The organism is Streptomyces sp. NPDC002573 (genome assembly GCF_042889625.1).
In the GTDB taxonomy this organism is placed as follows: domain Bacteria; phylum Actinomycetota; class Actinomycetes; order Streptomycetales; family Streptomycetaceae; genus Streptomyces; species Streptomyces gibsoniae.
The window spans coordinates 1-57,671 of the sequence record NZ_JBIARC010000018.1 but is presented as its reverse complement, the minus strand read 5'-3'; the positions used below and the strand labels follow the sequence as shown (position 1 = coordinate 57,671).

The 57,671-nt window shown below is 72.0% G+C and carries 46 protein-coding genes and 1 pseudogene (1 of these 47 running past the window's edge); 13 read left to right on the top strand and 34 right to left on the bottom strand.

Annotated elements, in window-relative coordinates; translation table 11 throughout:
• A protein-coding gene (locus ACFYX0_RS18835) for a hypothetical protein (RefSeq protein WP_388971517.1) crosses the window boundary here: on the bottom strand, positions 1 to 73 show its 5' portion. The gene continues 902 nt to the left of window position 1, outside the view; the window shows 73 of its 975 coding nt (coding positions 1-73); the start codon lies at positions 71 to 73; the stop codon falls past the left edge of the window.
• Entirely contained in the window at positions 70 to 3,540 is a 3,471-nt protein-coding gene (locus ACFYX0_RS18830) for a DNA polymerase III subunit alpha (RefSeq protein ID WP_388971515.1), read from the bottom strand. Before ACFYX0_RS18830 ends, ACFYX0_RS18835 begins: the two co-directional genes overlap by 4 nt.
• 237 nt (positions 3,541 to 3,777) lie before the next feature.
• Between ACFYX0_RS18830 and ACFYX0_RS18825 the strand changes: the two genes are divergently transcribed.
• Positions 3,778 to 6,159, top strand: a complete 2,382-nt coding sequence (locus ACFYX0_RS18825; RefSeq protein WP_388971513.1) for an ATP-binding cassette domain-containing protein — start codon at positions 3,778 to 3,780, stop codon at positions 6,157 to 6,159.
• A gap of 152 nt (positions 6,160 to 6,311) precedes the next feature.
• Here ACFYX0_RS18825 and ACFYX0_RS18820 read toward each other — a convergent pair whose 3' ends face one another.
• The 3 genes from ACFYX0_RS18820 to ACFYX0_RS18810 form a co-directional block, all read right to left on the bottom strand.
• Complete coding sequence (locus ACFYX0_RS18820; protein WP_388971511.1) at positions 6,312 to 7,391, bottom strand: S1 family peptidase; 1,080 nt, start codon at positions 7,389 to 7,391, stop codon at positions 6,312 to 6,314.
• Between the two features lie 461 nt (positions 7,392 to 7,852).
• On the bottom strand, positions 7,853 to 8,758 hold the full coding sequence (locus tag ACFYX0_RS18815) for a S1 family peptidase (protein ID WP_388971509.1): 906 nt from the start codon (positions 8,756 to 8,758) through the stop codon (positions 7,853 to 7,855).
• 245 nt (positions 8,759 to 9,003) lie between these two features.
• Entirely contained in the window at positions 9,004 to 9,786 is a 783-nt protein-coding gene (locus ACFYX0_RS18810) for a DUF1684 domain-containing protein (RefSeq protein WP_388971507.1), read from the bottom strand.
• A 303-nt stretch (positions 9,787 to 10,089) separates the two neighbouring features.
• Between ACFYX0_RS18810 and ACFYX0_RS18805 the strand changes: the two are divergent.
• A pseudogene (locus tag ACFYX0_RS18805) lies at positions 10,090 to 10,337 on the top strand (ABC transporter substrate-binding protein); the annotation flags it as partial.
• A gap of 30 nt (positions 10,338 to 10,367) precedes the next feature.
• Here the strand turns inward: ACFYX0_RS18805 and ACFYX0_RS18800 are convergent.
• Together ACFYX0_RS18800 and ACFYX0_RS18795 are read right to left on the bottom strand one after the other, a co-directional pair.
• Positions 10,368 to 11,606, bottom strand: a complete 1,239-nt coding sequence (locus ACFYX0_RS18800; protein WP_388971505.1) for a nitrate- and nitrite sensing domain-containing protein — start codon at positions 11,604 to 11,606, stop codon at positions 10,368 to 10,370.
• 161 nt (positions 11,607 to 11,767) lie between these two features.
• Positions 11,768 to 12,940: a DUF5685 family protein gene (locus ACFYX0_RS18795; RefSeq protein WP_388971503.1), complete on the bottom strand. Its 1,173-nt coding sequence runs from the start codon at positions 12,938 to 12,940 to the stop codon at positions 11,768 to 11,770.
• A 290-nt stretch (positions 12,941 to 13,230) separates the two neighbouring features.
• On the opposite strand from ACFYX0_RS18795, the gene ACFYX0_RS18790 reads away from it, so the two are divergent.
• Entirely contained in the window at positions 13,231 to 13,668 is a 438-nt protein-coding gene (locus ACFYX0_RS18790) for a cell division protein SepF (RefSeq protein ID WP_311696706.1), read from the top strand.
• A 39-nt stretch (positions 13,669 to 13,707) separates the two neighbouring features.
• Here ACFYX0_RS18790 and ACFYX0_RS18785 read toward each other — a convergent pair whose 3' ends face one another.
• Both ACFYX0_RS18785 and ACFYX0_RS18780 read right to left on the bottom strand, forming a co-directional pair.
• On the bottom strand, positions 13,708 to 14,892 hold the full coding sequence (locus ACFYX0_RS18785) for an acyl-CoA dehydrogenase family protein (protein ID WP_388971501.1): 1,185 nt from the start codon (positions 14,890 to 14,892) through the stop codon (positions 13,708 to 13,710).
• Positions 14,893 to 15,072: 180 nt separating this feature from the next.
• Positions 15,073 to 16,686, bottom strand: a complete 1,614-nt coding sequence (locus ACFYX0_RS18780; RefSeq protein ID WP_388971499.1) for an MFS transporter — start codon at positions 16,684 to 16,686, stop codon at positions 15,073 to 15,075.
• A gap of 257 nt (positions 16,687 to 16,943) precedes the next feature.
• Here ACFYX0_RS18780 and ACFYX0_RS18775 point away from each other — a divergent pair, with 257 nt between their 5' ends.
• Entirely contained in the window at positions 16,944 to 18,110 is a 1,167-nt protein-coding gene (locus ACFYX0_RS18775; protein WP_388971497.1) for a hypothetical protein, read from the top strand.
• 239 nt (positions 18,111 to 18,349) lie between these two features.
• Positions 18,350 to 19,372 carry a phosphatase PAP2 family protein gene (locus tag ACFYX0_RS18770; protein ID WP_355908766.1) on the top strand — a complete coding sequence of 341 codons (1,023 nt, stop codon included), beginning with the start codon at positions 18,350 to 18,352 and terminating at the stop codon, positions 19,370 to 19,372.
• A gap of 81 nt (positions 19,373 to 19,453) precedes the next feature.
• Here the strand turns inward: ACFYX0_RS18770 and ACFYX0_RS18765 are convergent, their stop codons facing one another.
• Entirely contained in the window at positions 19,454 to 19,669 is a 216-nt protein-coding gene (locus ACFYX0_RS18765; protein WP_311696701.1) for an I78 family peptidase inhibitor, read from the bottom strand.
• Between the two features lie 436 nt (positions 19,670 to 20,105).
• On the opposite strand from ACFYX0_RS18765, the gene ctaD reads away from it, so the two are divergent.
• Positions 20,106 to 21,806, top strand: a complete 1,701-nt coding sequence (gene ctaD, locus ACFYX0_RS18760) for a cytochrome c oxidase subunit I (protein WP_388971495.1) — start codon at positions 20,106 to 20,108, stop codon at positions 21,804 to 21,806.
• Here the strand turns inward: ctaD and ACFYX0_RS18755 are convergent.
• The 4 genes from ACFYX0_RS18755 to ACFYX0_RS18740 form a co-directional block, all read right to left on the bottom strand.
• The gene (locus ACFYX0_RS18755; protein WP_388971493.1) at positions 21,688 to 22,749 is read right to left on the bottom strand and encodes a helix-turn-helix transcriptional regulator; all 1,062 of its coding nucleotides are present in this window, start codon (positions 22,747 to 22,749) and stop codon (positions 21,688 to 21,690) included. The genes ctaD and ACFYX0_RS18755 overlap by 119 nt on opposite strands.
• Positions 22,750 to 22,797: 48 nt before the next feature.
• On the bottom strand, positions 22,798 to 23,613 hold the full coding sequence (locus ACFYX0_RS18750) for a hypothetical protein (RefSeq protein ID WP_388971491.1): 816 nt from the start codon (positions 23,611 to 23,613) through the stop codon (positions 22,798 to 22,800).
• Complete coding sequence (locus ACFYX0_RS18745) at positions 23,610 to 24,857, bottom strand: glycosyltransferase family 4 protein (RefSeq protein ID WP_388971489.1); 1,248 nt, start codon at positions 24,855 to 24,857, stop codon at positions 23,610 to 23,612. The genes ACFYX0_RS18750 and ACFYX0_RS18745 overlap by 4 nt, the downstream gene beginning before the upstream one ends.
• A gap of 231 nt (positions 24,858 to 25,088) precedes the next feature.
• Positions 25,089 to 25,772, bottom strand: coding sequence for a transglycosylase family protein (locus ACFYX0_RS18740; RefSeq protein ID WP_388971487.1), 684 nt, complete (start codon positions 25,770 to 25,772; stop codon positions 25,089 to 25,091).
• 541 nt (positions 25,773 to 26,313) lie between these two features.
• Between ACFYX0_RS18740 and ACFYX0_RS18735 the strand changes: the two genes are divergently transcribed.
• Together ACFYX0_RS18735 and ACFYX0_RS18730 are read left to right on the top strand one after the other, a co-directional pair.
• Entirely contained in the window at positions 26,314 to 27,087 is a 774-nt protein-coding gene (locus ACFYX0_RS18735; RefSeq protein WP_388971486.1) for a hypothetical protein, read from the top strand.
• A 109-nt stretch (positions 27,088 to 27,196) separates the two neighbouring features.
• A complete protein-coding gene (locus ACFYX0_RS18730; RefSeq protein ID WP_388971484.1) occupies positions 27,197 to 27,691 on the top strand; it encodes a hypothetical protein in 495 nt (164 codons plus the stop codon).
• Between the two features lie 77 nt (positions 27,692 to 27,768).
• Here the strand turns inward: ACFYX0_RS18730 and der are convergent, their stop codons facing one another.
• The 16 genes from der to ACFYX0_RS18650 form a co-directional block, all read right to left on the bottom strand.
• Positions 27,769 to 29,253 carry a ribosome biogenesis GTPase Der gene (gene der, locus ACFYX0_RS18725; RefSeq protein ID WP_355908747.1) on the bottom strand — a complete coding sequence of 495 codons (1,485 nt, stop codon included), beginning with the start codon at positions 29,251 to 29,253 and terminating at the stop codon, positions 27,769 to 27,771.
• A gap of 72 nt (positions 29,254 to 29,325) precedes the next feature.
• Complete coding sequence (locus ACFYX0_RS18720; RefSeq protein WP_355908744.1) at positions 29,326 to 29,973, bottom strand: lysophospholipid acyltransferase family protein; 648 nt, start codon at positions 29,971 to 29,973, stop codon at positions 29,326 to 29,328.
• Positions 29,970 to 30,665 carry a (d)CMP kinase gene (gene cmk, locus ACFYX0_RS18715; protein ID WP_388971482.1) on the bottom strand — a complete coding sequence of 232 codons (696 nt, stop codon included), beginning with the start codon at positions 30,663 to 30,665 and terminating at the stop codon, positions 29,970 to 29,972. The genes ACFYX0_RS18720 and cmk overlap by 4 nt, the downstream gene beginning before the upstream one ends.
• A gap of 120 nt (positions 30,666 to 30,785) precedes the next feature.
• On the bottom strand, positions 30,786 to 31,880 hold the full coding sequence (locus ACFYX0_RS18710; protein ID WP_388971480.1) for a prephenate dehydrogenase: 1,095 nt from the start codon (positions 31,878 to 31,880) through the stop codon (positions 30,786 to 30,788).
• The gene (gene aroH / locus ACFYX0_RS18705) at positions 31,877 to 32,239 is read right to left on the bottom strand and encodes a chorismate mutase (RefSeq protein ID WP_311696689.1); all 363 of its coding nucleotides are present in this window, start codon (positions 32,237 to 32,239) and stop codon (positions 31,877 to 31,879) included. The genes ACFYX0_RS18710 and aroH overlap by 4 nt, the downstream gene beginning before the upstream one ends.
• Before the next feature lie 105 nt (positions 32,240 to 32,344).
• On the bottom strand, positions 32,345 to 33,367 hold the full coding sequence (locus ACFYX0_RS18700; protein WP_388971478.1) for an ADP-ribosylglycohydrolase family protein: 1,023 nt from the start codon (positions 33,365 to 33,367) through the stop codon (positions 32,345 to 32,347).
• The gene (locus ACFYX0_RS18695) at positions 33,364 to 34,083 is read right to left on the bottom strand and encodes an NUDIX domain-containing protein (RefSeq protein WP_388971476.1); all 720 of its coding nucleotides are present in this window, start codon (positions 34,081 to 34,083) and stop codon (positions 33,364 to 33,366) included. Before ACFYX0_RS18695 ends, ACFYX0_RS18700 begins: the two co-directional genes overlap by 4 nt.
• Before the next feature lie 137 nt (positions 34,084 to 34,220).
• A complete protein-coding gene (locus tag ACFYX0_RS18690; protein WP_355908727.1) occupies positions 34,221 to 35,285 on the bottom strand; it encodes a pseudouridine synthase in 1,065 nt (354 codons plus the stop codon).
• Positions 35,285 to 35,947 (bottom strand): SMC-Scp complex subunit ScpB, encoded by a 663-nt coding sequence (scpB, locus tag ACFYX0_RS18685; RefSeq protein WP_388971474.1) that lies wholly within the window; start codon positions 35,945 to 35,947, stop codon positions 35,285 to 35,287. Before scpB ends, ACFYX0_RS18690 begins: the two co-directional genes overlap by 1 nt.
• Positions 35,944 to 37,272 carry a segregation/condensation protein A gene (locus ACFYX0_RS18680; RefSeq protein WP_388971472.1) on the bottom strand — a complete coding sequence of 443 codons (1,329 nt, stop codon included), beginning with the start codon at positions 37,270 to 37,272 and terminating at the stop codon, positions 35,944 to 35,946. The genes scpB and ACFYX0_RS18680 overlap by 4 nt, the downstream gene beginning before the upstream one ends.
• Positions 37,273 to 37,292: 20 nt before the next feature.
• Positions 37,293 to 37,868 (bottom strand): hypothetical protein, encoded by a 576-nt coding sequence (locus ACFYX0_RS18675; protein WP_388971470.1) that lies wholly within the window; start codon positions 37,866 to 37,868, stop codon positions 37,293 to 37,295.
• Positions 37,853 to 38,986, bottom strand: a complete 1,134-nt coding sequence (locus ACFYX0_RS18670; protein WP_311696682.1) for a ParA family protein — start codon at positions 38,984 to 38,986, stop codon at positions 37,853 to 37,855. The genes ACFYX0_RS18675 and ACFYX0_RS18670 overlap by 16 nt, the downstream gene beginning before the upstream one ends.
• 411 nt (positions 38,987 to 39,397) lie before the next feature.
• On the bottom strand, positions 39,398 to 40,522 hold the full coding sequence (ald, locus tag ACFYX0_RS18665) for an alanine dehydrogenase (protein WP_355908713.1): 1,125 nt from the start codon (positions 40,520 to 40,522) through the stop codon (positions 39,398 to 39,400).
• A gap of 135 nt (positions 40,523 to 40,657) precedes the next feature.
• Positions 40,658 to 42,727 carry a tetratricopeptide repeat protein gene (locus tag ACFYX0_RS18660; protein WP_388971468.1) on the bottom strand — a complete coding sequence of 690 codons (2,070 nt, stop codon included), beginning with the start codon at positions 42,725 to 42,727 and terminating at the stop codon, positions 40,658 to 40,660.
• A 147-nt stretch (positions 42,728 to 42,874) separates the two neighbouring features.
• Positions 42,875 to 43,501, bottom strand: coding sequence for an NUDIX domain-containing protein (locus ACFYX0_RS18655; protein ID WP_388971466.1), 627 nt, complete (start codon positions 43,499 to 43,501; stop codon positions 42,875 to 42,877).
• A gap of 83 nt (positions 43,502 to 43,584) precedes the next feature.
• Positions 43,585 to 45,273 (bottom strand): CTP synthase, encoded by a 1,689-nt coding sequence (locus ACFYX0_RS18650; RefSeq protein ID WP_355908704.1) that lies wholly within the window; start codon positions 45,271 to 45,273, stop codon positions 43,585 to 43,587.
• Between the two features lie 467 nt (positions 45,274 to 45,740).
• On the opposite strand from ACFYX0_RS18650, the gene ACFYX0_RS18645 reads away from it, so the two are divergent.
• Complete coding sequence (locus ACFYX0_RS18645) at positions 45,741 to 47,543, top strand: glycoside hydrolase family 15 protein (RefSeq protein WP_355908701.1); 1,803 nt, start codon at positions 45,741 to 45,743, stop codon at positions 47,541 to 47,543.
• 106 nt (positions 47,544 to 47,649) lie between these two features.
• On the opposite strand, the gene ACFYX0_RS18640 is transcribed toward ACFYX0_RS18645, so the two are convergent.
• On the bottom strand, positions 47,650 to 48,354 hold the full coding sequence (locus ACFYX0_RS18640) for a helix-turn-helix transcriptional regulator (RefSeq protein WP_388971465.1): 705 nt from the start codon (positions 48,352 to 48,354) through the stop codon (positions 47,650 to 47,652).
• 309 nt (positions 48,355 to 48,663) lie between these two features.
• On the opposite strand from ACFYX0_RS18640, the gene ACFYX0_RS18635 reads away from it, so the two are divergent.
• The 4 genes from ACFYX0_RS18635 (at position 48,664) to ACFYX0_RS18620 (ending at position 54,290) form a co-directional block, all read left to right on the top strand.
• Positions 48,664 to 49,710 carry a zinc-binding dehydrogenase gene (locus ACFYX0_RS18635; RefSeq protein ID WP_388971463.1) on the top strand — a complete coding sequence of 349 codons (1,047 nt, stop codon included), beginning with the start codon at positions 48,664 to 48,666 and terminating at the stop codon, positions 49,708 to 49,710.
• A gap of 162 nt (positions 49,711 to 49,872) precedes the next feature.
• Entirely contained in the window at positions 49,873 to 50,952 is a 1,080-nt protein-coding gene (locus tag ACFYX0_RS18630) for a hypothetical protein (protein ID WP_388971461.1), read from the top strand.
• Positions 50,953 to 51,192: 240 nt separating this feature from the next.
• Positions 51,193 to 52,575, top strand: coding sequence for an FAD-binding oxidoreductase (locus ACFYX0_RS18625; RefSeq protein WP_388971459.1), 1,383 nt, complete (start codon positions 51,193 to 51,195; stop codon positions 52,573 to 52,575).
• Between the two features lie 68 nt (positions 52,576 to 52,643).
• Positions 52,644 to 54,290 (top strand): PucR family transcriptional regulator, encoded by a 1,647-nt coding sequence (locus tag ACFYX0_RS18620; RefSeq protein WP_388971457.1) that lies wholly within the window; start codon positions 52,644 to 52,646, stop codon positions 54,288 to 54,290.
• Between the two features lie 9 nt (positions 54,291 to 54,299).
• Here the strand turns inward: ACFYX0_RS18620 and ACFYX0_RS18615 are convergent, their stop codons facing one another.
• The 3 genes from ACFYX0_RS18615 to ACFYX0_RS18605 form a co-directional block, all read right to left on the bottom strand.
• Positions 54,300 to 55,436: a glycosyltransferase family 4 protein gene (locus tag ACFYX0_RS18615; protein ID WP_388971455.1), complete on the bottom strand. Its 1,137-nt coding sequence runs from the start codon at positions 55,434 to 55,436 to the stop codon at positions 54,300 to 54,302.
• 448 nt (positions 55,437 to 55,884) lie between these two features.
• Positions 55,885 to 56,805, bottom strand: a complete 921-nt coding sequence (locus tag ACFYX0_RS18610) for a S41 family peptidase (protein WP_388971453.1) — start codon at positions 56,803 to 56,805, stop codon at positions 55,885 to 55,887.
• A gap of 342 nt (positions 56,806 to 57,147) precedes the next feature.
• Positions 57,148 to 57,537 (bottom strand): signal peptidase I, encoded by a 390-nt coding sequence (locus tag ACFYX0_RS18605; protein WP_355925104.1) that lies wholly within the window; start codon positions 57,535 to 57,537, stop codon positions 57,148 to 57,150.
• Positions 57,538 to 57,671 lie beyond the last annotated feature (134 nt).

The following is a 57,671-nucleotide window of genomic DNA, read 5'->3' as shown; positions in this document are numbered from 1 at the left end:
GAAGTCCGAGCAGCCCCGGCAGGGCCGCCTCGTACATCGGAGGCAGCTGGAAACGTACGCAGAGGATGGTCATCCCGCACTCCCCGGACTCTGGTGCCACAACTTCTTTCCGCCCGCCGGGCCTTCGCCCGCGGGACGCAGATCGGCCCAGGGGTTCATCTCGTACCCCGTGGACATCCGGATGCGGCGGCCCCTCGCCGCATCGTCGCCGTCGCCGCCGTCAGCTCCGTCATCGTCCGGTTGCCGCGGCGCGGGCTCCGCCAGCCGCGCCGCCACCACGTCGAGACCGCCCTCGGCGCGCAGTTCGGCCAGCTCGGCGAGGTTCCAGGCGGCGGAGCCCACCACGCTGAGGCTGCGCGGTCCCCGTCGCTGCACCACTCCGCGCACCAGCAGCAGCCAGGAGTGGAAGACGGTGTGGGCGCAGGCGTCGTGGGAGTCGTCGAAGAAGGCGAGGTCGACCAGGCCCGTGCCGTCGTCGAGCGTGCTGAAGATGACCCGCTTGCCGGACCGGATCGGCGGGGTCTGGGTGGCCGCCTTGGCGCCCGCGACCAGCACCGTCTCCCCGTGCCGTGCCGTGCGCAGCCGGCGGGCCGACACCACGCCCAGCTCGTCGAGGAAGGCGCGGTGGTCGTCCATCAGATTGCGCGAGGCGTCCATGGAGAGCACGCCCAGCTCGGCGCTGAGCCGTTCCTCCGGGGAGAGGTCGGGCAGCCCGGCGGAGGCCGTCCTGCGCCCGCCCGCCAGGGGGAGCTGGCCGCCGCCCGCGCCCCGGGCACCCCGGTGCAGTTCGGTCAGGTGCAGTTGCAGATCGCGGCGGTTGGCGCCGAACGCGTCCAGCCCGCCGACCTGGGCGAGCCGCTGGGCGACGGGGCGGCTCGGCCGGGCGCGCTCCCAGAAGTCGAGCAGGGAGGAGTACGGCTGCCCGGTCTCGATCCGCTGCGCCTCGGCCTCGCTGATGCCGTGCACGTCGCGGAGGGCGAGCCGGAGCCCCCACCGCCCGACGGAACCCCTTTCCCCGGACACCAGTTCGATACGGTGGGTGACTCCCGACCTGTTCACGTCCAGCGGCAGGATCGGCACTCCGCGCCGCCGCGCGTCCGCCAGCAGCAGCCGCTTCGGGTACATCCCGGGGTCGTGGGTGAGCAGACCCGCGTAGAAGGCGGCCGGGTGATGGGCCTTCAGCCACGCGGACTGGTACGTCGGTACGGCGAAGGCGACCGCGTGCGCCTTGCAGAAGCCGTACGAGCCGAACGCCTCAACGATCTCCCAGGTGCGCTGGATCGTTTCCGCGTCGTATCCGTTAGCCGCCGCCTGCTGGGCGAACCAGACCCGGATCCGCCCCTGCGACTCCGCGTCGGACAGCCCGCGCCGCACCCGGTCCGCCTCGTCGCGCCCGCAGCCGGTCATGATGTCGAGGATGTGGATGATCTGCTCGTGGAAGACGACGACGCCGTACGTCTCCTTCAGCGGCTCCTCCAGATCGGGGTGCGGATAGCGGACGGGCGCCCGCCCGTGGCGTGCCTCGATGAACGGCCGCACCATGTCGGCCGCGACCGGACCGGGCCGGAACAGCGAGATGTCGACGACCAGGTCGTGGAACGCGGCCGGTTGCAGCCTCCCGACCAGGTCCCGCTGGCCCGGCGACTCGATCTGGAAACAGCCCAGGGTCTCGGCGGACCGGATGAGCCGGTACGTCGCCGGATCGCCCGGCGCCACGGCGTCCAGGTCGATCCGCTCCCCCGAGGCCCGTTCCACCTCCGCGACCGCGTGCGCCATGGCGGACTGCATCCGCACCCCGAGCACATCGAGCTTGAGCAGCCCCAGCTCCTCGACGTCGTCCTTGTCGAACTGGGACATGGGGAAGCCCTCGCCGCTGGTCGGCATGACCGGCGTACGGGCGAGGAGGGAGGCGTCGGAGAGCAGAACCCCGCACGGGTGCATGGCGACTCCGCGCGGCAGGGCGTCCAGGGCCTCGACCAGCTCCCACAGCCGGCCGAACTTCTCCCCCTCCCGCTGCACCTCCCCCGCCAGCCGCCTGAGCTCGGGCAGTTCCTCCAGCGCCGCCCGGGCGTCGCGGGCACGGATGTGAGGGAAGGACTTGGCGATGCGGTCGATGTCGGCCGGATCCATGGACAGGGCCGCGCCCACGTCACGGATCGCGTGGCGGACGCGGTACGTCTCCGGCATCGCGACCGTCGCGACCCGCTCGGTGCCGAACCGGTCGATGATCGCGCGGTAGACCTCCAGCCGGCGGGCGGACTCCACGTCGATGTCGATGTCGGGCAGGGCCACACGGCGCTTGGACAGGAAGCGCTCCATCAGCAGTCCGTGCTCGACCGGGTCGGCGTGCGCGATGCCGAGCAGATGGTTGACGAGGGAGCCCGCGCCGGAGCCGCGCGCGGCGACCCGGATGCCCATCTTCCGGACGTCGTCCACGACCTGGGCGACCGTGAGGAAGTAGGACGCGAAGCCGTGGTGGGCGATGATGTCCAGTTCGTCGTGCATCCGTTCCCAGTAGGCGCGCCGGGTGTCGTAGCCGCGCAGCACCATGCCCGCCGCCGCCCGGGAGGCGAGCGCGCGCTGGGCGGTGCGGTAGCCGGCGCCGACGAGGTGCGGCTCGGGGAAGTGGACCGTGCCGACACCGAGGTCGTCCTCGGGGTCCACCCGGCACTCTGCGGCCGTCGTCCGGGTCTGCTCCAGCAGGCGGTGGGCGGTGTCGCGGCGGTACCCGGCGGCCTCGACGACCCGCTCGGCGACCGTCAGCATGGACCGCTCGTCCTTGAGCCAGGCCTCCCCGGAGTCCAGCTCCTTGGTGGGGTCGATGGGAACGAGCCGGCGGGCGGCGTCCAGGACGTCGGCGACCGGGCCGAGGCCGGGGTCGGCGTACCGGACGGCGTTGCTGAGCACGGGACGCACCCCCTGCTCGGCGGCGAAGCCGACGGTGCGGGCGGCCAGGCGCAGGGAGCCGGGGCCGGTGCCGCTGCGGCCGTGCCAGACGGCCTCCAGGCGCAGGGCGTCGCCGTAGACCTCCCGCCAGGGCGCGAGGAGCCTGGCCGCACGGTCCGGACGCCCCGCGGCGAGGGCCCGGCCCACATCGGACTCCGGGCCGAGCAGAACGGTCAGCCCGTCGGCGTGGTTGCCGGCCCAGGACAGCAGCGGGGGGCCCTCGGACGCGGAGTGGGCGGCGCTGACCAGCCGGCACAGATCGGCCCAGCCGCGGGCGCCGTCCCGGGCGAGGAAGACCGCGCGGGGTGTCGACTCGTCGATGAAGGCACCCCCGCGTACGGGAGTACGGCGCCTCTCCGCCTGTCGTACGGGCTCGGGTGCCGCCACCGCCAGCTCCGCCCCGAACAGCGGCCGTACGCCCGCCGCAGCGCAGGCCCGGGCGAACCGGACCGTGCCCGCGAGGGTGTCCCGGTCGGTGAGCGCGAGGGCGTCCATGCCCAGCTCACCGGCGCGCTCGGCCAGCCGCTCCGGGTGCGATGCGCCGTAGCGCAGGGAGAACCCGGAGACGGTGTGCAGATGCGTGAAGCCCGGCACCCGCACCTCCCGTAGCCGTGAGCCCCGTGAGGCGGCTCTCGAACATAAGTTCCCATCTCCCCCACCCCCACCATAGACCAATTTTCGAACTGGCGTGCGACATCCCCCTACCCCTGCCTCACCTGCACAAACGGCGGATACGGCTCCGGCAGCTAGGCTTCGGCCCTGTCCGGACCGGGCGGGGCGGCGGACGGGTCAGGCGGCCCCACGAGACAGACAAAGGGAGACACGACAGACATGGCCAAGAGGACGGACTCGCAGTCGTCCGCGCCGCACGTCGCCGACAGTCACGATCTGATCCGCGTGCACGGCGCACGCGAGAACAACCTCAAGGACGTCAGCATCGAGATCCCGAAGCGCCGGCTGACGGTGTTCACCGGCGTCTCCGGCTCGGGCAAGAGCTCACTGGTCTTCGACACGATCGCCGCGGAGTCGCAGCGGCTGATCAACGAGACCTACAGCGCCTTCGTCCAGGGCTTCATGCCGACCCTGGCGCGGCCCGAGGTCGACGTCCTCGACGGGCTGACCACCGCGATCATCGTCGACCAGCAGCGGATGGGCGCCGACCCCCGCTCCACGGTGGGCACCGCCACCGACGCCAACGCCATGCTGCGCATCCTCTTCAGCCGGCTCGGCGAGCCCCACATCGGCCCGCCCAGCGCGTACGCCTTCAACGTCCCCTCGGTCCGGGCGAGCGGCGCGATCACCGTCGAGCGCGGTACCCAGAAGGCGGTGAAGGCGACCTTCACCCGCACCGGCGGCATGTGTCCGCGCTGCGAGGGCCGGGGGACCGTCTCCGACCTCGACCTCACCCAGCTCTACGACGACTCCATGTCGCTCACCGAGGGCGCCATCACCGTCCCCGGCTACAAGGCGGGCGGCTGGAACTACCGGCTCTACAGCGAGTCGGGCTTCTACGACCCGGACAAGCCGATCCGCGACTACACCAAGAAGGAGCTGCACGACTTCCTCCACCGCGAGCCGACCAGGATGAAGATCGCGGGGATCAACATGACCTACGAGGGTCTGATCCCCCGCATCCAGAAGTCGATGCTCTCCAAGGACCGGGAGGCGATGCAGCCGCACATCCGGGAGTTCGTGGACCGGGCGGTCACCTTCACCGTCTGCCCCGAGTGCGACGGGACCCGGCTCAGCGAGGGTGCCCGGATGTCGAAGATCAAGGGGATCAGCATCGCCGACGCCTGCGCGATGCAGATCAGCGATCTGGCCGACTGGGTCCGCGGTCTCGACGAGCCCTCGGTGGCGCCGCTGCTCGGCAAGTTGCAGCACACCCTCGACTCGTTCACGGAGATCGGGCTCGGCTATCTCGCGCTCGACCGGCCGTCGGGCACGCTGTCGGGCGGTGAGGCGCAGCGCACCAAGATGATCCGCCATCTCGGCTCCTCGCTCACCGATGTCACCTACGTCTTCGACGAGCCCACCACGGGCCTGCACCCCCATGACATCCAGCGGATGAACGGCCTGCTGCTGCGGCTGCGGGACAAGGGCAACACGGTGCTCGTCGTGGAACACAAGCCGGAGGTCATCGCGATCGCCGACCATGTCGTCGACCTCGGCCCCGGCGCGGGGACGGCGGGCGGCACCGTCTGCTTCGAGGGCACCGTCGAGGAGCTGCGGGCCGGCGGCACCATCACCGGCCGACATCTCGACGACCGGGCCTCCGTCAAGGAGTCGGTGCGCAAGCCCACCGGCGTGCTGGAGATCCGCGGCGCGACGACGCACAACCTGCGGGACGTCGACGTCGACATCCCGCTCGGGGTGCTGACCGTGATCACCGGCGTCGCCGGTTCCGGCAAGAGCTCGCTGGTCCATGGGTCGGTCCCCGCCGACACGGGCGTGGTCTCGGTCGACCAGAGCGCGATCCGCGGCTCCAGGCGGAGCAACCCGGCGACCTACACCGGGCTCCTCGACCCGATCCGCAAGGCGTTCGCCAAGGTCAACGGCGTGAAGCCGGCGCTGTTCAGCGCCAACTCCGAGGGCGCCTGCCCCACCTGCAACGGCGCCGGCGTCATCTACACCGACCTGGCGATGATGGCCGGCGTCGCCACCACCTGCGAGGACTGCGAGGGGAAGCGGTTCGAGGCATCGGTCCTCGAGTACCACCTCGGCGGCCGCGACATCAGCGAGGTGCTGGCGATGTCGGTGACCGAGGCCGAGGAGTTCTTCGGCGCCGGCGAGGCGCGCACACCGGCCGCGCACCGCATCCTCGAACGGCTCGTCGACGTCGGGCTCGGCTACCTCAGCATCGGCCAGCCGCTCACCACGCTGTCCGGCGGCGAGCGGCAGCGGCTCAAGCTGGCCACGCACATGGCGGAGAAGGGCGGCGTCTACATCCTCGACGAGCCGACCGCCGGTCTCCACCTCGCCGATGTCGAGCAGTTGCTCGGTCTGCTCGACCGGCTCGTCGACTCCGGCAAGTCGGTCATCGTCGTCGAGCATCACCAGGCGGTCATGGCGCACGCCGACTGGATCATCGACCTCGGCCCCGGGGCCGGCCACGACGGCGGCCGGATCGTCTTCGAGGGCACCCCCGCCGACCTCGTGGCCGCCCGCTCCACCCTCACCGCCGAGCACCTCGCGGCCTACGTCGGCGCCTGAGCGCGGCGACGGCGCACGGCCGAACTCGGTGCCTGACTGGGGCCGTCGCGGCGCCCGATCGGGGCGCTCACGGTACGCGCCGCTCATGCCGAACAGTCCCGCCCCCGAACGCGCGGGGCGGGACTGTCGTGGGAACCGGGGCTGCCGGCCGATCAGCCGATCTTGGAACCCGTCGCCGAGAGCGCGTCGGTGACGGGCTGGAAGAAGGTCTGGCCCCCCGAGGTGCAGTCGCCGCTGCCGCCGGAGGTGAGACCGACCGCGCTGTCGCCGTCGAAGAGCGCGCCGCCGCTGTCACCGGGCTCGGCGCAGACGTCGGTCTGGATGAGACCGCTGACCGTGCCCTCCGAGTAGTTCACGGTGGCGTCCAGACCGGTGACCGTGCCGGAGTGGACGTGGGTCGTCGAGCCGCTGCGGCTCACCTTCTCGCCGACGGTCGCGTCGGCCGCCTTGGTGATCGCCTGCGGGGAGCCGTTGTAGAGGTCGACGGCGCTCGGGTGGTCGACGTCCGCGGTGTACTTGACCAGGCCGAAGTCGTGGCCCGGGAAGTTGGACTGCGCGTTCTGGCCGATCGTCTTGCCGCTGGAGTCCGACCAGCTGGAGATCGCCTGGGTGCAGTGTCCGGCGGTCAGGAAGTACGGCTGGCCGTCCTTGACCACGTTGAAGCCGAGCGAGCAGCGCCCGCCCGAGCCGGTGATGGCGTCGCCGCCCGCGATGAAGGGCTTGAACGTGCCCTGCGAGCGCCTGAGTTCGGCCTTGCCGCCCAGCCCGTCGACCACCTGGGTGAGCCGCGCCCACGCCGCCTTGGACACGGTCCGGTCGGCCGTGACGACGACCTTGTTGTTCCTGGGGTCGGTCGCCCAGGAGGTGCCCGGGAGCGTCGCGTCCTTCTGGAGCGTGGTGCGGGCGCCCGCGAGTTCGGTCAGGGAGTTCTGGACGACTCTCGCCCTGGCGCCGGCCGCCTGGACGGTCTTCGCGGCCGTCTCGTTCAGCACGTTGACGACGAGCTGCTCGGTCTTCGCGTCGTAATACGTTCCGGCCGCGTCGGCACCCAGGTCCGCACCGAGCGTCGAGGCGAGCTTTCCGGCCGCGACAGCAGAGAGCGTGTGGGGCGCTCCGGCCGTCGGGGTCTCGCTCGCGTTCGCATTCTGGAAGGTGACGCCCGCGACGATCAGCGCGGCGGTGCCCGCGCCCGCCAGGGCTGCTCGCCGCCGGGTTATGCGTCGATGCTTCAACTCACGTCCTCCTGTGGGGGGCGACCGCGGGGACTGTGGGGGTCACACCGCGACCGGAAGGCGTTGGGGCACGGAGGCGGCGTAGCGCAGAAGCCACGTCCGTACCCACCGTGCGGCCCACTATCCCGAGGCTCACAGGGAGCACACAAGGTCGACTTCAGGACGCGCGCACGCCAACAGCCGTGCGCCCCCTGCCCGCTGACCGTTCCCTTGTGTCTCCCGTCTGGATTCCCACTGCAAATGCCATACGAGGGTAATCCCTGTGCGTCCAGCGAGGTCTAGTCCTGTCCGGATACCGCCGATTCAAACTCGGGTTCCAGAACCGAGAGGGAGAGCGAGAGTTGCTTCCGCACCGGTTGCACACACAAGGGAGCCCCCGCTCCCAAGAAGGCTCTTGGGTGCGGGGGCTCCCCTGCTGCCGGCTGCGGATCGGGTCGTACGGGAATGCCGGTGGGGCGGGATCAGTAGACGTGGACCCCGTAGGCGCTGAGGGCCTCGGTCACCGGCTGGAAGAAGGTCGTACCGCCGGAGGTGCAGTCGCCGCTGCCGCCGGACGTGAGGCCGTAGGCCACACCGCCGTTGGAGTACAGCGGGCCGCCGGAGTCACCGGGCTCGGCGCAGACCGTGGTCTGGATGAGGCCGTTGACGATCTCACCGTTGCCGTAGTTGACCGTCGCGTTGAGGGCGGTGACACGGCCGCTGTGGATGCCGGTCGTGGAGCCGCGGCGGTAGACGGTGGTGCCGACGGAGGGCGTGGCGGCGCTGGTGATGTCCACGCTGCCCACGGTGCCCGACTTGGTCACCGAGCTGTTGGTGTAGCGCACGATGCCGTAGTCGTTGCCGGGGAAGCTGGAGCCGGCCGTGGTGCCGAGCGTGGTCGAGTGGGACGTGCTCGTCCACCACGTGCCCGCGCCGTCGGTGCAGTGCCCGGCGGTCAGGAAGTAGTAGTTCCCGCTGGAGTCCTGGACGTTGAAGCCGAGCGAGCAGCGCCAGCTACTCGCATAGATGGCGTCGCCGCCGGAGATCAGCTTGTTGAACCGGCCCGGGGTGTGCTTGATGGTGAGGGCACCGGCGTTGCCGGCGGCCTCGTTCTTGATCTTCGCGATCTCGGCCTGGGAGACCGTGCTGTCGACGGTGACGACGACGCGGTTGGTCGTGGCGTCGACGGCCCAGGCGGTGCCCGGGACATCGGCCTTGAGCACCGAGTCGCTCGCCCTGCCGAGCTGGTTCGCACTGAAGGTGTGTGCGTCGCTCGCGTTCGCGCTGGGGACGGTGAACGCGGCGGCGGCCACGAGCCCGGCGGCCACGGCGATCAGCCGGGTCCGTCTCGCGATACCGCTTGTGGGGTTGGTGCGCTTGATCCTCACTTGTCGTTCCCTCCAAGGGAAGTCGGGGGCCCACGTGGGGATGGGGCCCGTGAGGCGCAGCCGGGAGCCGGCTCGTCCGGATTCCGAATTTGCCGTGCTCCTGACAAGCGCTGGGGGGAGTATTCGGCCGCGTGGCCGATCGGCGCAAGGGCCCTTTCGGCCGTACAGCCTTCAACTGCCCCCGGGCGTCTCTTCGACTTCCCTGGAGATCCTGGAGGGTGACGGATGTTCTGCGGAGCTTCTCCCTACAGCAGGCTGCGCTCCCCCGCCTCGATCGCGACGCCCAGGGTGTTGCCCGGCGGCGGGAAGGGGCAGAGGAAGTGATCCGCGAAGGCGCACGGCGGCAGCAGGGAGCGGTTGAAGTCCACCGTCGTACGCCCCTCGGCGTCGGGCGCCGGCGGCCGCAGGAACCGGAAGCGGTAACTGCTGTCGCCGCTGGTGGTGTCGGCGAAGACGGCCCACAGCGAGCCGTCGTCCTCGACCGAGACCTGGAGGGTGAGGTCCTGTCCGTCGAGGGTGAAGGCGAGGACACCGCCGAGCGCGAGGCCGCGGTACTCCCCGTCGGCGTTCTCGACGCGTACGGTGCGGTGCTCTCCGTACGGGGTGAAGTGCCCCTCGACCGACCAGCGCGGATCGTGGGGTGTGGCGTCGATGCCCCGGAAGGCCCGGCGTGCGGGGGCGTCGGGGTCGTAGTCGCGCAGGCCCCAGACGCCTTCACGGACGAGGACGACCAGCCGGCGCCGGCCCACCGCGACCCGGGACCCGGTGGCGGGGCCGGGATCGGCGCCGAGCCGGATCTCACCGGTGAAGTGCTCGCCGTCGACGGTCAGTCCGTCGTCCGCTCCGGCCGTCAGCACCACCCCCTCCTCGTCGGCCCACCAGCTCCCGGGGATGGCCGGAATCGGTTCGTCTGGATAGTCCTCCAGCCAGTAGGTGCCGGTCAGTGCGAGCGGTCCGTAGGGCGCCGACACCTGCTCGGTGCGGTGCTCGTGCCACTGCTTCCACTCGTCGGATGCGTCCGTCGTCATGCGATCAACCCTTCCACAGCGGGTCCACAGGTCCGGGGTGCCGGCCGCGTCCGTCCGGACGAACCGTCCGTCTCCGCGCCGGCAGCCCCGGGAGCGCCGAGGCGGCGCCCGACTCGTCCCCGGCTCATGACGCTCCCCCTGTCACGGTGTACCGGGTGGTGGGCCGGGAGAGGCCCAGATGCTCCCGGAGCGTGCTGCCCGGGAGAAGGTCCGGAACCGGCCGCGACCGTGACCGGCGCGAACAGGTTCACCGTCCGCACCCCGAGGATGTGCGGGTACAGGGCGCCGATGTTGAACCAGAACGTGATGTCCACGATCAACCGACTGCGGTACGCGGTCGCCCGGCAGCCGGGCCTGAAGTTCCTGAACGAGTACCACCGTCTCGACGCCGGCTTCGCCTTCGCCGAGGGCACCAAGCCGGCCCCCCGCTCCAGGCCGCGGTCGACCAGCTGATCGCCGACGGAACGTACGAGGAGATCCTCAGGAAGTGGGGGACGACGGGCTCGGCGATCTCGAAGTCGCGCATCTCGCCGCCGGAGCTGAAGAGTTGACGCGGTGCCCTCCGTGCGGGGCGCGGGACGTCATGCCAGGGCGGCCGGGTCGGCGGCGGCGTCGCGGCGCAGCACCGCCTGCTCGACCGCGAGGTCGTAGGCGAGGCGCTGCACCCGTTCGAACGCCTCGGCCAGCTGGACCACTTCCGGCGCGGCCCGGTCGGACACGGCGAGCGGCGCGGGCGGCGGCGTCCGGCCCGGCCCGCCGTGCCGCACGGCGGCGAGTGTCCGCGGCAGCCGGATGCCGGACACCTCGCGCGCCTGCGCGGCGAGGGCGCCGAGCGGTGTGGAGACGGAACGTACGCAGTCGAGGGCGAGATGACCGAGTGCGGCGACCGTCCCAAGGGCGAACAGCGCGCACAGCACCAGATCGTGGCGGGCCGTCCCCTCCAGCTCGGCGGCGCGGGCCTCGACGTCCCGGCCGATCGAGAGCTGTACCGCGCGCAGGCCGTCGAGGGTGGAGGTCATGGACTCCCACCGGGGCACGGGCGGGACGGCGCGCGCGTCGAGCCGGCCGCCGCCGCGCACCGCGGCGCCCTCGTAGGCGAGCGCGCGTACGGCGTCCGGGGCGCCGAGCGCCGCGTCGAGCCGCCGCCGCTGGGCCGTGGTGGCCGAGCGCCCGAAGCTGTCCAGGGCGGCGAGCCTGCCCGCACGGAGCTGGAGGAAGCGGAGGTAGTCGTCGGCTCGGAGCCGTCCGGCGGGCACCGATCCGAGCAGCAGGGCGTGCTCCTCGCCGGCGAACTCCTTGACGCTGCCGAGGATCCGCAGCGTCTGGCAGGCGGCGCGCAGCCGGCCGTCGCGCGCGTCGTCGAGGCCTAGCCCCGGCCGGTCGAGGACGGTGACGGCGGCGGTGAAGCCGTCGAAGGTCTCGTCGGGCGTCGCGGTGCCGTCGTCGGCGTGGCGGCGGATCGCGACGAGTGCGTCGAGCCGCCGCAGCGAGCCGCGCACGGCGGCGGCGACCGCGTCGTCGCGGCCCCTGAGCGCCGCCTCCAGCCGCGCGCGGGCGGTGTCGGTGGCCCTGCGCCGGGCGGGGAGCCCGTCGCGGAACCGCCGTACGCCGCCGAGGTGTCCGACGGTCAGCCCGCGCTCCGTCTGGAGGGCGTGGACAAGCCCCTGGAGCGTGCCGGAGAGCCGGGCGTTGGCGGCGGTGACGGCCGCGTTGCGGTACGCCGCGAACTGCTCCGCGGCGGCCGCACCCAGCAGGGCGAGCAGCACGGCCAGGGCGAGGACGAGGATCCTCAGCAGCCTGACACGGATGGGGACGTGCACGGAGTATCCAACGAACCCGCGGCGCACCGGTCACCACATCATGTGCTTGTTTTACGGAGCAGAAACAGTATTTCCGGAGTTTCCCCGCCGCCCCGGATTCTCCCTGCCTCGGATTCCCCGCCGCATCGGCTTCCCCGGCCGCCTCGCTTTCCCCGGCAACCTCAGTTGCAGCCGCAGTCGCACCCGTCGCAGCAGCAATCGCAACCGTCGCACCCGCCGCAGCAGTCACCGCAGCACTCGCACCCGTCGCAGCAGTCGCCGCAGTCCTGGCACGCCGCGTTCTTGCGCTCCCGGGTCCACGGATCCTCGTAACTGCCGCAGCACAACTGGCAGGTGCAGGCGAGCCCCAGCCACACAGCGCAGCCCGCCACCAGCCCGCGGCGGCGCGGCGGTTCCGGGGGCGGCGGTCCGGCCGGGCCACCGGGTGCGTACGGACCCGAGGGCGACGGGCCGTGCAACCCGGGCGTGTGCGAGCAGGAAGTGGTGCCGAAGGCGCGGTCGACGGAGGTGCGCAGCTCGTGGGCGAGCAGGACGTGCGCGAGCCGCCCGTCCGTGAACTCCACGTCGCGCAGCGCGAGCCGTATCCCGTGCAGCGCGTCGTCGGCGAGCCGGCGGGCCTCCTCCAGTGAGGTGCCGGTGGCCGTCAGCACGTTCCAGGCGCCCGACGCGGCGTCGGCCTCCCGGTCCTCCACGGCGTCCAGCAGATGGGCGAGCCGCCCGAAGAGCCGGCCCGCCTCGGCCAGCGGCTCGGCGTTGCCGGGGCGTCCGGCCAGGACCGCCGTGTGCGCGAAGGCGGCGGCGGTGGCGGTCTCGGTCGGCTCGGTGACGGCCGGCACCGGGGTGCCGGGCCCGGCGAGCGCCTCGATGCCGGTCTGCCGGCTCACGGCCTCCACGAGCAGCGCGGTGTCGAACCCGACGGCGGAGCCGCTAAGGGCGCCGGCCCTGCCCCAGCTCTCCGCGACCCGGCGCGCGGCGAACGCCATCGGCCGACGCGCCAACAGGCCGTCCCCGTCGGCCATATGGTCGCGCATCTTGGTGGAGGCGAGGACCAGCGAGACGGCGGCGGCGAGACGGGCGCCCTCGCCCCGGGCGACGGAGGCGGTGCGCATGCCGCGCAGCGGACAGGGCCCGGCGGTGCGCCGCCCGCCGTCGGTCCGCTCGGCCTGAGCCTCCGTCAGGACCGAGACGAGCAGCCCGTCGTAGTTCGTGACGACCCGGGCGAACTGCCCGTGGTCCGCGCGCAGGGCGAGACACAGTCCGCACAGATGCGCCATCCACTGGGTTCCGAGACTCTCCCCGAGCCGATGTCGGCAGGGCCGGACGATTCCGAACACGACACTCCCCCGTGTCTGGTACGACGTTGAGCTGCGGCAGCTTATCTGCCACTTCGTTCACCCGTACGCACGACTCGTCACCCGTACGCCGCCGCAAATAATATTTCACTCACAGTCAGCAGTGGTTTGCCCGACGGCCCTTGGGACACGCGGGCTCTCGACGTACTGGCTGTGCACCAGTACCGTCACGAAACCCCCGTGCGGCGTCTATCCCCTTGGCGCCACATCCGCATCATGGACGACCATGGAGTTGCGGAAGGCTTGAAGGACCGCTTGGGAAGGAGGCGTCCATGGGATCGGTACGCAAGGCGAGTGCCTGGCTGGGCCTCGTCGACGACAACGATGACGAGCGTTACTACGACGACGACTACGCCGAGGGCCAGGACCAGGGCGATGCCTGGGTGACGGACCCTCGTGTCCAGGTCGCGTCCGACACGGCCGAGGAGAAGGGTCGCCGCATCGGCACGGTGACCCCGGACAGCTTCCGGGACGCCCGGGCCATCGGCGAACTCTTCCGGGACGGCGTCCCGGTCATCATGAACCTCACCAACATGGAGCCCGGCGACGCCAAGCGCGTCGTGGACTTCGCGGCCGGTCTGATCTTCGGTCTGCGCGGTTCCATCGACCGGGTCTCCAGCCGGGTCTTCCTGCTGACCCCGGCGGACACGGAGATCGTCAGCGGCGAGGCCGCGAGCCGGCAGCAGGGCGGATTCTTCAACCAGAGCTGAGGCAGGGCCGGTCACCGGCCCTGCCCGCTTCGGGCCTGCTCACCGGAAGGCGTCGAGCCCGGTGAGCGCCTTGCCCAGCACGAGCTGGTGCATCTCGGCGGTCCCCTCGTAGGTGAGCACCGACTCCAGATTCGTGGCGTGCCGCATCACGGGGTACTCCAGGGAGATCCCGTTGGCGCCGAGGATCGTCCGCGCGGTCCGGCAGATCTCGATCGCCTCGCGCACGTTGTTGAGCTTGCCGAAGCTGATCTGCTCGGGACGCAGTCGTCCCGCGTCCATCCGCCGCCCCAGATGGTGGGCGAGCAGGATCCCCTTGTGCAGTTCGACCGCCATGTCGGCGAGTTTGGCCTGGGTGAGCTGGAACCCGCCGATGGGCCGGCCGAACTGTTCCCTGCTTTTCGCGTACTCGACGGCGGTCTCGAAGCACGAGCGGGCCGCGCCCATCGCGCCCCACACGATGCCGTACCGGGCGTGGGAGAGACAGCCGAGCGGTCCCTTGAGGCCGACCACGCCGGGCAGTACGGCGTCGGCGGGCAGCCGCACGTCGTCGAGGACGAGTTCGCTGGTGACCGAGGCCCGCAGGGACCACTTGTGCTTGATCTCCGGCGCGGAGAAGCCGGGGGTGCCGGCGGGCACGAGGAACCCGCGGATCCCCTCGTCGGTGTGCGCCCACACGACGGCGACCCCGGCGACCGAGCCGTTGGTGATCCACATCTTGCGGCCGTTGAGGACCCAGTCGGAGCCGTCGCGCTTGGCGTAGGTGCGCATCGAGGCAGGGTCGGAGCCATGGTCGGGCTCGGTGAGCCCGAAGCAGCCGATGACCTCGCCGGCAGCCATGCGGGGCAGCCACTGCTGCTTCTGCTCCTCGCTGCCGAACCGGTGCACGGCGTACATGGCGAGGGAGCCTTGGACGGAGACGAGGGAGCGGATCCCGGAGTCGGCGGCCTCCAGCTCCAGGCAGGCCAGGCCGTACTGCACCGCGCTTGCCCCCGCGCAGCCGTAGCCGCTGAGCGACATGCCGAGCGCGCCCAGCGAGCCGAGCTCCCGGGCGAGCCCCCGGATCCCCGGCAGCTCGCCCTGTTCGTACCACTCGGCGATGTGCGGCAGCACGCGCTCCGCCGCCCAGGTGCGCACGGTGTCGCGGATGGCCAGGTCCTCGGCGTCCAGCAGGTCGTCGATCCCCAGCGGATCGGCGGGGTCGAAGGGCGGCAACGTCGGGGTCATGGGGCAGCCTCCGTGACACTGAAAACTAGCAGCGCTAGCCAGGAGTGGACGGGGCCGACGGTACGACGCGCCGGGCCGCGCGTCCAGTACCGGTCTCCCTCCCGGGGATCAGCCGGGGGCCGTACGGGGCCCGAGCGGCCCGCTGTCACGGGCCCTGCGGCGGCCCCGCGCACGCGTCGGTCACGCCGAGACGCGGACTTCCTCGGCCTTGCGCGGTGACGGCACGGCGGGCTCGCCCTCCGTGACCGCCGGCTCGCAGTGCATGACGCGCGGGAGCCGCAGTGCCAGCACCGCGCCCAGCATCAGCAGCCCGGCACTGACCAGGAGCGTCACATGCAGGCCGTGGACGAAGGAGTCGCGCGCCGCGTGACGCAGCGCGCTGCCCCGCGCGCCGCCGAGGCGGCCCGCCACCTCGTAGGCCTCGCCGAGCGAATGACCGGCGGCGCGGCTCGCCGACGCGGGAACCCCAGGCACCGAGGACAGGCCGGGCGTGTACGCGGCGTTCATCACGCTGCCCAGCAGCGCTATCCCGATGCCGGCGCCCAGCTGGTACGAGGTCTCGCCGATGGCCGCGGCCCCGCCGGACTGCGCCTGCGGAGCCTCGCTCAGCATCGACTCGTACGCGCCGAACAGGGTCGTCTCCAGCCCGAAGCCGAGCAGGACGAAACCGAACAGAAGCAGCCCGGGATTGTCGTCGCCGCCCATCAGGGTCAGCGTGAGCACGGCGACGGTGGTCAGACAGAAGCCGGACGTCACCATCAGGCGGGGGCCGAGGCGCTGCAGCAGCTGCGAGCCCACCAGGCCGGCCGCCATCGCCGCGAACGTCAGCGGCAGCAGCCGCAGCCCCGTCTGCAACGGCGACAGGCGCAGCACCAGCTGCAGATACTGGGCCGCGATCAGTTCGAGGCCGACCAGGGCCAGCATCGCCAGCACGATGCAGCCGACCGAGGTGCCGAACGCCGGGCGGCCGAACATCCGCAGATCGACCAGGGGGTGGGTGCGGCGCCGCTGCCGCCGGACGAAGGCGATCAGCAGTGCGGCGCCCGCAAGCAGCGGGAGCAGGGTGAAGGGGCCGAGCGGCGGCTGCCCGGCGCCGAGCCGCTTCACGGCGAACACCAGGGCGAAGAGGCCGCCCGCCGCCATGAGGGCGCCGAACACGTCCCAGGGGCCCTCGCCGTCGCCCTTCGACTCCGGCAGCAGCAGCCGCCCGACCGGCAGGCTGACCAGCATCAGCGGGATGTTGATCAGGAAGACCGAGCCCCACCAGAAGTGTTCGAGGAGGAATCCGCCGAGCAGCGGCCCGATCGCCGCGCCCACCGCGGCCACCGCGCTCCAGATGCCGATCGCCACCGCCCGCTCGCGCCGGTCGGGGAAGACCTGGCGCAGGATGGACAGGGTCGCGGGCATGATCATCGCGCCGCCCACACCGAGCAGCGCCCGTGCCCCGATCAGCACCTGTGCGTCGTGGGCGAGGGCCGCCGCTCCGGAGGCGATCCCGAACAGGCCGTAGCCGAGCAGCAGCACACGCCTGCGGCCGACGCGGTCGCCCAGCGTGCCGAAGAGGATCAGCAGCGAGGCGCAGACGAGTGGGTAGATGTCGACGATCCAGAGCAGTTCCGTCGCACCGGGCTTGAGATCCTCGGTGACGGCGGGCATCGCGACATGCAGCACGGTGGCGTCGACGGCGACGAGCAGCAGGCTCGCGCAGAGGACGACGAGGACGACCCATCGGCTCGCACCCGCCCCGGCCGCCCGGCCCCGCGACATGGCGGCGGCCGTGGTCGTCCCGGACATAGAGGTACCTCCAAGATGATCCCTCGCTCCGGCGGATCCACGGGGATGGGGACGGCCCCGCGACCGTACCGGGAGAGCGGTTCCCGGTGGGGACGCAAACGAAGCGAGCGAGTCGCCAGCGTACGCGAGTTCCCCGAAGGGTCGCGTGGCGGACCTCTCACGTTCTCCCGGAGATCGTGTGGCGTACGCCACCTCACCCACGACTCCCCACGTGCTGGAAGCGGCTCCGGTTCCCGTCGCCCTTGATAATCGGGCGAATGGACGATCTTGCCCGGCGCACGACGCCGCCCCCCGCCGGCGCCCTGCGCCGGGCCGCCCCCGCCCTCCTGGGGTACGCGGCCGTCCGTGCCGTGGGCCTCGTCGTGCTCGCCCTGTGGAGCGCGGCGCGGGGCACGAGCCCGCACACACTGCTCGCCGCGCGCTGGGACTCGCTCTGGTACACCAGGGTCGCCGCCCTCGGCTACGGCTACGAGGTCCGCCTCCCGAACGGCGACGTGCACTCGAACCTGGCGTTCTTCCCGCTGCTGCCCTGGCTGGAGCGGCTCGGCGCGGCGGTGACCCCGCTGTCGTACGCCGACGCGGGACTCGCCGTCGCCACACTCGCCTCGCTCGCCGCGGCCTGGGGGATCTTCGCCGTCGCGGAGCATGTGCACGACCGCCGGACGGGCGTCTGCCTGGTGCTCGTGTGGGCGGTGCTGCCGGTCGGGATCGTGCAGTCGATGGCGTACAGCGAGTCCCTCTTCACCGCGCTCGCCGCCTGGTCGCTGTACGCGGTCCTGACCGGCCGCTGGGTGACGGCGGGGGTGCTCGCCTCGCTCGCCGGTCTGACCCGGCCGGTGGGCGCGGCCGTGGTCGCGGCGGTGTGGGTGGCGGCGGTCACCTCGTTCGTGGACGACCGGCGCGCGCCCCGGGCGGACGGCGTTCCATGGATGCGCCGGGCGCTCGGCATGCTGATCTCCCCGCTCGGGGCCGCCGGTTACGTTCTGTGGGTCGGACACCGCACCGGCCGTGGTCCGCTCGGATATCTCGACGTCCAGGCGGGGTGGCGCAACGGATTCGACGGCGGTTATGCCTTCGCCCGTTTCATCGCGGGCAAGTTCACCTCCGTCCCCGGCGCCCTGGCCGGCGTGGGACTGATCGTCGGGGTGGCGGCGATCGTCTGGCTGTACGTGGTGTGCGTCCGGCAGCGCCAGCCGCTGCCGTTGCTCGTGTACACGGGCGTGGTCACCGCGCTCGCCCTGTGCGCGTCAAGCTACTTCGGCTCGAAACCACGTCTGTTGCTGCCCGCTTTCCCCCTTTTGCTGCCCCTCGCCCGGGCGCTGACCCGAGTGCGTCCCGCCAGGTCCGCGGTGGTACTCGGCGGTGTCGCCCTGGCGTCGACCGCGTACGGAGCGTTCTGGCTGAACGGTTCCGGTCCACCATGATCCACTCCGCTCCGCACGGTGAGCGGTCGGGTAATTCCGCCCCAGCATTCGGTGAACGAATAGATAAGGGGCATATAACCAAGGCCCTCGGCGATCAATGGAATTGAAGGACGAGCGCCACACCGATAACAGAATCCGTAGAAATAAACCCCCTGTTGAGAGGAATCCCACATCACATCGTCATCACAAACCCGGTGATTCGGCCGGGCCCACAGCTCACTCGCTGTAACGTCGATTGAGTGCGTACCGAACGAAAGCTGAGCCGTCTGGACCGGGTCTTCGCCCGGTTGGACCGCGAGCCTGAACGACCGGCCGACATTGACGTGCCCCGGATGAGCCGGCACCGAGTGGTTCTCTTCTCGGCGACCCTGGCCTTCTACACGGCAATCGTCTGGGCCGTCGTCGTCTCCTCCTGGCTGGTCCGGCTCGACTGGCAGGTCATGTTCTTCCGGCCGTACCAGCAGTGGCCGCAGATCCACGCGTTCCTCGACTACTACGTGGTGCTGGGCCAGCGCGGCCCCACCGCGGTGATGGTCGCGTCCTGGCTGGGCTGGCGTTCATGGCGGCAGCACACCCTGCGTCCGCTGCTCTCGCTGGGCGCCGCGCTGCTCCTGCTCAACATCACGGTGGGCGCCGCCAAGTACGGGATGGGCCGCCTCGGTCCGCACTACGCGACCGTCATCGGGTCCAACGAGATGTGGCGGGGCGGCGATATATTCCCTTCGGGCCACACCGCGAACGCGGTGGTGACCTGGGGCATCCTGGCCTATCTGGCCTCGACGCCGCGGGCCAGGCGCTGGCTGTCCGCGCTCTCCGCGGTGACCTCCCTGGGCGTCGGTCTGACCACGGTCTACCTCGGCACGCACTGGCTGAGCGACGTGCTCCTCGGCTGGGCCGCGGGGCTGCTGATCCTGCTGGCCCTGCCCTGGTTCGAGCCGCTGATCGCCCGCACCGAGACGGCCATCCTCGACCTGCGGGACCGTCGGCGCGTCGGCCGTGCCCTCCCGGCGCCCGTCCCGGCCCCCGTGGCCGCGTCCCCGCGGGCGTCCACCCCCCGCAAGGCGCCGGTGGCCGGCGAGGCCTCGGCCCGGGAGCCGGTGCCCGCCACCCGGGCGGCCCGGCCGCCGGTCTATCTGGCGCCCGGTCCGCACACCACCCGCGGGGAGCGCACCCCGGTCACCCCGGCCGGCAGTCGCCGCCCGCCGCAACCGGAGCGGGTGCCGCGCGGCACCGCGCCGGCCCGCCCGCTCGCGGGCGGCTGAGCACACCCGGCGGGGACCGGTACGCACAACCTCCCCGCACGCCAAGGCCCCGGCTCGCAACGAGCCGGGGCCTTCGGCGTGTCAGCCCTTCCAGCAGCGTCTGACCCTGCCGTCGGCGACCTCGAAGTTCAGCCGTCCCTCGACGTACTCCATGGTGATGATCGTGCCCGGCGCCAGCGAGCGGACCGTGCCCCAGCCGCGCTCACGGGCCAGCCGCTCGGCCCGGTGCGCCTCCATGCCTACGTATGCCTCCGGGGAGTCCTCGCGTCGGGCGTCCGGAGTGGGAATGGGTGCCATGACGCCACGTTAGGCCGCGGGCCCTCGTCAGGGAAGTGCGGACCGTTCACCCCACAGGTCACTCATCCCTCTCCGGTCACGCTTCTGTCACAGAATCACGACACCCGTTTCGGCCCGGAACCGTCACACGTACGAGGGGTTCCGCATGCGCCACGCACCACTTCGAACGCAATTCGGATCCGGTTCCCGCACGCTCGGAAGAAGTTCGTAATAACCCGGCGGAAAGCATGGTCCGCAGTTCACTCCCGGCTCTTTCCATTCGGATTCGGGAATCGCGCGCATCAGCTGACTCCGCATAAGAAGCACACGGCTTCGGCACAGAATCCCCGCACGCGCGGTCGCAGCGTGGGCGGGGACGCGCGCCATGGCGTGAGCCCGCGTGGACGCCCGGCCGCGGGACATGGCGGGCCCGGTACGCGAGGAGCGAGGGGCAGCGATGGGGACGGACACCGCACAGGCGGCCGCGGGCGCCCTGGGGACGACGCCGCGGCAACGACGGGGGCGGCGGGTGGTCGACTGGCTGACCACCACCGACCACAAGCAGATCGGCCACCTGTATCTGGTCACGTCCTTCGCGTTCTTCCTGGTCGGCGGGGTCATGGCGCTGCTGATGCGGGCCGAACTGGCCCGGCCTGGGCTCCAGATCATGAGCGCGACCCAGTACAACCAGCTGTTCACTATGCACGGCACGATCATGCTGCTGCTGTTCGCGACCCCGACCTTCGCGGGCTTCGCGAACGAGATCATGCCGCTGCAGATCGGCTCCCCCGATGTGGCCTTCCCACGGCTGAACATGCTCTCGTTCTGGCTGTTCCTGTTCGGCGGGCTGATCGTGCTCGGCTCGCTGCTGACCCCGGAGGGCGCCGCCGACTTCGGCTGGTTCGCCTACGCGCCGCTCAACGACCTCAACCACACTCCGGGCGTCGGCGCCGACATGTGGATCATGGGCCTCGCGATGGCGGGGTTCGGGACGATCCTCGGCGCGGTGAACTTCCTGACGACGATCGTCGGGATGCGCGCGCCGGGCATGACGATGTTCCGGATGCCGATCTTCACCTGGAACACGCTGTTCACGTCGATCCTCATCCTGATGGCGTTCCCCGTGCTGGCCGCGGCGCTGCTGGTCCTGGAGGCGGACCGGCGGTTCGGCTCCCAGGTGTTCGAGGCGGCGAACGGCGGGGCGCTGCTGTGGCAGCACCTGTTCTGGTTCTTCGGCCATCCCGAGGTCTACATCATCGCGCTGCCGTTCTTCGGGATCATCACGGAGATCCTCCCGGTCTTCAGCCGCAAGCCGGTCTTCGGCTATCTGACGCTGGTCGGCGCCACGATGGCCATCACGGGGCTGTCGGTGGTCGTCTGGGCGCACCACATGTTCGCGACGGGCGCGGTGCTGCTGCCGTACTTCTCCTTCATGTCGTTCATGATCGCGGTGCCGACGGGCGTGAAGTTCTTCAACTGGAGCGGCACGATGCTCCGGGGCTCCCTGTCCTTCGAGACGCCGATGCTGTGGGCGACCGGCTTCCTGGTGTCGTTCCTGTTCGGCGGGCTGACCGGGGTGATCCTGGCGTCGCCGCCGCTGGACTTCCATGTCACCGACACCTACTTCGTGGTCGCCCACTTCCACTACGTCGTCTTCGGCACGGTCGTCTTCGCGACCTTCGGCGGCTTCTACTTCTGGTGGCCCAAGTTCACCGGGAAGATGCTGGACGAACGCCTCGGCAAGATCCACTTCTGGACGCTGTTCATCGGCTTCCACGTCACGTTCCTGGTGCAGCACTGGCTGGGCGCCGAGGGCATGCCGCGCCGGTACGCGGACTATCTGGCCGCCGACGGCTTCACCGCGCTCAACACGGTCTCCACGATCGGCGCGTTCCTGCTCGGCATGTCGACGCTGCCGTTCCTCTACAACGTCTGGCGGACCGCGTCCTACGGCACCAAGGTCCAGGTCGACGACCCCTGGGGGTTCGGCCGGTCCCTGGAGTGGGCGACGTCCTGCCCGCCGCCGCGGCACAACTTCGTCACGCTGCCCCGGATCCGCTCGGAGTCCCCGGCGTTCGATCTGCACCATCCCCAGCACGCCCCCCGGGCCCCTCAGCCCGAGCCAAAGCGGCATCAAGCCGGTCACGAGCCGTCCTGAGGGTGTCGACGAGTTCGGCAGGCTCCAGCACCTCGAACGGCAGGCCGGTCATCAGGATGTGAATCACCATCACATCGAGGCTCGGGGCGCCCGTGCGCAGCAGACAGCTGCCGTCGGTCTCCGCCTGGAGCACGCCCGCCGACGGTGAGATCCGCTCGGCCGCCTCGGTCAGCGGCACCAGCAGCCGCACCATGGCATGGGTGGGGTACACGGCCGTGGAGACGCCCCGCGAGACATACGCGGCGAGGTCGTCCGCCGGGGGTGTGCGCGGGGTGAAGCGGGGGCCGTGCGGCGGCTTGGGGGTGATGCGGTCGACGCGGAAGGTGCGCCAGTCCTCCCGGTCGAGGTCCCACGCGACCAGGTACCAGCGCCGCTCGGTGCACACGAGGCGGTGCGGTTCGACCGCACGGCGGGTCAGGGAGCCGGTGGCGGTCCTCCCGCCCGGGCCGGAGCGGTCGCCGTACTCGAAGCACAGCCGCTCCGCGTCCCGGCACAGATGCGCGAGCTCCGTGAGGACGGCCGGGTCGACGGTGGCGGCCCGGGGGCCGCGCAGCATGGGCACGGTGAACGCGTTGAGGGCGGACACCCGGCGGCGCAGCCGGTCGGGCAGCACCTGTTCGAGTTTGGCGAGGGCGCGTACGGAGGACTCGCCGATGCCCTCGATCCCCTGCCCGGCGGCCGTGCGCAGCCCCACCGCCACGGCCACCGCCTCCTCGTCGTCCAGCAGCAGCGGGGGCAGTTCGGCGCCCGCGCCGAGCCGGTAGCCGCCGCCGGTGCCCGGACCCGCGTTGACGGGGTAGCCCAGCTCCCGCAGCCGGTCCACGTCCCGGCGCACGGTGCGGGCGCTGACGCCGAGGCGCCCGGCGAGATCCGCCCCGGACCACTCGCGGTGGGTCTGGAGCAGGGACAGCAGGCGCAGCAGTCGGGCCGAGGTCTCCAGCATGGTCCGAGTCTGACAGCCCTTGCGGACAACGACTGTCCGCAAGGAGCATCAGCCCGTCGCGCTCACGGTCACCGACAGATCGTTGTCGACCGTGTAGTACGGCCAGGCCTCGACCTCGCCGTTCTCCGCCCGCACGGCGGCCCTCGGATAGCGGAACACCGGCTTCTTGTCCGCGACGTCGTCGAGCAGCCGGGCGATCCGCACCTGCGGACCCTCGGCGCCGGCCGGGCGCAGCCACAGGTCCCAGATGCCGGGGCCGAGCGGCGCGTAGGGCACGGTGAAGCCGAACTCCGCCTCCCGCACGGTGACGTCGGCGCGCAGCACGGACCGCGGGCCGCCCCGCTCGCGGACCTCGGCATAGGCCTCCGGGGCCAGCCCGGTGCCGTACACCCGGCCGCTCACCTCCAGCTCGTCCTCGCCGATGCGGAGGTCGCCCGCCTCGGCGTGCGGGGCGCGCAGCCAGCTGCGCACGGCGAGGGTGCCGTCCTTGGCGGTGTACGGGATGCGGACGGCGATCCGGTCCGCCGTGTCGCCGGGCGCCCGGTCCACCAGGGAGCGCAGATCGCTGACGCCGGGGGAGAGGCGGCGCGGCTCGTCGTCGCCGAACCGCGCGTAGGCGTCCCAGCGGCCCTCGGGCAGGTCGACGCCGCTGGGCAGGGCGGCGCGCAGCCGGCCGCTCTCGGCGGGGGCCAGCGGCAGCGCGGTCTCCTCGCCGTCGCGGCGGCGCAGCACCAGGTGGGCGGGGTCGGTCACCCCGGTGCCGGCGATGTCGAAGGTCAGTCCGCCCGCGGTGTCCGCGACACAGTCGGCGCGCAGCGGCGCGGCGGAGTGTTCGTGCCGGGTGCCCGGCGTCTGGGTCATCATGCGGGGCGCCCCCTTCTCAGTGCGCCGCGCCCGGCGGTGCGGACGGCCTGGGCACCGCCGAGCAGTGCCGCCCGAGTGCGGTGCAGCGAGCCGCGCAACCGGCTGCCGTGCGGGGCGGTACCGGTGAACAGGGACACATAGCGTTCGGCGATACGGGCCGGGTCGAAGCGTGCGGAGGCGTGCAGGGCCGCCGCCGCCATCCGCTGCCGCAGCGCGTCGTCGTTGATCAGCTCCAGGAGCCCGGCGGCGACGGCGTCGGCGCTGCCGGACTCGACCAGGCGTCCGTCGACGCCGTCGTGGATGATCTCGCGGGGTCCGTGCGGGCAGTCGGTGGAGACCACGGGCAGTCCGCAGCGCATGGCCTCGACGATCGTCATGCCAAAGGACTCCGTGCGGGAGGTGACGGCGGCGAGGGAGCCCTTGGCCCACTCGGGCTCGATGGGGTGGGCGGGGCCCATGAGATAGACGTGGTTGTAGAGGCCGAGGCGGTCGACGAGGGCGCGCAGCTCCTCCTTCTGCGGACCGCTGCCGTAGATGCGCAGCCGCCAGTCGGGCCGCTCGGCGCGTACCCGGTCGAAGGCGGTGACGAGCAGGTCGTAGCGCTTGACGGGGTCGAGCCGGCCGGCCGCCACGACCCACTTGGCGGTGCCGTCGGCGGGGGCGACGGGAGGGGCGGGGACGGGGTTGGGGAGGGCCTCGATCCGGACGCCGGGCAGCCGCATCCGGGCGCGGTAGGCGCCCGCGTCCGCCTCGGTGGTCGTGGTGAGGGCGTCCAGGCTCGGGTAGGCGCCGCGCAGGACCACGCGCAGGGCCTTGGAGTGGCTGTCCAGGGTGAGGTGCTCCTGACCGACGCGGAGCGGGCCGCGGCGGGTCTGACGGGCGAGGTGCACATTGAGGCCGGGGCGGGTGGCGACCACGACGTCGGCCTCGGTGGCCGCGAGGTGCTCACCGATGCGGCAGTCGGTGAGGAGGCTGTACTGCCGGTAGCGGCCCTCCGAGCGCGGGAAGATCCGTGCGGGCCGCGCCAGCTCGGGGCGGCCGTGGTCGGGGCCGTCCGCGCGCAGGTCGACCAGGTGGCGCAGCCGGACGCGGGGGTCGGGCACGAAGACGGGCTCCTCGCGGTGGCGGAAGACCGAGACGATCTCCACGTCGTGGTGCTCGGCCAGGGCGCTCGCGAGGTTGTACGTCGTGCGGTTCGTCCCTCCGATCCCGTAGGCGTTGTGTATCAGGAAGGAAATGTGCATGCGTCCCTGGATTCCTCGTGCGTTCCCTTGCCGTTTCGATTAGACACCTGAGGCACGGGGGCCCGCCGGACAGCATGGCCATGTTGTGCCGCAACGGTTGTCCCATCGGTAGCCGGTGCCGGGAACCTCGGGACCGGGAATCGCACCAGGGCGCGTACGCCGGACGGGGCCGGAACGCAGCGGGGCCCCGACGTCGCCGTACGGGACGTCGGGGCCCGGGAGCCGAGCCGGTCAGAGAGCGAGTCGCTGTCCGGGCACGATCAGGTCGGGGTCACCGCCGATGACCGCCTTGTTGCGCGCGTAGATCCGCTGCCAGGTGGTGCCGTGCCGCTCGGCGATGTCACTGAGGGTGTCGCCGCTGCGGACGGTGTAGTCGCCGCGGGACGTCCCGCGAGCGGTGTGTCCCGTCGAGGGCTCCGGCGCCTTCGACGACTGCTTCGACGGGGCGGACTCGGTGCTCGCGGACTCCGAGACCTGGCGCGAGGCGTGCGCGGTCCCCGAGGACGAGTGTGTGGTCGTGGCGCCCGAGGCTCCGGGCGCGCCTCCGCTCGCTCCGGCACGCCCGGAGCAGACGGGCCATGCGCCCCAGCCCTGCGCCTGCTGAACCTTGGTGGCGACGGCGATCTGGGCCTCCCTGGAGGCCTGGTCGGCGGTCTGGGCGTAGGCGGAGCCGCCGTACGCGCGCCAGGTGCCGGCGGAGAACTGCAGTCCCCCGTAGTAGCCGTTGCCGGTGTTGATGTGCCAGTTCCCGCCGCTCTCGCACTGGGCGATACGGTCCCACACCCCGCCGTCGGCCGCGGCGGCGTCGCCGGTGGCGGCGAGCAGTCCGAGCGGGGCGAGCAGGGCCGCTCCGGCGAGGACCGCCGTCGTACGGGTCGTGCGGGTCTTACGGGTGTTATCGGCACATTCAGACATGTAATTCCCTCTCCACATACCCGAGGTCCCCCCAAGGCGGAGCACGTCGGCCGCGCGTGGAACGCGGTCGTCGCGCGCCGCCCCGTCCACCGGAAGTGGTGCTGCGCGCCGGCTGTGCGGCGCGACCGGTGGACGTTCCCGGGCGGTGCTAGTTGCACACGGCGGAGGAATGTAAGGAGGTTGGGCGCCTCGGATCAACCAACTCCCTGTCATTCCAGGCCAGTTAGCTGTTACCGGGGGTATCGCAGATTTCCGGCCAACCCTTTCATTCGCTGATTTCAGGATTTTTCGACCACCGTCCACCGGCTTCTGTGACTCACTTCACGCGACCAACTCCCTTGACCAACCGGGCAGTTAACGGTGAGTAACGTATTCCGGCCGCGCCCTCACCGTGCGCGTCGGATGGTTCGATTCCGTTCGCCCTCGGGCGTGACTCCGGCCACAGATCGTCCGTTGTCTTCTTCATGAGCCGGGAACCCCCGGGCTCATGGGCCGGGAGCCACCCGGCACTGTCACGCACCGCATCCCGAGGGAGCCACCCGTGCCGCGCATGCTCGACGTCAGCGACGCCGTACGCGCCGAGATCGGCGACGAAGAAGCCGATCGGCTGCTCGCCGGAGAGAACGCCCCGGGCAGTTACGACTGCACCTCCTGCCGCACCCCGGGCGACTCCGAGCAGGAGCGCACCAGCACCGTTCTGTTCATCGGCGAGGAGACCGCCGTCCTCGCCTTCGCCCATGCCTCCTGCCTGCCCTCCCAGGTCGTCCAGGTCACGGAGGAGCAGTTGCAGGGCGCCGTCCGCTCCATCACCGCCGAGACGGGAGGCGTCCAGGGCGCCCCCGAACAGGCGGTGCTGGGCGTCACCAGCGGACTCGTCCTGATCGCCGGGGAGTTGCACCCGGCGCTCGTCGTGGAGCCGACCGCGCCCATCGTGCGCCCCGGCGGCACCGGAGTCGGCGACGACTTCCTGCCCCTGCTCATCGAGCAGGGCTTCATGCCCCTCACCCAGATCGTCTCGGTGCCGCCCGTACTGCACGGCTGGTCGGTGCTGCTCGCCGTGGGCCAGCTGCACGCGGTACTGCAACCCGGCGGCAACGGCGGGCAGCCGATCGCCTGGTGGCAGGCGCACCAGCCGCTCCAGGTCACCGACGGCTGGCGGGCGGCCGCCAACAAGCACCAGCAGGTGCTGATGTTCGCCGCGCCGGTGGGCTCGATCGGCCGCCAGCCGCGGGAGGACCTGCTGCGGGACGCGCTGGACAAGGCGGCGGCGAACGGGAAGCTCGTCGCCGCCGCCCTGCCGCTCGCGGGCACCTGAGGCGCGGGCCCGTACACCGGGCGCGGGGCCGCCGCGACACTCGCGCGGCACCCCGCGCCCGACACCGTCCCGCGCCCGGAGCGGCGCGCCGCCCGTCGGGAGACAGACAGTGACGAACCGGACCAATCGACCGCATCTCTTGGGCGGCGGGGTCGTTGGCACCTACGTGCACGCATACGACGTCCCCCGCCGCCAGTCCTATCAGCCGATCCCCTCCGGGCGAGCGGCTCAGGACCCTTCGGTCGCCGCCTCGATCACGCCCATCTACGACGAACTCTGCGCCGAGTACGTCCGGGCGTTCCGGGCCTGCCCTGGCGACCGCAGCGGCGAGGAGGACCTGGGCTTCGTGGCCTTCTCCAGCTCCCCGCACGACACGGGCGCGTACGGCATCGGGACCTATGGCACGGGCACGTACGGCACGGGCACGTACGGCACGGGGACCTACGGCACCCGCCACGGCACCCCCCAGCACGCCACCGGCCAGCTGACCACCCAGCACGGCCACTCGGCCGCGGCCGAGACCGTCTGGCAGCAGGTGGCCCGGCAGGCCCGGGGCATGCACCCCATGCCGGCGCTGCCGCCCGCGCCCCGCAGAGGGCTCTGAACGCCGGTACGGCGATGTGCGTGAGGGGCGGCCCTCTTCGGGCCGCCCCTCACGCACATCGCCGTACCGGCGTCACATCACTTCTTCTTGGTGCCGCGCTTCTCCCGGACGCGCACGGAGATGTGGATCGGCGCCCCTTCGAAGCCGAACTCCTCGCGCAGCCGGCGCTCGATGAACCGGCGGTAGCCCGCCTCGATGAAGCCGGAGGCGAAGAGCACGAACCGCGGGGGCTTGGTGCCCGCCTGCGTGCCGAAGAGGATGCGCGGCTGCTTGCCGCCGCGGACCGGGTGCGGGTGCGCGGCGACCAGCTCGCCGAGGAAGGAGTTGAGCCGGCCCGTGGGGACCCGGGTCTCCCAGCCCGCGAGCGCGGTCTCGATCGCCGGGACCAGCTTCTCCATATGGCGTCCGGTGCGAGCCGACACGTTCACCCGCGGCGCCCAGGCGACCTGGCCCAGCTCGGTCTCGATCTCCCGCTCCAGGTAGTAGCGGCGCTCCTCGTCGAGGGTGTCCCACTTGTTGTAGGCGAGGACGAGCGCACGGCCCGCGTCCACCGCCATGGTGACGATGCGCTGGTCCTGGACCGAGATGCTCTCGGAGCCGTCGATCAGCACGACGGCGACCTCGGCCTTCTCGACCGCGGCGGCGGTGCGCAGCGAGGCGTAGTAGTCCGCGCCCTGCTGGAGGTGGACCCGCTTGCGGATACCGGCCGTGTCGACGAACTTCCAGGTCTTGCCGCCGAGTTCGATCAGCTCGTCGACCGGGTCGCGGGTGGTGCCGGCCAGCTCGTTGACCACCACACGCTCCTCGCCCGCGACCTTGTTCAGCAGCGAGGACTTGCCGACGTTCGGACGGCCGATCAGAGCGATACGGCGCGGGCCGCCGAGGCCGCCGTTGCCGAAGGTCTGGGCGGGCGCCTCGGGCAGGGCGTCCAGGACGGCGTCCAGCATGTCGCCGGTGCCGCGGCCGTGGAGCGCGGAGACGGGGTGGGGCTCGCCGAGGCCGAGGTTCCACAGATACGCCGCGTCGGCCTCGCCGCTCTGGCCGTCGACCTTGTTGGCGCACAGCACCACCGGCTTGCCGGCCTTGCGCAGCAGCCGTACGACCGCCTCGTCGGTGTCGGTGGCGCCGACCTTGGCGTCGACGACGAAGACGACCGCGTCGGCGGCCTCGATCGCGTACTCCGCCTGGGCGGCCACGGAGGCGTCGATACCGAGGACGTCCTGCTCCCAGCCGCCGGTGTCGACGACCTTGAAGCGGCGGCCCGCCCACTCGGCCTCGTAGGTGACGCGGTCGCGGGTGACGCCGGGCTTGTCCTCCACGACCGCCTCACGGCGGCCGATGATGCGGTTGACCAAGGTCGACTTGCCGACATTGGGGCGGCCGACCACGGCGAGCACGGGCAGCGGGCCGTGTCCCGCCTCCTCGATGGCGCCCTCGACGTCCTCGACGTCGAAGCCCTCCTCCGCGGCGAGCTCCATGAACTCCGCGTACTCGGCGTCGCCGAGCGCCCCGTGGTCGTACTCGTGCTCCGCGGAGCCCTCGGGCTGGATGTCGTCGTTCATGAAGTCCGTACCTCGTTCATCGTGGTGATCGGTGGACACCGCGCCTACGGTGATCCACTACTCAAGTGTCGCCTAGCGCCCGGTGAGGCGCCTGGCGTTTTCCAGGTGCTCGGTGAGCCGCTCCTGGATGCGCACGGTCGCCTCGTCCAGCGCCTTGCGCGTGCGCCGCCCGCTGCCGTCGCCCGCCTGGAACGGGTCGCCGAAGACGACGTCGATCCGGCTGCGCAGCGGGGGCAGTGCCTTTATCAACCGTCCGCTCCGTTCGGCGCTTCCCAGCACGGCGACCGGCACGATCGGCGCCGCGCTGCGGACCGCGAAGTAGGCGAGTCCGGCGCGCAGCGAGGCGAAGTCGCCCTCGCCGCGGGTGCCCTCGGGGAAGATACCGAGGACACCCCCGTTCTCGAGCACGCCGAGCGCCTGGGTGACGGCCGTGCGGTCGGTGGTCGTGCGGTCCACCTTCAGCTGGCCGATCCCGGTCAGGAACGGGTTCAGCGGCCCGACGAACGCCTCCTTCTTGATCAGGAAGTGCGTCGGCCGGGGCGCCACGCCCATGACCATGGGGCCGTCGACGTTGTGCGAGTGGTTGACCGCGAAGATCGCCGGGCCGGTCGCGGGGACCTTCCAGGCGCCGAGGACCCGCGGCCTGAACAGCCCGTGCATCAGGGGGACGCCGATGCGCCGCCCCACTTCGGCGCCCCGCTCGGAGGGAGCCTTGGTCACTTCGCCGCCCGCTTCTCCTCGACCAGGGTCACGACGCACTCGATGACCTGCTGGAGGGTGAGCTGGGTGGTGTCCACCTCGACGGCGTCGTCCGCCTTGGCCAGCGGGGAGGTCTTGCGGCTGGAGTCGGCGGCGTCCCGCTTGATCAGCGCCTCACGGGTGGCGTGCAGGTCCGCGCCCTTCAGCTCGCCGCTGCGGCGGGCGGCACGCGCCTCCGGGGAGGCGGTGAGGAAGATCTTCAGGTCGGCGTCCGGCAGCACCGTGGTGCCGATGTCACGGCCTTCGACGACGATGCCGGTCGGCGCGGCCGCGGCCAGCGAACGCTGCAGCTCGGTGATCCGGGCCCGCACCTCCGGCACCGCGCTGACCGCGCTGACCTTGGAGGTGACCTCCTGGGTGCGGATCGGACCGGAGACGTCCGTGCCGTCCACGGCGATGCCGGGCGCCGACGGGTCGGTGCCGGAGACGATCTCCGGCTTGCCCGCCACGGCCGCGACGGCGGTCGGGTCCGTTATGTCGATGCCGTTGCTGACCATCCACCACGTGATCGCCCGGTACTGGGCGCCGGTGTCCAGGTAGCTCAGCCCGAGCTGCGCGGCCACGGCCTTCGAGGTGCTGGACTTGCCCGTGCCGGAGGGGCCGTCGATGGCGACAATCACTGCCGGGGCGGTCCGGGCGGCGCCGTTTTCCACGGTGGGGACACCTTCCTGGTGCGGGGTGGTGGTGTGGGCGGGGCGCGAGGGCGCCCCGCACAAGGTTACTGGCTCGCCGGACCCGGTATGACTGACGGACGTCGGGGACCGCCCGTCGCCCTACTGACGGATCGTCCAGCCCCGCTCCCGCAGTGCCGCGCTCAGCACCGGGGCCGCCTTCTGCTCGACCATCAGCTGGACCAGGCCCGCCTGCTGCCCCGTCGCGTGCTCGATACGGACGTCCTCGATGTTGATGCCCGCCATGCCCGCGTCCGCGAAGATCCGGGCCAGCTGGCCGGGCTGGTCGGAGATGAGGACGGCGACGGTCTCGTACGCCCGCGGGGCGCTGCCGTGCTTGCCGGGCACTCGGGCCTGGCCCGCGTTGCCGCGGCGCAGCACGTCCTCGACGCCCTGGGCGCCCTCGCGCCGCTTCGCAGCGTCGGCGGCCTGAAGGGAGCGCAGCGCCCGTACGGTCTCGTCGAGGTCCGCGGCGACCTCCGAGAGCAGATCGGCCACCGGGCCCGGGTTCGCGGACAGGATGTCGATCCACATCCTCGGGTCGGAGGCCGCGATCCGGGTCACGTCCCGGACGCCCTGCCCGCACAGCCGTACGGCGGCCTCCTCCGCGTGCTCCAGGCGCGCGGCCACCATGCTGGAGACCAGGTGCGGCATGTGCGAGACCAGCGCCACGGCCCGGTCATGGGCGTCGGCGTCCATGACGACCGGCACGGCACGGCAGTGCGAGACCAGCTCCAGGGCGAGGTTCAGCACCTCGGTGTCGGTGTCGCGGGTCGGTGTGAGCACCCAGGGCCGGCCCTCGAAGAGGTCGCCGCTGGCCGCCAGCGGTCCGGACTTCTCCCGGCCGGACATGGGGTGGGTGCCGATGTAGCACGCGAGGGCGGCCGGGTCGACGCCCAGGGCCTCCAGCTCGCGGCGCGGACCGCCCTTGACGCTGGCCACGTCCATGTAGCCGCGCCCCAGGCCGCGCCGCATGGCGTCGGCGAGCGCGGCGGCCACGTGCGCGGGCGGAGCCGCGACGATCACCAGGTCGACGGGGCCGTCGGGCGCCTCGTCGGTGCCGGCGCCGAGTGCGGCGGCCGTACGGGCCTGCTCGGGGTCGTGGTCGGCGAGGTGCACGGTGACCCCGCGCGCGACGAGCGCGAGCGCCGCCGAGGTGCCGATCAGGCCCGTACCGATGACGAGTGCGGTTCTCACTGGGCGATGTCCTTGCGGAGGGCGGCCGCGGCACCGAGGTAGACATGGGCGATGTCGGCGCGCGGGCGGTCGGACTCGATATGGGCGAGGATGCGGACGACCCGGGGCATCGCGCCCTCGATGTCCAGCTCCTGGGCGCAGATCAGCGGTACGTCGACGATGCCGAGCTTGCGGGCGGCGGCCGCCGGGAAGTCGCAGTGCAGATCGGGCGTCGCGGTGAACCAGATGCTGATCAGGTCGTCCGCGGTGAGGCCGTTACGCTCCAGGACGGCGGTGAGCAGGGCCCCGACCCGCTCGTCCATGTGCCCGGCCTCGTCCCGTTCGAGTTGGACGGCGCCCCGGACCGCTCGTACCGGCACGGTGATGCTCCTTGCTGCTGGTCGGCAACGTCTGGTCACCAGCCTAGTCAGCCCGCGACGCGGGGATGCGCACCGCCCGACCGGCGAGACGCCGTCGCGGGCCGCTCACAGGTCCCAGAGCGCCCCGAGCGTCCGCAGCTCGCCCCCGTACTCGATACGGTCCGCCCACGGTCGCGGCCAGGCCTCGGCGCCCAGGTGGGCGCCGGCGAAGGCGCCCGTGAGGCAGGCGATCGAGTCGGAGTCCCCGGAGGTGCAGGCGGCCCGGCGCAGGGCGGTGACGGGCTCCTCGTGGAAGACCAGGAAGCACAGCAGTCCGGTGGCCAGGGCCTCCTCGGCGATCCATCCGGCGCCGGTCGCGAGGCACGGGTCGTCCTCGGGCGACACGGTCCCGACGGCGGCCTGGAGGCGTTCGAGGATCTCCAGGCACTCGTCCCAGCCGCGTGCGATGAAGTGCTCCGGGGTGGGGTCCTGGGCGCGGGTCCACAGATCGCCGAGCCATGCCGCGTGATAGCGGCCGCGGTTCTCCCGCGCGTACGCCCGCAGCAGCGCCACCAGCTCTCCCGGCCCGGTGCCCTGCACCAGCAGGCGGATCGCGTGGGCGGTCAGGTCCGAGGCGGCGAGCGCCGTGGGGTGGCCGTGGGTGAGCGCGGCCTGCAACTGGGCGGCGCCGGCGCGCTGTTCCTCGCTCAGCCCCGGTATGAGCCCGACGGGCGCCACCCGCATATTGGCCCCGCAGCCCTTGGAGTCGATCTGACTCGCCTGCTGCCAGGGCCGGTTCTCGTCGTCCAGGAGCCGGCAGGCGACCAGACAGGTCCGGCCGGGTGCCCGGTTGTTCTCCGGGGAGTGGAACCAGTCGACGAACTCCTCGCGCACCGGCCATTCCATCCGCTTCGGCGCCAGGACCCCGCGGTCCATGGCCGTGCGCAGCCCGCGCCCGAGCGCCAGGGTCATCTGGGTGTCGTCGGTGGCGATCGCCGGCCTCGGCAGCTCCATCTCCCGCCACGGCCCGCACTTGGCGAGGATCGACGGCACATCGCTGAACTCGGTAGGGAAACCGAGCGCGTCACCGAGGGCGAGTCCGAGCAGGGACCCGGTGGCGGCGGTCCTGACGGGGGTCGTGGTGGTCATGCGGGCCGTCCTTCCGTGGCGGGGCGGAGCAGGGGCGGGTGCAGGGCGGTGGCGCCGCCCGCGCGGTAGAGCGCCGCGGGCTTGCCACGGCCGCCGGTCAGCCGGGCGGCGCCCGGGACCGGTTCGACGAAGCCGGGCGTGGCGAGGACCTTGCGGCGGAAGTTGGGCCGGTCCAGGGCGGTGCCCCAGACGGTCTCGTAGACCTGCCGCAGCTCGCCGAGGGTGAACTCGGGCGGGCAGAAGGCGGTGGCGAGACAGGTGTACTCCAGCTTGGCGCCGACGCGGTCGTGGGCGTCGGCGAGGATGCGGTCGTGGTCGAAGGCGAGCGGTCCGGCGCCGGGGTACGGCAGCCAGCGCGCCTGTGCCGCGTCGCCGCCGCCGTGCGGCTCGGGAGGGTCGGGCAGGAGGGCGGCGAAGGCCACGGAGACCACCCGCATCCGGGGGTCGCGGCCGGGGTCGCTGTAGGTCCGCAGCTGCTCCAGGTGGAGCCCTGTGACGTCCGCCAGGCCGGTCTCCTCGGCGAGTTCCCGCCGGGCCGCGTCCTCCGCGGACTCGTCGGGGCGTACGAAACCGCCGGGGAGCGCCCAGCGGCCCGCGTAGGGCTCCTGTCCGCGCTCGACCAGCAGGGCGTGCAGCGCGCCCGCGCGCAGGGTGAGGACGGCGAGGTCGACGGTGACGGCGAAGGGCTCGTGGGCGTACTTGTCGTAGCCCTGCACGACCCACCCCCTTAATAGTCGCTGTGACTATAAACAGCGGAGGCGGCGGGACACAAGGAAGCGGCCGGTTCCCGCACAACGGGAACCGGCCGCTCCGGTGGTCTTCGCGCTCAGGGCGCTCCGCGCGTGAGTAGCGCCTAGAGGTCGACTTCCTGCATCAGCATGCCGACCTCGGTGTTCGACAGGCGGCGCAGCCAGCCCGACTTCTGGTCGCCGAGGGTGATCGGCCCGAAGGCGGTGCGCACCAGCTTGTCGACGGGGAAGCCGGCCTCGGCGAGCATCCGGCGCACGATGTGCTTGCGGCCCTCGTGCAGGGTCACCTCGACCAGGTAGTTCTTGCCGGTCTGCTCGACCACCCGGAAGTGGTCCGCACGCGCGTACCCGTCCTCCAGCTGGATGCCGTCCTTGAGCTTCTTGCCCAGGTCGCGCGGGATCGGGCCCACGATGTGCGCGAGGTAGGTCTTCTTGACGCCGTACTTGGGATGGGTCAGCCGGTGCGCCAGCTCGCCGTGGTTGGTGAGCAGGATGACACCCTCGGTCTCGGTGTCGAGCCGGCCGACGTGGAAGAGCCGGGTCTCGCGGTTGGTGACGTAGTCCCCGAGGCACTGGCGCCCCTCCGGGTCCTCCATGGTGGAGACGACCCCGGCCGGCTTGTTCAGCGAGAAGAACTGGTACGACTGCGTGGCCACGGTCAGACCGTCGACCCTGATCTCGTCCTTCTCGGGGTCGACCCGCAGACCCTGCTCGGTGACGATCTCGCCGTTGACCTCGACCCTGGCCTGCTCGATCAGCTCCTCGCAGGCCCGGCGGGAGCCGTAGCCGGCGCGCGCGAGGACCTTCTGCAGCCGCTCGCCCTCCTGCTCGGCGCCGGGGAAGGTCTTGGGCAGCTTGATGTCCTTCTTGCCCGCGTACCGCTCGCGGTTGCGCTCCTCGGCGCGCACGTCGTACTCACGGGAGCGCCCGGGGGCCGTACGGCCGCCGCGCTGCTGGGACTGCTTGGGGCCGCCCTTGGCACCGCCGCGCGCCGCGCCGCCGCGTCCGGACTTGGGGCCGTCCTGGGTCGCGCCGGGGCCCACGTCGTAGCGGCGCTCCTCCGGGCGGGGCTTGCGGGGACGGCCCTGACCCTGCCTCTCGTCCCTGTCGTTGCCGGCGCCGCGGTAGTTGCCGCGCCCGCCGTTCCTGCCGCTGCCGCTGCTTCGCATCAAAGTTCCGTCGTCGTGTTCGTCGTGTGATCGTCGTCCGTGTCCGGAGCGTCCGGGTCGAACGACGGAACGCCCTCCTGGGTCTCGGCCTCGATCGCCTCCGCCTCCGGGAGGAAGGGCGCGAGCTCCGGAAGCTCGTCCAGGCCGCGCAGGCCCATCCGCTCCAGGAAGTAGTTCGTCGTCCTGTACAGGATCGCACCTGTTTCGGGTTCCGTGCCCCCCTCCTCGACCAGACCGCGTTGGAGCAGGGTCCGCATGACCCCGTCACAGTTCACTCCGCGGACCGCGGAGACCCTGCTGCGGCTGACCGGCTGGCGGTACGCGACCACCGCCAGGGTCTCCAGCGCGGCCTGGGTGAGCCGGGCCTGCTGGCCGTCGAGCACGAAGCGCTCCACGGCGGGGGCGAAGCCGGCCCGGGTGTAGAAGCGCCAGCCGCCCGCCACGAACCGCAGCTCGAACCCGCGCCCCTGCACGGTGTACTCGTCGGCCAGCTCCCGCAGCGCGTCGGCGATCTGCCGGCGCGGCCGCTCCAGTATCTTCGCCAGGTGCTCCTCGGTGGCGGGCTCGTCCACGACCATGAGCACGGCCTCCAGGGCGGGCTTTAGGTCGAGCTCCGCCACCGCGCTCAGGGCGGCGGGAGCCTGCGCGACGTCCTCGCTCACGCCTTCCTCTCCTCCTCCGGCGCCTCGGGCGCCCGGTCGAACTCGTCCGTGACCACCGGTGTCTCGTCCCCTTCTCCGCCGGTCCAGCGCACCACCAGATCACCGAGGGCGGTCTCCTGGTCCAGCGCCACGGCCTTCTCCCGGTACAGCTCCAGCAGTGCGAGGAAGCGGGCGACGACCGTGAGGGTGTCGTCGGTGTCCTCCACGAGCACTCGGAAGCTGGCCTCCCCCAGCTCCCGCAGGCGCGCCACGACGATCCCGGCCTGCTCCTGCACGCTGACGAGCGGGGCGTGGATGTGGTCGACGTACACCTGGGGCTTGGGCTTGGGCTGCATCGCCTTGACCGCGAGCCTGGCGAACCCCTCGGCTCCGATGCTGATGACCACCTCGGGCAGCAGCTCGGCATGGTGGGGTTCGAGGCCGACGGTACGGGGATAGCGCCGGGCCTCCTCCTCGGTGCGGCCGTGGAAGATCTCGGCGATCTGTTTGTAGGCGCGGTACTGCAGGAGCCGCGCGAACAGCAGGTCCCGGGCCTCGAGCAGCGCGAGGTCCGCCTCGTCCTCGACCTCGGCGGCGGGCAGCAGACGTGCCGCCTTGAGATCGAGCAGGGTCGCGGCGACGACGAGGAACTCGGTCGTCTGGTCGAGGTCCCAGTCCGGCCCCATGGCCCGGATGTGCGCCATGAACTCGTCGGTCACCTTGGACAGCGCGACCTCGGTGACGTCGAGCTTGTGCCTGGAGATCAGCTGGAGGAGAAGGTCGAAGGGCCCTTCGAAGTTGACCAGCCGCACCTTGAAGACACCGTCGGCGGCCTCCGGGTGCTCCGGGGGCGTCTCGCTCCCGGACGGCGGTGCGGCCACGGCCACCGCCACGGGGGCCAGGGAGGTCTCCGCCGCGGCGAGGGCCGCCTCGGGCTCTTCGACGTCCGCTTCGGGCTCTTCGACGTCCGCTTCGGGCTCTTCGACGTCCGCTTCGGGCTCTTCGACGTCCGCTTCGGGCTCTTCGGCCGGGCGCACGGGCTCTCCGGCGGGTTCCGGGGCCCGCTCGGGCTCACCCGCGCCCACAGGGGTCTCTTCTCCCCCCACCTCGTCGAGCGCGGCCTCCTGGCCGGTCTCGGGCTCGGGCTCGGTGGCGACCGCGGGCGGTGTCGTCCAGGCCTCCTGGACCGGTGCGGACCATGTGCTCTCGTCGACCGGTGCGGATGCGCTCTCGTCGTGCGCGGGCCGTTCCGTCCGCGCGGTGCCCGGTCCCCGCCCCAGTGCACGCCGACGGCCGCCGGAGCCGGAGGAGCCGGAAGCGGGAGCGGAGCCGTCGTACGAGGTCATAGCCGTCGCAGGCTACCTGCTCAGCGCCCCCGGAGCCGACGTACGAGGATGCTCGCGTCTCCGCGGGACTCCAGATCGGCCAGCACCACGGCGACCGCTTCGCGCACGATCCGCCCACGGTCGACCGCGAGTCCGTGCTCTCCCCGGAGCACGAGACGGGCGTGCTCGAGGTCCATCAGCTCCTCGGCGGACACATACACGGTGATCTTCTCGTCGTGCCGTTCCCGGCCGCTGGGCCGCCGCCCGCTCGCCCGCCCCCGCTTGCGCGGCTGGGCCGCGGCGGCACCGGCAGAACCTTCCTGCGCGGGCTGCCGCCGTACGGGCCGCTCCGCGGTCGCCGAGCGGGTACGCGACTCCCCCGCCTCCGCGTCCATGGCATCCGCCGCGACGTGCTCGTCGCCCTCCCCGTCGCCGCCCTGCACGGGCACCGCGGGCGGTGCGTCCTCCGCCGCGGCCGTCGCGTCGCTCTCGCCCGCGGGAGCCGGCACCCGGGCCTCGCCGTTGGCCTGGCGCCTGGGGGTGGACGCCTGGAGCGCCATTCCCCCGGTGGTACGGAACAGTTCGTCGGCCCCCGGCAGACTCACTCGGCGTGACACCGGGCGAGCACCTCCCTGGCGAGCTGGCGATAGGCGGCGGCGCCGACGGAGTTGGAGGCGTAGGTGGTGATCGGCTCACCGGCGACCGTGGTCTCCGGGAAGCGCACGGTCCGGCCGATCACCGTGTGGTAGACGTGGTCGTCGAAGGCCTCGACGACCCGGGCCAGGACCTCACGGCTGTGCACGGTCCGGGAGTCGTACATCGTGGCGAGGATGCCGTCGAGCTCCAGCTCGGGGTTGAGCCGCTCCTGGACCTTCTCGATGGTCTCGGTGAGCAGCGCGACACCGCGCAGCGCGAAGAACTCGCACTCGAGCGGCACGATCACCTTGTGCGCGGCGGTGAGCGCGTTGACGGTGAGCAGGCCGAGCGAGGGCTGACAGTCGATCACGATGTAGTCGTAGTCGGCCATCAGGGGCTTCAGGGCCCGCTGGAGCGTCGACTCGCGCGCGACCTCGGACACGAGCTGGACCTCGGCCGCCGAGAGGTCGATGTTGCTCGGCAGCAGGTCCATGTTGGGGACGGCGGTCTTCAGCAGAACCTCGTCCGCGGACATGCCCCGCTCCATGAGCAGGTTGTAGACCGTGAGGTCGAGCTCCATCGGGTTGACGCCGAGACCCACGGACAGCGCGCCCTGCGGGTCGAAGTCGACGAGGAGCACCCGGCGCCCGTACTCCGCCAGCGCGGCACCCAGGTTGATGGTCGACGTCGTCTTGCCGACGCCGCCCTTCTGGTTGCACATCGCGATGATCTTCGCGGGACCGTGGTCGGTCAGCGGGCCCGGGATCGGGAAGTACGGCAGCGGGCGGCCGGTCGGGCCGATGCGCTCGCGGCGCTGGCGGGCCGCGTCGGGCGCGAGCGTGGCCGCGTACTCGGGGTCGGGCTCGTATTCGGCGTCGGGGTCGTAGAAGTGCCCTTCGGGCAGTTCATCGTAGTCGGCGAAGTGGTTGTGGACCTCGCCGCGAGGGCCGCCGGCCATGGCGTTCACGTGTGGGCCATCCATGCTCTGGTGTGCTGTCGGAGCCAGGTGGGGGTTCTGGCTCTGGTGGGCTGCGAAGGTACGGACAGCGACGGAGCCGACAGCCTCGAGCCCCGTGGGGACCGTACCCCGCGCAGGCATTCCTGGTTGACCACCCCCGGGAGTAAATGTCGACTCATTCACAAGTCGTCTTACCTCCTTGGTGACCAGGAAACTTCTAGATAGGTCAGCGTGGCACCATGCCGACGGTTGGCGACTCTATGGCGTGTCGGCGGTCCGCAGCAACACAATCCGCCGGACCCGGCCCGATGTGTCGGCAATGAAACATCCCGCTGTCAAGGGTGTCCGGGCACCGTTCGCCAGGTTTCACCGGTGTGCGAAACGGTCGAAGAGTTGCGTTCGAGGCGAGTTGAACGAGTGTCGCAAAGTGACCATACACACATCCGGCCGGACCTTGTCGGGCAAGGTCCGGCCGGCTGCGCGGTGTTGACGGGGTGAATTGACCGATCGCCTTGGGGCGCGGGGAAATCGAACCCGCGCCGCGGTCCGGCCTCAGTCAAGCAGGGAGGACAGCTCCACGTGCTCGAGGCCGTGCGCCTCGGCGACCTCCTTGTAAATCACCTTGCCGTCATGCGTGTTGAGGCCCTTGGCCAGCGCGGCGTCACGGCGCAGCGCCTCGACCCAGCCGCGGTTGGCCAGCTCCACGATGTACGGCAGCGTGGCGTTGGTCAGCGCGTAGGTGGAGGTGTTGGGGACCGCGCCGGGCATGTTGGCGACGCAGTAGAAGACCGACTCGTGGACCCGGAACGTCGGCTCGGCGTGCGTGGTCGGACGGGAGTCCTCGAAGCAGCCGCCCTGGTCGATCGCAATGTCGACAAGGACACTTCCGGCCTTCATCCGGGACACCAGCTCGTTGGTGACCAGCTTCGGGGCCTTGGCGCCCGGGATGAGGACGGCGCCGATGACGAGGTCGGCGTCGACGCAGGCCTTCTCCAGCTCGAAGGCGTTGGAGACGACCGTCTGGATCTTCGTGCCGAAAATCTTGTCCGCCTCCTTCAGCTTGTTGATGTCCTTGTCGAGCAAGGTCACGTGGAAGCCGAGACCGATGGCGATCTGCGCGGCGTTCCAGCCGGAGACACCACCGCCGATGATGACGGCCTTGCCCGCGGGCACGCCGGGGACACCGCCGGGCAGCACACCACGACCGCCGTTCGCGGCCATCAGGTGGTAGGCACCGACCTGCGGGGCCAGCCGGCCCGCGACCTCGGACATGGGGGCGAGCAGCGGCAGGGCGCGGTTCGGCAGCTCGACCGTCTCGTAGGCGATGGCCGTGGTGCCGGACTCCAGGAGGGCGTCCGTGCACTCCTTGGAGGCCGCCAGGTGCAGATAGGTGAAGAGGATCTGGTCCTTGCGGAGGCGGTGGTACTCCTCGGCGACGGGCTCCTTGACCTTCAGCAGCAGGTCGGCGGTGGCCCAGACCTCGTCGGCGGTCGCCAGGATCTGCGCGCCCGCGGCGATGTACTCGTCGTCCGGGATCGAGGAGCCGACGCCGGCGTTGCGCTCGACGACGACCTGGTGGCCGTGGCGCACCAGCTCGTGCACGCCGGCGGGGGTGATGGCCACCCGGAACTCGTTGTTCTTGACCTCGCGGGGGATGCCGACCTTCACGTCGATCACGGTCCTTGGCTCAGGGAATGTGGGGCATTGCAAGACATACCCGGACGTACAGGGGCACACCGGGGGACACCGCAGGAGAACGTGCGGTAGAGCCAGTTTAATGAAGGTGTTCCCGCTGTCTAGCCTTTCATTGCATCAATCTTCACCAGATGTACTGCGGATTTCGCAGGCGTTGGCATCGTGTATCGGCGCCGAGGGGTCCTCCCGGTGCTCCTCACCCAGCATGCGCTCGGCGGCACCGGCGTACAGACGCGCCGCAGCCGGGTCGCCGAGCCGCTCCAGGGTGTCGGCCAGCCTGAGCCGCAGTGCCGCCAGCAGCCGCGCGTCCTCGGCGCGCCGCGCCCACTCGACCGCCTCGTGGCAGGTGCGCAGCGACTCCTCGGGGCGTCCCGCGTACTCCTGGACGCGGGCCAGCTCGCTCAACGCCCGTGCGTGGGCGGCCACATCGCCGCTCCTTCGGTGCGCCGCGATCGCCGCCCGCCAGTTGCGCTGCGCCTCGCCGTAGCGGCCCGCGTAGGTGTGGACGGTGGCGATGCGGCCGTAGAGCCGGGCGGCGTCCGTGCGCTCGTCGCGGGCGAGCCGCTGGGCGAGCGCCCGGCCGTACCAGTCGGCGGCCCGGGCGTAGTCCCCGAGCTCCTGGTGGGCGCCGCCTACGGATTCCATCGCGCGGCCCGTCGCATACGGGTCGTTCGCGGCCCGCCCGGCGTCCAGCGCGGCCCGGTAACGGGCCAGCGCCTTGTCCGTACGGCCCGTCTGGGCGTCCAGGTCGGCGAGGTTCAGCAGGGCCGCGGCCTGCTCCCGCGGCAGGGCGCGGCGCTCGGCGACGTCGAGGACGAGCTGGTGGATGCCGTACAGCTCGGGCGCGGCGGCCTCGGTGCCGACATGCGCGACCAGGGCCCGGACCAGCGCGGCCATCAGCCGGCGGGCCAGCGTGTCCAGCTCGCCGTCGGCGACCGCGAGCCGGGCGGCGGCCAGCAGCGCGGGCTCCCTGACCCGCAGCCACTCCTCGGCGGCCCGGGGCGTCGGGAAGCGCAGCACCCGGGGCAGCGCGGCGTGCTTCTCCCGGGCCTGCGGACTGTCGGTCTCGGTGACCAGCCGGCACGACTGCAGCAGCCGTACGGTCCGCTCCAGCATCCGGGCGCGGGCCAGCTGGAGTTCGGCCGGGCGGTCCTGGGTCTCCGTGAGCGCGCGGAGCAGCGGCTGCAGACAGCCGGGGACGTCGTACTGCGGCACGGGCGAGTGCACGGCGTGCAGAAAGCCGAGAGCGGTGACGTCGCCGAGGATGGTGCGGGCGGACTCCACCGCGCACCCGGCCAGCGCGGAGGCGGTGTGCGCGTCGACACGGCCGCCGGGGGCGAGGGAGAGCAGCCGCAGCATCCGCTGGGCGGCGGCGGGCAGTGCCGCGTACGACAACCGGAAGACACGGGCCAGGGGTGATCCGTCCTCGCCCGCGGTGTGCAGCTGCTTGGCGAGGTCGGCGACGGCGGCCTTGGGGTGGCCGGCGAGCCAGCCGCCGGCCAGGACGAGCGCGGCGGGATGGCCCGCGCACTCCTCGACGAGCCGCTCGGCGGCGCTCGGGTCGACGGTGATCCGGACGGAGCCGGCGTACCGGGTGAGCAGTTCCAGGGCCGACTTGGTGTCCAGTCCGCCGAGGGTGCACGGACGCACATCGGCGATGCCGGTCAGCGGGCCCGCGGAGACGGCCACGACCAGGCACTCCGGGGTGTCGGGCAGCAGCGCGTCGACCTGCTGGGCGGCGACCGCGTCGTCCAGCAGGAGCAGGACCCGGCGGTCGGCGAGGGCGTCGCGCACCGCCTGGCCCAGCTCGTCCTCGTCGCCGCCGGCCGGGGTCGGCAGGCCGAGGCCGGTGAGCAGTTCGCGGGCCGTGCGCTCGGTCGGTACGGGGGTGCCGTCGGGTTCGCTGAGGCGGGCGCGCAGCACGCCGTCGCGGTAACGGTGCGCGACCTGGCGGACCAGCTCCTCGGCGAGTGCGGTACGCCCGTAGCCGGGCCGCCCGGCGATGAGCAGCACCCGGGCCCGGGGGGCCTTGCGGCCGGAGATCGTGTCGAGTCCGGTGCGCTCGATGTCGAGGTGGAGTTCCTTCAACTCCCGTGCGCGACCGAGGAACTGACCTTCCGTGGCGGCAGGACGCCGAGCGTCCTCGGACAGCTCGTCACCGTCGGCCGCCACCGCCTGATCCGTCACGGGCCACGCTCCCGTCCCACTGCGCACACAGGCCCGCCGGGTCCTGGGGCGGGTCGTCCCTCAGAGCCTAGTTCACGCTCTGCGACGATCCATGCGGAGCAGGGCTGACTCATCCCCCGATCGGATCAGGCGATGGTACGACCGGCGTCAGGCCTCGAACGGCCGGGCCGGCCAGGGCGCCTCGGCCGGCCGCAGGGCGTCCAGACCCTCGCCGCCGCGCGCCGCGACCAGGGAGAGCACACCGACGACGAGGCAGTTGTTGTGGAGGTCTCCGGCCAGCACACCGCGGACGAGGTCGTCCACGGGGATCCGGGCCAGCTCCATGTCGGCCTCCTCGTCCTCGACCTCGAAGCGCTGCCCGTCGGCCTCGGACAGATCGCGGGCCAGGAAGATCCGCACGGCCTCGTCGCAGCCGCCCGGCGTGGTGTAGACGTCGGTCAGCACCCGCCAGTCCTCGGCCTTGACGTGCGCCTCCTCGTACAGCTCGCGCTGGGCGGCGTGCAGCGGGTTCTCCCCCGGGATGTCCAGCAGGCCGGCCGGGATCTCCCACAGCTTGTGGCGCACGGGGTGGCGGTACTGCCGGATCACCAGCACGCGGTCCTGGTCGTCGACGGCGAGGACGGCCACCGATCCCGGGTGGACCTGGTAGTCGCGGCGGGCGACCGCTCCGTTGGGCATGACCACGTCGTCGGCGCGGACGGAGGTCTTCTTTCCGACGAACGGGGTCTCACTCGCCCGGATCTCCCATTCCTCGGGGGTGTCCTTGATCGTCATGTCGCCCTGTTCCTCCCACGCCTTGCACGAAACCGGGGTACGCCTCCCGTGGGACGCGCACCCCGGCCACCGTACAGCCTGTGTTACTCGCCGCTCTTGCGCGCGGTCTCCTGCCGCTGCCGCTCCACGGCCGCCTTCACCAGCCCGGCGAACAGCGGGTGCGGCCGGGTCGGGCGGGAGCGCAGCTCGGGGTGGGCCTGGGTGGCCACCAGGTAAGGGTGCACATCGCGCGGGTACTCGACGTACTCCACGAGCTTGCCGTCCGGGGAAGTGCCGGAGAACACGATGCCGGCCTTCTTCTCCAGCTCGGCCCGGTAGGCGTTGTTGACCTCGTAGCGGTGGCGGTGGCGCTCCTCGACGTACTCCTTCCCGTCGTACACCTCGCGCACGATCGATCCCTCGGCCAGCTTGGCCGGGTACATGCCGAGCCGCATGGTGCCGCCCATGTCGCCCTCGCCGGCGACGATGTCCATCTGCTCGGCCATCGTGGAGATGACCGGGTGGCCGGTGGCCGAGTCGAACTCGGTGGAGTTCGCGTCGGGGATGTCGGCGAGGTTGCGCGCGGCCTCGATCACGATGCACTGCAGGCCGAGGCAGAGGCCGAGCAGCGGGATCTTGTTCTCGCGGGCGTAGCGGATGGCGCCGACCTTGCCGAGCACGCCGCGGTCGCCGAAGCCGCCGGGGATGCAGATGCCGTCCACGTCGCCGAGCTGCGCCTTGGCGCCGGCCGGGGTCTTGCAGTCGTCGGAGGTGACCCACTTGATCTTCACGCGCGCCTTGTTGGCGAAGCCGCCCGCGCGCAGCGCCTCGGTCACCGACAGATAGGCGTCGGGCAGGTCGATGTACTTGCCGACCAGGGCGAGGGTGATCTCGTCTGCGGGGTTGTGGACGCGGTCGAGCAGGTCGTCCCAGGTCGTCCAGTCCACGTCGCGGAAGGGCAGGTCCAGCTTGCGGACGACATAGGCGTCCAGGCCCTCGGAGTGGACGACCTTGGGGATGTCGTAGATCGAACGCGCGTCCGGGCAGGCGACCACGGCGGCCTCGTCGACGTCGCACATCAGCGAGATCTTGCGCTTGATAGCGGTGGGGACCTCGCGGTCGCAGCGCAGCACGATCGCGTCCGGCTGGATGCCGATGTTGCGCAGCGCGGCCACCGAGTGCTGGGTCGGCTTGGTCTTCAGCTCGCCGGAGGGGCCGATGTAGGGCAGCAGCGAGATGTGCACCACGAAGACGTTGTCGCGGCCGACCTCGTGGCGGACCTGACGGACGGTCTCCAGGAACGGCAGCGACTCGATGTCGCCCACCGTGCCGCCGACCTCCGTGATCACGACGTCCACCTCGTCGGTGGCCATACGCCGGATGCGGTGCTTGATCTCGTTGGTGATGTGCGGGATGACCTGGACCGTGTCGCCCAGGTACTCGCCGCGCCGCTCCTTGGCGATCACCGTCGAGTACACCTGGCCCGTGGTGACATTGGCGGAGCCGTCGAGGTCACGGTCGAGGAACCGCTCGTAGTGGCCGATGTCCAGGTCGGTCTCGGCACCGTCGTTGGTGACGAACACCTCACCGTGCTGGAAGGGGTTCATCGTGCCCGGGTCGACGTTCAGGTACGGGTCGAGCTTCTGCATCACCACGCGCAGGCCCCGTGCCTTGAGCAGCATGCCCAGGCTGGAGGCCGTCAGACCCTTGCCGAGCGAAGAGGCGACACCCCCGGTGACGAAGATGTGCTTGGTCGTCGTGGCTTTGCTGTTTCGGAAAGCAGCGGGCGGCATGGCCAAGAGGGGGCTCCCGTGGTCGCGGTCTGAATTGCGGTGCGGCTCGCCTCCGAAGGATGTCCGGCGGTGCCGTCGCTGCGGTTCGGGGGTTTCGTGCCCACCGGTCCACGGGCTACCAGCGTATCAGCGCCCGGAGGGGCCTGCTTCCGGGCACACTTCGTGCACATGTGAGCACCGCCCCACCACAGTCGCTCCCACCTCACTCGTTCGGAGCCGTACCGTTGGCCGGACAGGCACGCGGGACCTCCACGTGCGTCGTATCCTGCTCGGACATCGCTGCCGAGCACTCCCGGCAAACGGCACCACCCCCGGCCGTCACCGGAACTACAACAGCTCGTCAGTTCGTTGAACATCGGCTGCTTCATTTTCGAATGAGTCGGTGAACAACATCTGTCTCACCGACCCCCCTGACCGCAGAGCAACCGCCCCACCTGGGGCGACGTGGCCGTTCGACTGGAGTTGCATTGGCCGGGCGCATCGAGGACTACGCACTCATTGGAGACATGCAGACCGCGGCGCTGGTCTGCCGGGACGGCACCGTGGACTGGCTGTGCCTGCCCCGATTCGACTCCCATGCCGTCTTCGCGGGACTGCTCGGCACAGAGGAACACGGCTTCTGGCGGCTCGGCCCGGCGCACGCGGCGGATGTCGCGCCGCCGCCCGCCACCCGGCGCTCCTACCGCGGTGAGTCGCTGATCCTGGAGTCCGAGTGGGACACCCCGCGCGGCACGGTCCGGGTGGTCGACTTCATGCCGCCGCGTGACGGCGCGCCCCAGGTGATCCGGATCGTGGAGGGCGTCACGGGCCGGGTGCCCATGCGTTCGGCGCTGCGGATGCGGTTCTCCTACGGGCGAGTGGTGCCCTGGGTGCACAAGCACGAGGGGCGCACGGTGGCCGTGGCCGGCCCCGACTCCGTGTGGTTCGACACCCATGCCGAGACCTACGGCAAGGGGCTGACGACGTACGCGGACTTCACGGTAGCCCCGGGTGACCGGATCGCGTTCACCATCTCGTGGCAGCCCTCGCACCGGGAGCCGCCGTCGCTGCCCGAGCCCGAGCAGGCTCTGGAGGCGACCGAGGACTTCTGGTGCGAGTGGGTGGAGCACTGTACGTACCACGGTCCCTACCGCGAGGCCGTGGTCCGCTCGCTGATCACGCTCAAGGCCCTGACCTACGCCCCGACGGGCGGCATCGTGGCCGCGCCCACGACCTCGCTGCCCGAGGAGATCGGCGGCGTCCGCAACTGGGACTACCGCTACACCTGGCTGCGTGACGCGGCGATCACCCTGTCGTCCCTGCTGCGCACCGGCTACCGCGAGGAGGCGCGGGCCTGGCGCGAGTGGCTGCTGCGCGCCGTGGCGGGCGACCCCGAGAACCTGCAGATCATGTACGGCATCGCGGGCGAACGGGAGCTGGGCGAGGCCGAGCTGGACTGGCTGCCCGGCTACGAGAACTCCGCGCCGGTGCGCGTCGGCAACGGCGCCGCGCACCAGTTGCAGCTGGATGTGTACGGAGAGGTCACCGAGGCCCTGCACCTGGCCCATATGACGGGCCTGGCGCGCAACGACTACGCCTCCCTGCTCCAGCTGAAGCTGATCCGCTATCTGGAGCAGCACTGGGACGAGCCGGACGAGGGCATCTGGGAGGTGCGCGGCCCCCGCCGCCACTTCGTGCACTCCAAGGTCATGGCCTGGGTCGCGGTGGACCGCACGATCAAGCTGATCGAGTCCGGGGACGCGGACGGCCCGCTGGAGAAGTGGCGCGAGCTGCGCGACGACATCCACCGGGACGTGTGCGAGAAGGGTTACGACAAGGAGCGCAACACCTTCACCCAGTCCTACGGCTCCAAGGAGCTGGACGCCTCGCTGCTGCTGATCCCGCAGATGGGCTTCCTGCCGCCGGACGACAAGCGGGTGATCGGCACGATCGAGGCGATCCAGCGCGAGCTGTCCACGCCCGACGGCTTCATCCTGCGCTACCCGACCTCGGGCGAGGAGGAGGGTGTGGACGGGCTGCCGGGTGACGAGGGCGCCTTCCTCGCCTGCTCGTTCTGGCTCGCCGACGACCTGGCGATGATCGGCCGCGTGGACGAGGCCCGCAAGCTCTTCGAGAAGCTGCTCGCCCTGCGCAACGACCTGGGCCTGCTCGCCGAGGAGTGGGACCCGCGCCTGGAGCGCCAGGTCGGGAACTTCCCGCAGGCCTTCAGCCATGTGCCGCTGATCGACACGGCACTGCGGCTGACGGCGTCCGGGGCGTACGGGGGCTGAGTACGGCCACCGGGCCGCGTGGCCGTCGCCCCGAGCGGCATCCCTCTTGAGGTCCCCCTCAGCACACTGCTGAGGGGGACCTCGTGCGTCGGGTCGAAGGAGCCGCTCAGGCGGGCGCGGGCGGCCAGGCCTCGGGGGAGAGCACTCCGTTGACGTAGGCGCGCGCCACCAGTGCCGTTCTGTTGGTGACGTTCCAGCGCCGGGACAGCCGTGCGAAGTGGTAGTTGACCCCGTCCGCGGTCAGGCCCACCTCGGTGGCGATACGGGTGCTCGTGAAGCCCGCCGCCGCCAGGGCGAGGATGCGCGCCTCGATGTCGCTGGCCTGTCCGGACGCCCGGGTCCGCGGGACCGGCGGGTCGGCGGGTGCCTCGAAGGCGCGCAGGACCAGCAGCAGATGGAGGGCGCCGTCGGGGGCGTTGCCGACCACGACGTCGATGGTCATCTCGCCCCGGCGTTCCTCGCCGGCGGCCGGGCGCCAGGTCACCTCGACCGGGTACCGCGCCCGGCGGCGCAGCCGCAGCGCCTCCGCGAGGGGATCGAGCCGCCGCTCCGCCGTCGGGCGGAACAGGTCCAGGGCGCGGCGCCCGACGAGACGGCCGGCGAGGGTGCCCCACTCCGAGGCCATGGCGCGGTTGGCGGTGAGGATGACGCCCTCCGCGTCGCAGAAGGCGACGGGCAGCGGAATCCGGTCGAACAGCGCTGTGGCCCGGTTGCGCCAGTAGACCGTCTGGTCGGCGTCCGGCGTCGGCAGGGTGCCCGATCCGCCCGGCTCGCCCGGCTCGTCGCCCGTTCGGCGCTCAGGGGTGTCCACTTTCAGTCCCGCCGCCCGCTACCTCAGGTGTGGAGGGATGGCAACCTCCAGCACACCGATACCTCTACAAGACTTTGTAGCACCGGCACGGCCACACGCATTCCGACGGCCGCACGGTGGATGAGTGACGCCGCGGACGCCCAGGAGTGGCGCCCCCGGCGGATCGCCGCAGGCCGCTCCGTCGAGGACGTCCGTCGCGGCTGACCCCGTCCCCGCGCGGGGAAGGCCGGCCCGCCACCCCTTCCCCGCGCGGCGCAGCCGTCACCGAGCCGAAGACCCGCCCGCAACCGAGAGATTCGAGGTCACGCCATGGCCACCATGCTTGCCGGCCGCCTCCGCCCGGAGACCTTGAGGTTCGCCGTCGAGGAGGTCCCCGTGCCCGTCCCCGGTCCCGGGGAGGTGCTGATCGAGGTCAAGGCCGCCGGTGTGTGCCTGTCCGACGTCCACCTGATCGACGGCAGCCTGAAGCCCTTCCATCCCGTCGACGCCGTCACCCTGGGCCACGAGGTCGCCGGCGTCGTCCACACCCTCGGTCCGGGCCTGCTCGGCGACTGGACCCCCGGCGTGCGCGTCGCCCTCCAGGCCGGCCAGGCGTGCGGCCGCTGCGCCAACTGCATACGCCGGCTGCGCCCCTGCCTCAAGACCATGACCCGCGGCCTGGACTACGACGGCGGCTGGGCCGAGTACGCCCTCGCCCGCGAGGACACCCTCGCGCTCCTGCCCGACAACGTGCCCTTCGACCAGGCCGCCATCATCCCCGATGCCGTCTCCACCCCCTACGCGGCCATCGTGGAGACCGGCCGGGTCCGCCCCGCCCAGTCCGTGGGCATCTGGGGCGCGGGCGGTCTGGGCGCCCACGGCATCCGGCTCGCCCGGCTGGCCGGCGCCGCGCCGATCATCGCCGTCGACCCGCTGCCCGGTGCCAGGGAACGTGCGCTCGCCTTCGGCGCGGATCTCGCTCTCGACCCTGCCGCCCCCGGCTTCACCGCGGCGGTGGACCGGGCCACGGGGGGCCTCGGCCTGGACGCGGCCTTCGACTTCGCCGGCGTTCCCGCCGTCCGGGAGCAGGCCGCCGGCGTCCTCGCCCGGGGCGGAGTGCTGGTCCTGGCCGGACTCACCCCGAGGCCAATGACCATCACGGACGGCACCCGGTTCAGCTTCCGCCGCAACGAGGTCCGCGGCCACTACGGCTCCGGACCTCAGTACGTCGAGCAGCTGATCCGCGTCGTCTCCACCGGCCGCCTCGACCTCGCCCCCTCCATCACCGCCCACGTCCCCCTCGTCGAGGCGGCCGACGCCGTGGCCCGGCTGGAACGCAAGGAGGGGGACCCGATCCGCCTCGTACTCATCCCCTAGGCCCGGTCGTCAAACTCCCGCCTGCCCCGCGACGCCATGCACGCACTCTCGCCGCAGAGCCCGCCCTCCGGGCGGACGACGGCGGTTTGACGACAGGACCTGGGCGGCACCGCGCCTCCCCCGCACCGCACCACGAACTCTGCCTGCTAGGAGACGACCTCCATGCACCACAAGCGCGCCGGGCGCCATGCGCTGGGCCACCTGATCATCCCGCACCCCACCGTCCGCGCCGTGACAGTCCACCTGCTCACCCCGGTGCTGATGTGCCTCGGTATGGGCCTGGCCTACATCGGCGCCTTCCACGCGCCGCAGGACCACGCGCACGGGCTGAAGGTCGCCGTGGTCGGCGACTCGGCACGCGACCGGCTGCTGGCCCAGGCCATCAAGGACAAGGCGGGCGACACGGTGGACGTCACCACCCTGCCCGACCGGGCCGCGGCCAGACACCAGATCATGCACCGGGACCTGGTCGGCGCGTACGTGCCCAGCGCCAAGCACCCCGAACTGATCGTCGCCGACGCCAACTCCAGCTCCTCCGCCACCGCGGCCCAGGACCTCTTCACCACGGTGGCCGCCCAGCAGGGCGACCCACTGAAGGTCACGGACCTTTCCCGGCTGGCGAGCGGCGACCCCGGCAATCAGGGCCTGTTCTACGTGATGATCGCGCTGTCCATCGGGGCCAACATCTCCGCCATCACCATCTGCACGGCCGGTGCCACGCTCGCCGTGTGGCTCCGGGCCGCCCTCGGCGTCGGCACCGCGCTGGTGGTGAGCGTCATCGGGGCGGTGCTGGCCGGTCCGGTCTTCCACATCGTCGATCACGACCTGTGGGGGGTGTGGGGCATGGCCTGGCTGTACACGACGGGCATCCTCCTCATCGGCATTGGACTCCACACGTTCCTCAAGCGCTTCACGATGCTGGCCCTCATGGCGCTGTTCATCATGCTCAACTTCACCAGCAGCGGCGGCGTCTTCGAACCCGAGCTGCAGAGCGGCTTCTTCGGCGCGCTGCACGCCTTCTGGAACGGCGCCGGCTTCGTCGAGGGCGCCCGCAGCCTGCTCTACTTCCCCTCGGCGGCTCTGGGCGGCCGGCTCCTCTCCCTCGTGCTCTGGCTGGTCGCGGGCCTGCTGCTCCTGCCCGCCGCCGCGGCGGTCGAACGGCGCGGGGCCCCGGCCCCGGCGCACCTCCCCGCGCCGGACACGAGTGCCGAGGAGGAGTTGAGCGGCGCCCTCGCTGTGTGAGCGCCCCGGGCGGCCGGGCGCCGTCGGGTCGGAGCGCGGGCTGTCCCGGAGGCGGCCTAGGTCCTGTCGTCAAACTGCCGTCGTCCGCCCGGAGGGCGGGCTCTGCGGCGGCGTGGGGGGGAGCGTGCGTGGCGTCGCGGGGCAGGCGGGAGTTTGACGACAGGGCCTAGCAAGACCGGCGCGCCGGATCCGCCTAGGCTGAAGGCAGTTCTGTCCCCTGCGGGAAGGGGGCCCGCCGTCATGGCTCCCCTTTCGAAGGCGGGCGCGGCGCTCGCCGCTCTTCGCGCGCGTCTGGAGGGCGAGGTCCTCGCTCCAGGAGATCGCGGCTACGACGAGGCCCGCGCCGTCTTCAACGCGATGATCGACCGCCGCCCGGCCGTCATCGCGCAGTGCGCGGGCGAGGCCGATGTCGTCCGGGCGGTGCGCTTCGCCCGGGACCTCGATCTGAAGATCGCGGTCCATGGCGGCGGCCACAGCGTGGCGGGCATGGCGCTCAACGACAACGGGCTGGTGGTGGACCTGCGCCGGATGCACGGGGTCACGGTCCATCCCGGGTCCGCGTCGGTACGGGTCGAGGGCGGCGCCCTGATGAGCCACCTGGACCGCGCCACCCAGCCGCACGGTCTCGCGACCACGGGCGGCCGGATCTCCACGACCGGTGTCGGCGGCTTCGTGCTCGGTGGCGGAACCGGCTGGCTGGACCGGGTCTTCGGGCTCGCCGTCGACAATCTGCTCGGCGTGGAGCTGGTGACCTCGGACGGCACCCCCGTCCTCGCGACCGCCGACGAGCACCCCGAGCTGTTCTGGGCGCTGCACGGCGGCGGCGGGAACTTCGGCGTCGCCACCGCGCTCACCCTCAGGCTGCACGAGCTGCCCGCGTTCTCGGTCGCCCTGCTGATGTTCCTGCCCGAGAGCGGCCCCGAGGTGGTCCGCGCCTTCCGCGACCTCCTCGACACCGGGCCGCCACAGGTGGGGGGCGCCGTGCAGTTCGTGACCGGGCCGCCCGCCCCGTTCGTCCCCGAGCACCTGGTGGGGACGCTGCTGTGCGGTGCGCTGGTCACCTACGTCGGCGACGAGGAAGGGCTGCGCAAGCTCGCCGGGCCGCTGCTGGCCCTGCCGCACGAGTCCGAGGTCGTCGCCACGATGCCGTACGCCGACGCGCAGTGCCTGCTCGACGTTCCGCCCGGGCTGCGCAACCACTGGTCGGTCGAGTACGTGCGCGCCCTGCCGGACGAACTGGTCGACACCTTCTGCGCCCGCGCCCCCTCGATGCCCGTCCCCTCGGCCTGTCAGCAGGTGCTGTTCCCGCAGGGGGGCGCGATCGCCGCCGGACCCGCCGAGTATCCGGTCCCCTACCGGGACGCGCGCTGGGCCGTGCACCCGTTCGGCGTCTGGGCGGACCCGGCGGACGACGAGCGGGCCCTGCGCTGGGTGCGGGAGGTGCGCGCCGACGCCCGGCCCTGGAGCACCGGGGCGGTCTATCTCAACTTCATCGGGGACGAGGGCAGGGACCGGGTGGTGGCCGGCCTCGGCACCGAGCACCTCAACCGCCTGGCGCAGGTCAAACGCCAGTACGACCCGGACAACGTGTTCCGCTACAACCACAACATCCAGCCGCTCTGACCGGGCGCACGGCCGCCCGACCGAGGCCCCCGGTGCGCCCGGGGTGTCCGCGCGGGTAGCGTCACCGCATGGACAGCCGTTTCGACCCCCAGGGGCCCCAGGGTGCCGGAATCACCGTGCAGCGGGCGCTGGAGCTGCCCGGGCTGCGCAGCGGACTGCCGGAGGTGCTCGCCGGCGCCGACCGGCTGCACCGCACGGTGCGCTGGGTGCACGCGGGCGAGGTCCCGAACATCGCCTCGCTGCTGAAGGGCGGCGAGCTCCTGCTGACCACCGGCTACGGCCTCGGCACCCGCCCCGCCGACCAGCGCGCGTTCGTCCGCACCCTGGCCGAGCGCGGTATCGCGGCCCTGGTGGTGGAGCTGGGCCCGCGCTTCACCCGGCTGCCCGCCGCCCTGGTGGAGACGGCCCGCACCGCCGGGCTGCCGCTCGTCCAGCTGCATCGCGAGGTGCCGTTCGTGACGGTCACCGAGGAGATCCACACCGAGATCGTCAACGGGCACTACGCGGTGCTCCAGCGGGCCGAGGAGGTGCACCGCCGGTGCACCGAGGCGCTGCTCTGCGGGGGCGGGGTGCCGCAGGTCCTGCAGATCCTGGCCGACTTCGGCGGGAACCCGGTGTTCCTGGAGACCGCCGACGGCCGGCTGCTGTACGCCGCCGGAACCGGGCCCGCGGACACGGATCCGCTCCAGGTGTGGGAGGGGCTGCGCGGACAGCACCAAGACACTCCCCCGGCCGGCACCGTCATCGTGGACGTGCCGGGGGGCGGACCGGGCACGGGCTCGGTACGGGCCCGGCTGGTGCTGCTGCCGGTCGGCGCGCCGGTGGCGCCGGTGCACCGGATCGCCGCCGAACGGGCCGCGGGCATCCTCGCGGTGGTGCTGATGCAGGCCCGGCAGGAGGAGGAACTCGCGGCGCGCGGGCGCGGCGACTTCCTCACCGACCTCGCCGAGGGCCGGATCACCGCCGACGACGCGCCCGCGCAGGCCCGGGTGCTCGGCTTCAAGCCGGGCGGCGGCCCGCTGCTGCCGGTGGTGATGCGGCTGGCGGACGGCCCCGCGCCGGGCGGCGGGGGCTGGGCGGTGCTGGCGCGGGCGGTCGCGGAGGAGCTGGGGTCGGTGGGCGTGCCGGTCCTGCTCGGCGTGCGGCCGGTGGAGGGCCGGGTGCCGCTGCTGCTGGGGCTGCGCTCGGAGTCGGAGCGTGCCGCGGTCGCCGACCGGGTGGCCGCGGCGCTGCGGGCCGGGGTGGAGCGGGCCGGTATGCAGCGGCCGGGCGCCCGGCCGCCGGTCGTGGTGGTCGGGGTGGCGGGCGGCTGGGCGGCGGCGTCGGCCGGGCTGCGGCACGCGGCGGAGACCGCGACGGCGGCGCAGGGGCTGCCGGAGCGTACCTGGCACGACGCCCGGCGCCTCGACATCGACCTGCTGCTGTGGCGGCTGCGGGACCATCCGGACCTGGCGGCCTTCGTGGACCGCGCGATCGGTCCGCTGCGCGACCACGACCACCGCTCCCGGCCGCCGCTGCTGCCCACGCTGGAGACGTATCTCGCGCATGCGGGCCGCAAGGCGGAGACGGCCCGCGAGCTGCATCTGAACCGGCAGACCCTCTACAACCGGCTGGCCCGGATCGGGGAGTTGCTGGGCACGGACCTCGACGACCCGCAGACGGTCCTGGCCCTGAGCCTGGCCCTGCGGGCGCGCCGGCACGTGCCTCAGGGGTAGGCGCGCGCCTTACGGATAGGGCCGGACCTGCGTCAACTCGTCGTAGACGCTCAGCACCTGGGCCACGGTCTCGTCCTCGGTGGGCCAGGTCGCGGCCTGCCGGACGCCCCTCTCCCGCAGCAGCTCACGGCGCGCCGGATCGTCGAGGAGCCGTACGACGGCGGTGGCGAGCGCCTCCGCGTCGCCGTAGGGGACGAGCTCGGCCGCGTTCCCGACGAGTTCGCGGACACCGCCGACGGCGGTGGCGACGAGCGGCACGCGCGCGTGCAGGGCCTCCTGCGCGAGCACGGACCGGGACTCCCAACTGCTGGGCAGCAGGGCCAGATCGGCGGCGGCGAGCAGTTCGCCGACGTCCTCACGCCGTCCGACCAGCCGCACCGGCAGCTCCTCGTCGTCGATGCGCCGCTGCAACACCGTCCGCAGCGGCCCCTCCCCCGCGACGACGACCAGAGGCACCGGGTCGAGGCGGCGCCAGGTGCGGGAGGCGTCGAGCAGCACGTCGTATCCGCGGTACCGCTCCAGGGAGCCGACCGCCATCAGCAACGGCCGGCCCGTCGCGCCCAGTTCGGCCAGGGTCTTGGAGCGCAGCCGGTCCGGGTCGCCGTCCTCGGGCGACGTACGGGCTGCCGGCAGGGATACGGCGGCCAGCCGGGCGTCCCGCGCGCCGCGGCGGCGGGCGCGGTCGACCAGGTCCGAGGACGTCCCGAGAACGACGGTCGCGGCCCTGGCCACCCGCCGCTCCAGCAGGCGCCTGAGATGGGCGCGAGCGCCCTCGGCATGCGCCCGCGTGTGCCAGGTGACCACGAAGGGGGTGCGCCGCCCGCCGAGCGCGAGCGCGGCGCGCAGGCCCGCGTGCAGTCCGTGCGCGTGCACCAGGTCCGCATCGGCGCAGACGCTGCGAAGTGCCGTCAGGGAGGCGGGATCCGTACTACGGGGCACGGGGACGTGCTGGGCGCCGACACCGCTGAAGTCGTAGGTGCGCTCGGCCTCGAAGGGGGCGCACACGGTCACGTGCACGCCCCTGGCGACGAGCCCCGCGGCCAGGGACCGCACATGCGCGCTACTGCCGGCACTGCCCCCGCCGAGCACCTGCACGGTGCGCAGCGGCGTCCGGCCGTGCGCTGAGTGGCTGCTCGCGAGGCTCACGTGGCCGGGGCTCCTGGTTCGGCATCGGGCGGTCACGAAGAAACGTACAGAAGGATCGCGCGGTGGGCGTGGACCGCGCGAGGTGCTCCGCGGATGGCTCAAGCATGCCAGGGAGCGGGGGTGGTGCGGCACCGGCGGAGGACCGCGACGACGGCGGACCGGGCGAAGGGGGGCGCGCCCGGTCACTCCCCCGGGTGAGGGCGCGTGGCGGGCTCAGGTGGTGTGTGCGGGCGCTGTGGACGTGGTGAGCCACGGTGAGCCGGTTCCCCGGCCGCACATCCACGAGGTTGACGAAGTGCGCGGCCTCCGCGATCACCACGCCCGCGAACACCTTGTCCAGCGGCCGCCGCCACGTCTTGGGCAGCGGACGGTCCTCACCCGGAAACCGGCACGACGGCAGATGCGGATCGCCACCGCAGCGATGACAGCCGACGCCTGACGACCGATGTCACCGACATGCAGCCTGCTTGAGCAGCCAGCTCCTCGCCGCTTGCAGGACGTGGTCCGCGGCTCCCGTCCTGAGCCCGATGGTGGGGATCTCGACGTCGGGGGAGATCGGCGCGTCGTAGCTACGGCCGGTGCGGTCGGCGTCCTTGACCTCGGTGAGGACCAGCACGGCACCATCGGGCAGTCGATGGTCATCGTTGCCCGTGGGGGCGCCGAAGGTGTCCTCGCCGAAGAACCGCGTCTGCGGCCGCGCCCGGAAGGCGACCGCCACGGCCTCGCCCGCGCTGGCCGTTGCCCCGTCGGTCAGGACCGCGACCGGGGCGTGAGAGTCGGCCACGGGAGTACTGGCTCCCCAGTCGTGGGCTTTGCCGTCCTGGCGCGGGCTGCCGTTCTGGATCGTCCACGGGTAGGTCCTGCCGTCGGGATCCACGAACATGCCGACCTTGCCGTCCCCCAGAATCGGGCCCGCGACGGCAAGCATGGGCCACATGTTCCCGCCGTGGTTGTGACGAAGGTCCACGACCCAGCCGCAGGCGCCCGGGTGGTCAGCCTTCGCCACCGCCTCGCGGCCTTGCCGCACGTACCGCACGTACGTCGCGTCAGATCCCTGCACGGCGGGAAGCGACACGTACCCGACGCGATCTCTCAAAGAGCGGCCCTCCGGTCCCTGGAAGGAAGAGTCGGGCGGAGCCTTCTCGATGTTCGGGACCTGTTCGGGGTCATAAAAGGAACTGTGCCCGTGGCCGACTGTCCGAAGGGCGAAGCGGATCGCATCGTAGGTGTCTGACGGCTTCTGCGCGGCCCTGGCTCGCGAGAACGCCTGGCGGCGTACCTCCGCCCAATCCACCTGATGACGGAGAAGGGCGTTCTTCTCCATGATGTCCAGCACCTTCGACAGGTAGGACCGGGCGTCGGCCGACATGGCCGGCCCCTCAGAGCGGCCTGTGCATCCCGTCCCCGCGACAAGAACACTCGCCAGCCCGACACAGGCAGCCGAACGCAGCGACTGTCCCCGTCCCATCCGATCCCCCCACTCCGCGACCACGAGCAACCCTAACGCCGCCCAGCAACTCACCCCGGCGCCAGGCCAGTTCATTCACAGGCCCTTAGCGAGGATCGACCCCACTCGGTCGATTACGGCATCAACCGACACAAGAGACACCGGGCCGTAGCTGCCAGATGCGACAAGCTCGCGGACCGCTCAGAAGGCTGCGGTCCTCGTCGCCGCGATCACGACCGGCATTTGACCACCGCCCCTTCGCGGTCAGGCCGGCAGTCCCGCCTGATCCTTCTCTGCCACCGCGTAGCCGGGCACGGACGGCCACCGGACGGTCAGCACCACCGACTCTTCCTCCGCGAACCATGAATGGTCGACTCCGCGCCCCCAGACGACGTAATCGCCCTGTTGTTCCAGAAGAACGCTGCGGCCGGGGAGTTCAACGCGGAAGCGACCGCTGATGAGAACCAGGAGCGCTGTGCGCGCCTCGCCCTTCACCCACTGCGATCGCTCGTCGCCACGGGGGTGGACGCCCCATTTGATCTCCACAGCATCACTGTGGCGCGGATCGCCAAGATCCTTGAAGTGCCCGAGGAGCCATCCCCGGTCCAGTGCCGCATCCTTGCCCGCGTTGCCCACGTACACGCTGCCGTTCACGGGGCCGGACGCTAGCAGCTGCTCTCATGAGGGGAATTCGCTCGTGCTCCGCGAGTCCGAGGCCCGAGACCGTGCGGCGGCGCCGCCGCGTATTCGCCCGCTCAGCGGTCGCTGAGCCGACCGCTCATCCACTG

What these genes read in the sequence shown, in the direction of transcription:
- ACFYX0_RS18650 (WP_355908704.1), bottom strand. Translation starts at nt 45,273, where the DNA reads ATGCCGCCCGCTGCTTTCCGAAACAGCAAAGCCACGACGACCAAGCAC.
- ACFYX0_RS18700 (WP_388971478.1), bottom strand. Translation starts at nt 33,367, where the DNA reads ATGACCACCACGACCCCCGTCAGGACCGCCGCCACCGGGTCCCTGCTC.
- ACFYX0_RS18670 (WP_311696682.1), bottom strand. Translation starts at nt 38,986, where the DNA reads ATGCCTGCGCGGGGTACGGTCCCCACGGGGCTCGAGGCTGTCGGCTCC.
- ACFYX0_RS18620 (WP_388971457.1), top strand. Translation starts at nt 52,644, where the DNA reads ATGGACAGCCGTTTCGACCCCCAGGGGCCCCAGGGTGCCGGAATCACC.
- ACFYX0_RS18790 (WP_311696706.1), top strand. Translation starts at nt 13,231, where the DNA reads ATGGGATCGGTACGCAAGGCGAGTGCCTGGCTGGGCCTCGTCGACGAC.
- ACFYX0_RS18825 (WP_388971513.1), top strand. Translation starts at nt 3,778, where the DNA reads ATGGCCAAGAGGACGGACTCGCAGTCGTCCGCGCCGCACGTCGCCGAC.
- ACFYX0_RS18740 (WP_388971487.1), bottom strand. Translation starts at nt 25,772, where the DNA reads ATGTCTGAATGTGCCGATAACACCCGTAAGACCCGCACGACCCGTACG.
- ACFYX0_RS18635 (WP_388971463.1), top strand. Translation starts at nt 48,664, where the DNA reads ATGGCCACCATGCTTGCCGGCCGCCTCCGCCCGGAGACCTTGAGGTTC.
- ACFYX0_RS18680 (WP_388971472.1), bottom strand. Translation starts at nt 37,272, where the DNA reads ATGACCTCGTACGACGGCTCCGCTCCCGCTTCCGGCTCCTCCGGCTCC.
- ACFYX0_RS18780 (WP_388971499.1), bottom strand. Translation starts at nt 16,686, where the DNA reads ATGTCCGGGACGACCACGGCCGCCGCCATGTCGCGGGGCCGGGCGGCC.
- ACFYX0_RS18750 (WP_388971491.1), bottom strand. Translation starts at nt 23,613, where the DNA reads ATGATGACCCAGACGCCGGGCACCCGGCACGAACACTCCGCCGCGCCG.
- ACFYX0_RS18610 (WP_388971453.1), bottom strand. Translation starts at nt 56,805, where the DNA reads ATGTCGGCCGACGCCCGGTCCTACCTGTCGAAGGTGCTGGACATCATG.
- ACFYX0_RS18810 (WP_388971507.1), bottom strand. Translation starts at nt 9,786, where the DNA reads ATGACGACGGACGCATCCGACGAGTGGAAGCAGTGGCACGAGCACCGC.
- der (WP_355908747.1), bottom strand. Translation starts at nt 29,253, where the DNA reads ATGAACGACGACATCCAGCCCGAGGGCTCCGCGGAGCACGAGTACGAC.
- ACFYX0_RS18625 (WP_388971459.1), top strand. Translation starts at nt 51,193, where the DNA reads ATGGCTCCCCTTTCGAAGGCGGGCGCGGCGCTCGCCGCTCTTCGCGCG.
- ACFYX0_RS18755 (WP_388971493.1), bottom strand. Translation starts at nt 22,749, where the DNA reads ATGCTGGAGACCTCGGCCCGACTGCTGCGCCTGCTGTCCCTGCTCCAG.
- ACFYX0_RS18690 (WP_355908727.1), bottom strand. Translation starts at nt 35,285, where the DNA reads ATGCGAAGCAGCGGCAGCGGCAGGAACGGCGGGCGCGGCAACTACCGC.
- ACFYX0_RS18785 (WP_388971501.1), bottom strand. Translation starts at nt 14,892, where the DNA reads ATGACCCCGACGTTGCCGCCCTTCGACCCCGCCGATCCGCTGGGGATC.
- ACFYX0_RS18655 (WP_388971466.1), bottom strand. Translation starts at nt 43,501, where the DNA reads ATGACGATCAAGGACACCCCCGAGGAATGGGAGATCCGGGCGAGTGAG.
- ctaD (WP_388971495.1), top strand. Translation starts at nt 20,106, where the DNA reads ATGGGGACGGACACCGCACAGGCGGCCGCGGGCGCCCTGGGGACGACG.
- ACFYX0_RS18775 (WP_388971497.1), top strand. Translation starts at nt 16,944, where the DNA reads ATGGACGATCTTGCCCGGCGCACGACGCCGCCCCCCGCCGGCGCCCTG.
- ACFYX0_RS18630 (WP_388971461.1), top strand. Translation starts at nt 49,873, where the DNA reads ATGCACCACAAGCGCGCCGGGCGCCATGCGCTGGGCCACCTGATCATC.
- ACFYX0_RS18765 (WP_311696701.1), bottom strand. Translation starts at nt 19,669, where the DNA reads ATGGCACCCATTCCCACTCCGGACGCCCGACGCGAGGACTCCCCGGAG.
- ACFYX0_RS18745 (WP_388971489.1), bottom strand. Translation starts at nt 24,857, where the DNA reads ATGCACATTTCCTTCCTGATACACAACGCCTACGGGATCGGAGGGACG.